The following is a 57,671-nucleotide window of genomic DNA, read 5'->3' on the forward strand; positions in this document are numbered from 1 at the left end:
TATTCGACTTCATATAAAAAACCAAAATTCCCCATTCTCTACATACATAAAACACAGGTCTGAAATAACTAGTTTTCTGAAAATAAACTTTCTGCAATAATTACGTTTTTTAAAATAGACTCTAACTGCAGCTTTGAAGATGCTCCATTTGTTGATCTATCTATAAATTCATTAACTGCTGGATGGAAACTTTTTCCCATTCGAGCTTCTTGCTTACCAAACTCTATTGCTTCCTCAAGAATGTGATTATCTATGATTCTCTTCTCTGGTGGAATCTGGACTAATAAAAGATTGGATTTATTGTAGACAAACGAGTGTTCATTGAACTCACCATCTAAAGGATAATGGTTACTATTAAAAATATAACCATTACATTCTTTTGATTTATAGCCCAAAACTTCTATGTCGTGCTGATAAAGCCAAGTAAAGCTACCATCATAGTCCATCATATCCTTGATAGCTGTTGCGATAAGCATGGTTTTTTTCTCCGCAATAACATCAAAATCGGAACTTCTACGTCTAATAGGAGCGTCTCCAATACCACCAATACCACAGCTTACGGCAGCTGGAATACCATGCAAAATGCAAATTCTCATCGTAGCTGCAGCAGTCAGTGCCGCATCTTCTTCCCCACACAAATATTGACTTAGATTTTTATCATCAGCTCTATTAAAAACCAATTTAGAACGAAACTTTATAAATTCATCTATACCACCTATTTTGAGCGTGCCTTTTTCTATCCAGGCAAAGTTCGCATTTGTTTTTTTGAAAGCTACTGCAATTTCATCATCCGATATCGATGAAAGTCCATGACATAATAAACATGTTTCAACTAGAAAATTTATTTTCATATCTTTAAATTAAATAATTCATATTTTAGCTAAAAACGTCCCTTATCCCCTTATATATTTCATTATAGCTAGTGACAAATTTATAGTTAAATTGCAAAACACTATACATCTTGTGAAATTATAGGCAATTTTTATATGCTTTTGCAGTTAGTTCACTTTACAACTTATTAAGGAGAATGCATTATAATGCTATAATCAACAGCTAAATTTTTCTACATAATATAGTCTATTGTGCACAATTGATTTTCGTGTTAAAATCCCGTATATCATACTAATTCATCACATTAATTAACTTAAATATAGAATTTGGAGTAATTCATGAAGGACAAACTGATTTGTGGATGTGTCAGAGTGTATCGCTCGGACATTGAAAAAGCCATCTTAAATGGAGCACATACATATACAGAGATTCAAGAGGAAACAGGAGCGGGCACTAGCTGTGGAAACTGTAGACCTCTTGTAGAAAAAATTATTCGCGAAACCATTTCTGGACTTGATGAGTAGTTATGATCTTAACCTAAGTGCCATTTATAAATGAAATATATTTAAGCACACATGTAAATGTTGGGCATGGCATGGAATTAAACGGTTAATGCAGCTCATATTTCGTATAACACCACATTATATAAAATTTAAGAAAGCACAACCACCTAACACCTGTTAAGTGGTTGTGCTTTCTTTTTAGACGATTTTACTTACTAAGTTTAAACTTCTTTTTCATTAGAATTAGCATGACACTAGCTACCGAGAGACCAAGCAGTCCCGAGTAAAATTCAATACCTGTATTGTCGGATGTCTTTGGTGCGATTCTACTACTAGCTTTTTTCGCCTTAGAAATCCCAGGTCTAGATGGAACACGTGACTTTGAGACCTTAGGTTTTGGCGTTTCCTGAACCTGAGGTGTAGTTGGAGCTGGCTCTGCATACTTAGTGTAGACGTACGTACGAATGTCGGAAGTATCCGGGAGTGTATTTTTAAAGACATAAGCGATCTTGCCACCTGCATCGTATATATACTGATCTGCATCGAGGAATCCAAAGGTCCCTGCCTCTTTTACGGTGTTGCCATCTTCATCGATGTATCTGGTCACTTTTGCCATTGGCTGTTCAGTCAATATAGTAACATTAGGAACAGCTCCAGTAACCGTTAGACCAAGAAATATAACGCGTCTTTTTACGGGTTTAAATACCTCTACTCCATTTTCTACAGTTCGATACCTAATTGTCTGTGTAGCAACCCTGTATTCTCCATATTTACCACCTGCCCAAGGTATAACTGTAGCTGCTGCCTGTTCTGAGTCTGGATTATTAGCATCTGGATTGACAATATCCGAGTGGTTAGATTTCCAGGAATTAATATAGTCGGTCATATCCTGTCCTGTCAGGGTATATGAACCTGTATACGTTATGTTCTCATCGACAGCCGTTGCTCCTGAAGCAATATTCCCCTCCGCAAAAGTCTCGTCGATATCGAAAATTAATACAAGCTGCACGGTAATAAGCAGAATTAAAAGAACCAAAAAAACACGCCTATATTTTGATGACTTTGTAATTTCATATTTCACAATCTTGCCTTTCATAATACATTCCTTCTCTTATTCTTTTTTTCAGTAAACAATCAGATTATTCGTATTGTATCAGATTTAATTTTGTAAAACAACCCGTCTAACCCCTATATAAATTTACACAAAAAACCCTCCTCGCAGGTTATCCGGCAAAGAGGGCAAATACATTGTCTGTAGATTTTCCTAAATAAATAAAATACAATTTGAATCCCATTAAAGCTTGATACTGCCACGATGAACAGTATCACAATATTCGCATCTATATATGTGATTTTCAGCGTCATCAAGGCGGAATCTATGTTCAATTCCTCTCTCAGTAGAGGTAATGCAACGAGGATTCTTACACTGAATAACATTTGTAAGTCGCTCTGGCAGCTTCATATGCTTCTTACTATGGAGTTTACTATCCTTGATTATATTGACTGTAATATTAGGATCTACAAAGCCTATTAAATCAAAATCCAAATCGATAATTTGATCAATCTTGATTATATCCTTCTTTCCATATTTACCACTTTTAGCATTCTGGATAATAGCTATACTACAATCTAGTTTATCAAGTCTCAGCAGATTATATATGGCCAGAGATTTTCCTGCATCAATATGATCAAGAACTATTCCGGTTGTTACTCCATCAATATTCATTAATTCAGACCTCCTTCGATACCCAAAAGCATGAGAATTAACGCCATTCTCGCGTATCTTCCGTTCTTAACCTGATCAAAGTATTTAGCTCTAGGATCCTTATCTACCTCTACGGAAATTTCATTAACCCTTGGCAGTGGGTGCATGATTACTAAATCATCCTTAGCATATTCTAGCTTTTGTTCATCTAATATGTAAGTATCCTTGAGTCTAACGTAATCCTCTTCATTAAAGAATCTCTCCTTCTGCACTCTAGTCATATAGAGTACGTCTAGTTCAGGGAGCGCCTCTTCTAGGGATGTCGTCTCAACCCACTTAATGCCGGCATCATCCATGGCATCTTTATTATACGAAGGGAGCTTTAGTTCGTCAGGAGATATGAGCACAATCTCAATCCCCTTATATCGCAAAAGCGCCAAGATGAGCGAGTGCACTGTTCTACCGAATTTAAGGTCACCACAAAATCCCACCTTTAAATCTGCTAAACGCCCTTTGTTACGAAGTATCGTGAGTAGATCAGTTAGTGTCTGAGATGGATGTAAATGACCACCATCACCTGCGTTGATAACTGGTACGTCGCATGAGTTAGCAGCTACAAGTGCTGCTCCTTCCTTAGGATGCCTCATAGCGATTATATCGGCAAAGCATTCCATAACTCTCGTCGTATCGCTTACCGTCTCCCCTTTAGAGGCTGACGATGAGTTAGCATCAGAGAACCCAACCACATTACCTCCAAGTCCATACATTGCAGATTCGAAGCTGAGCCTCGTACGTGTACTTGGTTCATAGAACAATGTCGCCAGGGTCTTATGAGCGCACTTATCCTGGTATTTTTCAGGTGATTCAATTATATCGCTTGCAAGCGCTAACAGACGGTCTAGCTCATCTAGGTCGAGATCTGTAATGTTAATTAAATCTCTCTTAGCCATTCAATTATTCCCTTTCCTTCTTCACTTGTTACGTAATTTTCAGCAACAGCAGTATCTATGAGTTCACTTATTGTGCATAGACTTAATTTTTCGACATTTGCATCTTGGAAATTCTTATCAGCCTTCGCAGTTTCATATGTAAAGATACTAATAACCGCGAGCACTTCTGCCCCCGCCTCACGAAGCGCTTCAACTACCTCGATCGATGATCCACCCGTAGAGATGAGATCTTCTACAACTACTACCTTATCTCCTTTTTCAAGCTTTCCCTCAATTCTATTGTTTCTGCCATGTGATTTGGAGCTTCCCCTTACATACCCCATAGGCTTCCCTAGTATGTGGGCGGAAATGGCTGCATGAGCAATTCCGGCTGTGCTCGTACCCATTACTACATCACACTCAGGAAATTTCTCATCGATTACTCTAGCCATCTCGTGCTCGATAACATCTCTCACCTTAGGTGCAGTGAGTGTAAGTCTATTATCACAGTAAATAGGGCTCTTGATACCGCTTGCCCATGTAAAAGGATCATTTGGGCTTAGGAATACCGCTTTTATGCCGAGTAATCCCTCTGCAATCTGCTTTGATTTGCTCGCTAAATTAATCATTGTTAATCTCCTCCATACAAGTTTTATATGCTTTAACAGGATCATCTGCTTTCGTTATGCTCCTGCCAATTACAAGATAATTTGATCCCATTTCCTTTGCTCGCCCAGGGGTTGCAACCCTACTCTGATCACCCTTCGCGTCTCCAAGGAGTCTGATTCCAGGCGTTACTGTAAGAAATTCCTTCGAAGTCCCCTCATGTATTTCTTCCGACTCCCAAGCCGAGCATACTACTCCGTCTAGCCCTGCCGCTTGTGCATTCCTCGCATATGCCAGCACTATATCCTTGAGGTTGCCATCAATCCTGAGTTCTCTATTCATAGTCTCCTGATCTGTAGATGTAAGCTGAGTAACCGCTATAATCTCAGGCCTAATGCCCCCAGATGAGCCTTCTTCGAGGCCCTCTACAGCTGCCTTCATCATCTTGATTCCACCAGCTGCGTGGACGTTAACCATGTCAGCCCCTACAGAGGCGAGGACTTTCATAGCACTCTTAACTGTATTTGGTATATCGTGCAGTTTAAGATCTAAGAAAACCCTATGTCCTCTAGCTTTAATCTCTTTTACAATTGAGGGACCTTCGCCATAGAAGAGTTCCATACCAACCTTTACATATAGTTTCTCATTTTCAAATTTATCGAGAAATGAAAGTGCTTTCTCTCCACTTGGAAAATCTAATGCTATTATTATCTCTGGTTTCATCTATATTACTCCTCTAATTTCATCCAAATTCTTGATTCCGAGCTCTTCCATCCTAGGCTGTAGCTCACTGATTATGCGTGGCATTGTCCATGGATCGATAAGGTTTGCAGAACCAATCTCTATCGCTGTTGCTCCAGCCATTATCATCTCTAGCACGTCATCAACACTCTGAATACCGCCAATGCCAATGATTGGAAGCTTTACTGCATGAAATACCTCATTTACCATGCGTTGGGCAATCGGTCTAATAGCTGGTCCAGATAGACCCGCATATTTCATCGCGGTAACAGTTGTTCTCGTTCTGAGGTCGATTCGCATAGCTTTGAAATTGTTGATCAAGCTGATTCCATCTGCACCTCCTGCTTCAGAGGCCTTTGCAATCTCTGAAATATCGGTTACATTTGGAGTAAGCTTCATAAATATCGGCAGTTTCGTAACATCTCTGACGGCTCTAGTTATTCTCTCAGCCATACTTGGAGCAGCTCCAAATGCCGATCCGCCATGCTCCACATTAGGGCAGCTAATATTCACCTCAAGTATATCGGCATAACCCGACGCATCAAGCTTTGACGCTACCTCAGCAAACTCAGAAATGCTAAATCCGCTGATATTTACAATCAGTGGACCTTGATAGATCTCTTTTAACGCAGGTAAATCCTCATCGATTACACGATCTATTCCAGGGTTCTGTAACCCTATAGAGTTAAGCATGCCACTCGTACATTCAGCGATTCTAGGAAGATTATTTCCATACCTCAGTTCAGCAGTTGCACTCTTCGTCACAACAGCACCTAAGACATTTAAATCGAATAACTCTCTATACTCCTGCCCGTAGCCAAATGTCCCACTTGCTGGCATAACCGGATTCTTGAGTTCAATTCCCGCCAGATTAACCTTGGTTAAAGGCTTTCCCATCTTAGCACCTCCTTATCAAAAACCGGTCCTTCCTTACAGACTCTCTGACTTCCATCTACCGTTCTTATGGAGCATCCCATACATGCTCCAAATCCGCATCCCATGCGAGCTTCGAGGCTGAACTGCCCGCGCTCCACCTTATGATCTAGAGCACGAAGCATCGGCAGAGGACCGCAAGCACATGCATATTCACACTTGTCAAAAGCATCTGTCACAAATCCCTTCTGTCCATATGAGCCATCAGCAGTCATAACCGTTATATCATCTGAAAAATGTTCAAAGTCTTCGAGCATAAACATCTCATCTGCAGAATTATAGCCTAGCACCATCTTACAGGATTTTCCCGCCATAACCATCGCTTTAAGTAATCCAAGCATCGGCGGAATTCCGATTCCACCACCGATTAAATATGCACCATCTGGGATTTTATCGAGATCGTAACCATTTCCTAGACCTGTAATTCCCTTTACATAGTCTCCAGGCTCCATCCTGCTCATGATATCTGTCCCTTCACCAACGACTTTGTAGATTAGAGTGTATCTGCTGCTATCGTAGCTGCTAACCGAAATTGGTCTCCTCAGAAATTTGTCTGGAACTTCAACCATCGCAAACTGACCTGGTCTTGTAAATTCAGACTTCGGTGTCTCGAGAGTCATCCGGTAAATGCCTTCAGCGAGTTTTTTATTCTCAAGTATTTCGCTTCTTAGGTCCCTCATATTATTTCTCCAAATTCTCGTAAACTATCTTACCATTCATAACTGTGAGCTCCACTAGTCCGTTAAGCATGTGCCCATCAAAAGGAGTGCACTTTCCTAATGAGAGGAATTTTGATGCATCTAGCTTGTAATCTTTATCTAAATTAACCACAGTAAATCCATTTTGCTCAAGACCAAATCTCTCCCTTGGTGTTACTGACATCAGTTTAACTAAGTGCTCAAGTGATATGATACCGGTCTTAACCAGATACGTGTAAAGAGCCGAAAAAGCACACTCAAGCCCAGTGATTCCGTTTGGACTCTTCAGAAAGCCCCTACTCTTCTCCTCAGCACTATGAGGTGCGTGGTCTGTTGCTATCATATCTACAGTGCCATCTAGAATTCCCTCTATAAGAGCATTCTTATCAGCTATATCCTTAATCGGAGGATTCATCTTGAACCTGCCACCAAGCTCTGGCCATCTGTTAATAAATGCATTTAAATAATCCGTATCAAACACGAGGTAATGAGGTGCCGTTTCACATGTGACGTCTACACCGCTCTTCTTGGCATCTCTAATCACTTCAACGCTCTCTTTGCAGGAGATGTGGCATACATGGTATCCAGCACCAGTCTCATCTGCGAGTTTTAGATCTCTCTCTATCTGTTTCCATTCACTCTCTCTGACCTTGCCTTCCCTTAGCAGTGATTCATCTTCGCAATGAGCTACGATGAGTTTGCCAAGTTCTTTAGCCTGATACATTGCGTCGCGCATCAGCCCGTCTGCCTGCACACCTCGTCCATCATCAGAAAATGCACACACATGTGGCGCAAGAGCCTTCATATCTGAGAGCTCTCCTCTACCATTCTGTGACATAGTGATAGTTCCATAAGGAATCACCTCTATATCAGCATCCTTTTTGATCAAATCAAGCTGCACATTAAGTGCATCAAGTGTAGATGGTGCTGGCTTCAAATTAGGCATAGTGCAAACAGTCGTATATCCTCCGTGTGCTGCAGCTTTACTTCCAGCACTAATTGTCTCTTTATATGACTGACCTGGTTCGCGAAAATGAACATGCACATCACAGAATGACGGCAAAATAAAAGAGTTATCAGCATCGATAACTCTTTCAAAATCAAAATCACTACCGGTTTCGGATTCTAGACCGGCCTTCTCACGAGCATCAACTACAAACAATTCATTAGGTAAAAACTCTCCAGATTTGTAAATCTTTCCGCCTTTGATTGCAGTAGTCATAGTCCCTCCAATTATATTAAACTCCCTAATAACTCTCGTTAATTACTATATGAAAGTATAACATTTTTGAAACGCACTATGTGAGAGGAATGTTAAAATCCGCCGCAAAATTTTGTTATTAATATTGATAATTTTCTTATAGAAGAATTACTCTTCTTCCGATGGTTCAAAGTCCTTAATCTCCGGTGGAAGCTCAAGTCCATTTTTCTCATAATAATCTACAAGTGCAGCCTTGATAGCCTCTTCAGCTAGTACTGAACAGTGTATCTTCCTTGATGGTAGACCATCAAGAGCTTCAACCACTGCCTTGTTAGATAGTTCAAGAGCTTCTTTGATGCTCTTGCCCTTGATAAGCTCAGTAGCCATTGAGCTAGATGCGATCGCTGACCCACATCCAAAGGTCTTGAATTTTACGTCTGTAATGATATCATTATCAATCTTTAGGTAAATTCTCATGATATCGCCACATGTTGGGTTTCCTACTTCACCAACTCCATCGGCATTTTCAATCTCGCCTACATTTCTTGGATGCTCAAAATGATCCATTACTTTTTCACTATATAACATGTTCTCTCTCCCCCTTCTCTAGTTCATCCCAGAATGGTGATATTTTTCTATAGTGTTCAACAACTTGATGAACCTTTTCTATGATGTAGTCTACTTGCTCCTCTGTATTTTCCTCATTGAGACTGAATCTAAGTGATCCGTGTGCTGCCTCAATAGGAACACCCATACCTATTAGAACGTGGCTTGGGTCGAGGGATTCACTTGTGCAAGCTGATCCAGATGAGCATTCGATGCCATACATATCAAGAGCCAATAGCAGCGACTCGCCCTCAACTCCTTCGAACGAGTAATTTACGTTACCAGGGAGTCGCTTTACAGGGTCTCCATTGAGCTGCGAATAAGGAATATCCGACAACCCTTTGATAAGTCTATCTCTAAGGGCAATTGTCTTTGCATTATTCTCTTCCATGTGCTCAATTCCATCTTCAAGGGCAGCAGCAAGGGCAGCAATGCCTGGAACGTTAATCGTACCAGCTCTCTTACCTCTCTCCTGAGCTCCACCTTCAATTACGTTTATTAATCTGATACCATTTCTAGCATATAGAACTCCAACGCCCTTAGGTCCGTGGAATTTATGAGCTGATAATGATAGCATATCTATGTTCATCGCCTGAACATCTATAGGTAGGTGTGCTGCAGCCTGAACGGCATCTGTGTGGAAGAGCACGCCCTTTTCGTGACACAGCTTTCCAATCTCAGCAATTGGCTGGACAGCTCCCATCTCGTTGTTAGCAAACATAATCGATACGAGTGCCGTATCCTCTCTGATTGCGTCCTCAACATCCTTAACGTCTACAATTCCATTTGGCTGTGGTTTTAGCAGCGTAACCTCGAAGCCCTCTTTTTCTAGCTTGCGAAGTGTATGAAGAATTGCATGATGCTCTATATTAAGAGAAATCAGATGCTTCTTACCCTTCTTAACTAGCCCTCTAGCTGCAGAAATTAAAGCCTGGTTATCTGCTTCACTTCCACCTGAAGTAAAGTAAATCTCATTAGGCTTTGCAGCATTAAGCGCCTTAGCTACTTTCTCTCTGGACTCATCCAGCTTCTCTTTAGCAATCTGTCCATCCGTATGAAGACTGTTAGGGTTGCCGTTATAATTCTTAAGGCAATCTAGCAGCGTATTGAGTGCGACATCGCTCAAATAAGTTGTTGCCGCATTATCTGCATATACTCTCATGTATACCTCCCTACCAATAATTTAGTCATCTTAGTGCAGTTGTATTATAGTCCTTTAATCCCTACCTGGTCAATAGGAATTACTCTTGGATATAACTTAAAACAATTATCTTGATGTGTCTTGATCTTGTATGAGCTTATCGACATTACCAGTCATTAGATCTTGTAGCGTTATGTTATCAAGATACTCATCGATAACCTTGTCAAGGCCAATCCACAGTGGAAGTGTCACGCATGAATGCGCTCTACCGCAGCTAACCTCACCAGACTTTATACAATCTACTGGGGCAAGACTACCTTCCGTAATTCGAAGGATTTCACCGATATTGTAATCTTCAGGTGATTTAATCAATCTGTAGCCACCGTTCTTACCTCGAAGGCTCCTCAGCATACCACCTTTGTTAAGCATCGATACGACATTCTCGAGATACTTCATCGATAGTTTCTGCCTATCTGATATATCTGCTAGAGATACGTAACCTCCATCATCGTGGTTAGCAAGATCAATCATGACCATCAGAGCGTAACGACCTTTTGTTGAAACAATCATGGCTCTTCCTTTCTTTGATATCTTGCGTGTTCATTTCTTACAATTGAAGAATAACACATTGCGTACAACCAATCAAGCATTTTCCTATTATTCATATAGGAATTTGGTGTATTAAAAAATGAGCAAAATATTTCGCTGGATTTTTTCAACTTTGATTAATTCAACTCGCAATTTTGCTCATTATATTTTACTGTTTGCATTTATGTCTCAACATCCGTTTATAACTGGTACATGCGATACATATTTGCATATATACCGTCCTTCGCCATGAGCTCGTCGTGTGTTCCTTCTTCCGCAATTCCATCCTGATTTAACACGATGATTCGGTCTGCACTCTTAATTGTAGTTAATCTGTGCGCAATTGTGATAGTTGTTCTTCCTTTCGACAAATCTGCTAGCGACCGCTGCACCAGCTTCTCGCTTTCATTGTCCAGAGCTGATGTAGCTTCATCGAGAATGAGGATTGGTGGGTTCTTGAGGAATACCCTTGCAATGCTAATACGCTGCTTCTGACCACCTGACAGCTTCATACCTCGCTCACCGACACTCGTATTATATCCGTCAGACATCTCTCTTATGAATTCGTCAGCTCCGGCGAGTTTTGCGGCCTGTTCAATCTCTTCCATTGTCGCTCCCGGTTTTCCATAAGCTATATTACCTGCAATAGTATCAGAGAATAGATATACATCCTGCTGAACCATTCCTATATGCGATCTGAGTGACTTACATGTCAGCTGCCTAATATCGTAACCATCTACTTTGATGCTTCCCTCCGAAACCTCATAAAATCTTGGAATAAGGTTGCAAAATGTCGTCTTTCCTGCTCCTGATGGCCCTACCAAAGCGAGGTTTTCTCCAGGTTTAATACTCAGGTTGATCTTATTGAGTATTTCCTCGCTGTCACTATATCTAAATGTAACATCGTTGAATTCAATTGCACCTTTGATATCCTCTAAATCGATGGCATCAGGGGCATCATCGATTTCTATAGGCTCATCCATAACTTCGATAAATCTCTCAATCCCTGTCATTCCACGCTGAAACTGCTCAGTGAACTCTACAATTCTTCGAACTGCTTCTAGTAGCACCCCTATATACATCATAAATGCTACGAAGTCACCTGTGGTAATCCTTCCGTTCTTAAGTTCAAATGATCCAACAAGGATTACGACTATATACATTAAGCCATCGAAGGTACGTGTAACACTGCGGAACCCTGCCATCGCCTTATACCCTATGGCCTTTACACCCAGGAATCTCGAATTATCTACATCGAATCTAGCCTGCTCAAATTCTTCATTTGCAAATGATTTTGAAACCTTTATCCCGAGAAGGCTATCTTCCACATGTGAATTGATTTCTCCGAGACCACTTCGCTGCATCTTGAAAGCACGTCTCATCTTTTTCCTAAAAGTATATGTTGCAGCAATCATGATAGGAATAATTGCGAACATAAGCACAGTTAGCAGAACATCTATTCTCACCAAGAGTACAAAACCCAGAATGATCTTTATCGATGCTATCCAGTATTCCTCTGGACAGTGGTGCGCAAACTCTGTTATATCAAATAAATCACTCGTAATTCTAGATATCAGCTGACCTGTTTTATTTTCACTATAATATGAATAAGATAGGTTCTGACACTTCTCATATAGGTCACGCCTCATGTCAGTTTCTATCTTTGCACCCATCACGTGCCCGGTATTTTGCATATAGTAATTTGCCACCACGTCAACCGCTCTTAGGCATAGATAGATTCCTACAATCTTTACTATCAAATCTGCTGTAAAAGCAGCGATATCAGTAGCTACAACATTGCTTATATATCTGATTAACAGAGGCAGAACTATATCGCTTACCGTAGTAAACGAAGCACAGATTAGATCAAAGATCAGTATCCCTTTATACGGCTTAAAGTATGGTGCAAACCTGCGAATGAGGTAGCTAGATGACATAACTTTATCCTTAGACTCTCCCATTTTTAAATTCCTTTCTTAAATAATCTCTATAAATCCCAACGCAAAAACGCAGACAGAAACTACCTGCGTATCTCTTTTATATAAATGTAAATTTATTATATCATATTTTCCCCGCATTTCTTGCAGTTGATTGCACGCAATTGGCGGTTGAATTTATATAATAATTAATAGTATTATAATCGTTAATACAATGTCATATGATAATTTTAATTGTATTTAATAACTATCACTTGCAGGAGGTCCACTTTGAACCTATATAATAATCTATCACCACGCAAACAATATCTCGTCCATTATCTTGGCTGGATGCTCGCTGGAAATGTAATATTTGCATTTGGTGTGAATGTTATCATCACTCCGATGAATCTTTACAATGGTGGATTCACAGGGATGGCACAGCTCCTTAGACTTCTTTTTGTAAATGTTTTTCATATGCCCGAGATACCAGGTGTTGATATAGTTGGTATTCTCTACTTCTTGCTTAACCTGCCACTTCTTATAATCTCATACAAGGTGGTTAATAAAGAGTTTTGCATAACATCAGTTATATCAATTACTCTATGTTCTGTCGCACTCGGTGTGATACCAGTTCCTAAAACCCCGATATTTAACGACTATCTAACTGCTTGTTTAATAGGCGGAGTCGTTGCCGGTACAGGCGCCGGAATGGTGCTCAGGGCAGGTAGCTCGCAGGGCGGTCAGGATATCATCGGAGTTATCGTATCGGTACTAAATCCGAATTACAGTGTTGGCAAGATAAGCATCATGATCAACATTGGAATTTATATAATCTGCCTATTCCTATTCAACATAGAAATTGTTGCTTACTCCTTGATATACACGACTATCCTCGCTATGTCACTAGACAGAGTTCACATTCAGAATATCAATATGCAGGTTATGATATTCACTAAGAAGCCTGGTGTTGAAGACGTTATAATGAGCGAACTAAGGAGAGGAGTTACAAACTGGAATGGAACCGGCGCATATACAAAGGAAGACTCTAATGTAATAGTTACTATTATTGCTAAATACGAGATAACAAAACTGCTCATGATTGTTAAGCAAGCTGATCCAGATGCGTTCGTCATTGTAAATGAAGGCGCCCAAATATACGGAAATTTCGAAAAGCGCCTGACTAAATAGCATTTATGCACTGTTACTAAGCAAGTTTTAAATAGTCACGGTAATATAGAAAACCTAAAATCGGAGTGTGAATAATTCACACTCCGATACAGCCATTAACACTGTGAGAGATAGTGCATAGAACATGATATTGTAGTCTATATTAAGCGTAGTCTGTATAAGTCTAGCAATTCCTGAAATTCCGCCATAGGTTAACCCATTCGGAATCATTACTGCGACAATTCCGAAAGCTCCGATAGCACATGAAGAAATCACTATAACAATATCGAGCATCACCCTATTAATATTGGTTTTCTGAGCCTTTTTCACTTTACCAAGTACTCCTTACCAAAAATATCAACAACAATATATGCCACATTACCACGAGAAATAAATTTTATATCATCATAATTGTCGGTTACGCTTATCTCAGCAGAGAACTCCCCATTATAATCAGGATCTATCATAATATAGTCTATAAGTGATTCGGGTGAACTCTTGCAAGCATTTTGTAGCAACTCCCTGTCCTTGTGCTGGACATATCCTATCTCTAGCTCCGGTCTGAAAGCCATGAGCTTCGCATGACAAAGCTTCTTACCATTCTCAAGCTCATCAGCTCTCTCTATTTTGATTATCGCATCTGCTCTGTAAGGGCGCTCTACTCCATTTCCATAGAAAAGATAGTTTGACTCACATGCATCGAGCCTCTTCTTAGCAGTTCCAAGCGCTAGAGTTTCTACATCGCATCCAACCCAACATCTATCCATGCCATTGGCCGCTTTTAGAAATGAACCAGAACCGCAGAAAAAATCTCCAACTAAATCGCCTTTTTCTGTACATGAGCTGAGAATTCGTTTCATCAGTTCTAAAGGCTTTTGAGTTGCGTAACCATTTCTTTCGCTGGAGGTCCTGCCCACCATGTCAATACTCCAAACATCTTTCATATTAACGAGTGTATACCACCCATATTCGTCTTGATATTCTTTAACCCCTTTAAATCGGTAAGGCTTGAAATCTCGATTATATGACTTCTCCTTAGGCACATTTAGTGAATACTTTTTCGACTTACTGTACATGAGAATCGTATCGTGTTTTCTTGAAAAATGTGTCTTTGCACTGCCTCCAGATTTATATTTCCATATAATTTCATTCCGCATGTTCTCGTAACCGAAAATTTCATCCATCGCGAGCTTAACGTAATGTGCTGAATGCCAGTCAAGATGAACCCAGATTAAGCCATCGTTCGCAAGAAGTCTCTTCATGATTACTAGTCTAGTAGTCATGTTTTCAACATATTGCTCTATGCTTCTGTCGAATGTATCATCATATGCGAGGTGTTTAACTTTATGTATCTTTCCATCACTGTCACATATTTCTACGGTTGCATCGTATTTCGATTTTGTAAAGAACGGAGGGTCAATATATATACACTTAAATTTACCCTCATATCCATTCTCTAGAAGCCATGACATAAACTCCATGTTATCGCCAAGCGCTAGAATATTATTGTCTAAATCAGAGTTAGCTTCATTAGCACGAAAACTGTCATACATATGTTTTTCCAAGACACTGAATGGCTTAGATAGCGTAACTTCTCCATGCTCTAATCCTTTAATTATGCTCTCTGCAATCCCTAAAACTTTGCTCATCTTAACCGTCCTCTTTAGCGACCATGTCATCAACTGATGATTGGATATATCTGTTAATTATAAAACATTGATATTAATATGTCTATTTGAAGAGTTCAAAATAAACAATGCCCCGTGGTATGAGAATAGCGCCTGCATTCTCATACCACGGAGCATTTAATAAATAGCAACATATTAAAAATTTTTAGAACTCAGCATATGTAAATGCCGGACTGCTGAGCATGCTCCCAAACAGTGAGAACACATACAGCACAGCCATGAATATAAACATATAAAGAGTATATTTTAAAGATATCTTATTCTTAATTTTACTTATGAGCGAATTCTGCGACTTTTTCATTAATCCTTACCCAACCTTCATTCCATGGATGAACCGCATCCGAAACAATATATTTGTTATAGCTATATTCTGTCATATTGGTGTAATCTGCACCGTATTCATTAGCGAGCTTTTGAATCTTTTGACCAACAACTACACGCTTATCAGCAGTCATACCTGTATAGTCGTACCATCTACCATTTACAGGAAGTAGAATAAGTTTAACCTTAATATCATTAGCCTTAGCGATCTCGAGGAATGCTTTAAGATCGTTGTACTCTGGTGAAGTATTGTAGTTTTGATTCAAACGAACATCCTTCATCTTAGGATATACCTGTCTAAACTTATTTCTCCACACACGATTGCTCATATAGAACGGATTATCCGCCTTGTATTCACTATCCCTATATGCCTCTTTCAAGAAACCATTCCAATTGAAATTATCTGGCGTGTACCTCTCAAAGTTCTGAGGTGTTTTTTTGTTCTTCATCATAAATCTCATTGCTGCCCCAACAGTGATTTTATCCTTGTCGAAAGCATGGCGTCTCTCGAATCCATATAGGAGATTTGATTCGTCATTAAGATTTACTTTATCAATCATGCGCGCCTTCATCTGTAGGCTCTTATTCTTAGATAGCAGATGCTCTGTTCTTCTTGCAACGTATTTTTTTGTCTTGAGCGGAACATTCTTGTTCTCCATAAATGCAAAGTATTCCGTCTCCGAAAACCTCAGAGCATAGTCATCTTTCTTAACACCTGAGTGTTTAAACCAGGTTGGTGAAACAAGCAATATAACTTTTTTACTCTTTAGATGTGGTTGAAGTGACCCAAGTGCAACAGTGTGGAACAGCGTCTGGTTAAACGGTCCTCCGACTGTAACGAGTTTAACATCTGTATCCTTGAAGAAGTTCGTTGGATGGTACTGCGTCTTACGTCCATGTCTGAACTCAGATGAGCCGAGCATGAGCACCGAATCTTTTTCAAGATTTCGCGACAATGCATTATACGACAGATCTTTATATGTGTTATACCAAGTTCCAAACTGCCCTGTGTTGTCTTTAAGATCATTATTAGCACATATGAAATGTACAACCACTGTGAACATCGCCAGCAGCACGAGAGCCGCTACAAACGAGTTTATCTTCTTCATATTATCTTCGTTCCTGTCTTATTCCCCTAGAATTCTTGCTGAAACTGTCTCTATAATCTTGTTTGGTGTATCCATCTGTTCCCTTGTAAATTCAGATGGTGATAAAACAACTCCATACTCATCCTGAATATCTAACAAGAGGCTAACGTAATCGAGCGAATCAATTAAATCTTCCTCTAGCAAATTGATATCTGGGTTTTCCTTTACAATTTCATCTCCGCAAATGTTCTCAATGATGTCTAGTAGCTTATCTCTCATGATAATTTCCTCCTAATTTTAGCTATGTTTTAAATATTTTTTTATTTTAATTATTATTGCGTATTCAGTGTTTCTGTTTTTTCTAATTCTTTAATTATGCGATCAAAATTTATTTACACATACCTAGCCTTGATTCGAAAGTAAGATCCCTAGTCTTCCGGAGAAGATGAAGAATCCGAACATAACGAGGTGAAGCGTAATTAACCAAGATACTCCTATAAACCACTTATCTTTTTTATGCGCCTTATAGAATTTCGATTTCTTTTGGAATATCTCACATGCGGATAATAACACTCCATGATACAGACCGTAAACGATGTAGTTAAGCTCAAGCCCATGCCATACACCCATGACGAACATGTTAATCATGAATGCGATTGAGGCAATCACAAGCTTGTTCTTAATCTTGCGAGTTCTAACTAGTGCCATTGTGATTCTAGAGAAAAGAAAATCTCTAAACCAGAACGACAGTGTCATATGCCAACGATTCCAAAATTCCTTGATGTCCTTACTCACAAACGGAGCGTTGAAGTTTTCAGGTGTTCTAACTCCAAATATATAGCTGGCTCCTATAGCCATATTGCTGTATCCGGCAAAATCAAAGAACAGGTATACCCCGTATATATAGAAGTAAATCGCTATCGAGTACCATGTCCCTCCAGTTCCAAAGTAATTCATAACCGTGTAGAAACATGCTGCAATTACCATCTTGTAAACCATGCCCTTGAGTATCTTGTATATGCCTTCTCCTAAAAGCTCTAGATACTCTTCTCTAGGAATGATTTTATCTATATCCTCGTCAAATCTTCTGCTTCTATCAATAGGACCAGATGTGATAGCGGGGAAAAACAGCAGTAGGTATATGAAGTTTGAGGTCTTAAAGTCTTTTATAACTCCATCATATATCTCGATTACCATCTGAGTAGACTTGAACGTCATGTATGACAAGCCTAAAAATGCAAAGATATGGTGCTTATTACCAGTCAGACCCAGGATTTTATAAATTGTGAGCGGAGCTAAACTCGCTAACAAAAATATCCTATACTGCCATGTTACTCTACCCTTCTTAGTTCTTAGCTCAAGATATATACGTACAACTGCATATTCTATAACCGTGTACAGCCCTAGATTGAAGAGAGCATTTAGATTGCTACCCATCGACAGCCATACGAACACAAATGTTACGAACATACCGTACCACTTAAGTGACTTCTCCCTGCAACCTAGATATATTGCAGGAATCGACAGACCCGCTAACCATATAAAGAAGCTATTGTCTGTAAAAAGCTGCATCTATACCAACTCCTCCAATTTCTTTCTATCTGCCTTACCGTTGTTAGTAAGTGGCATCTTGTCCATAAACTTTACACGCTTTGGGACCATGTAGCTAGGCAAAAATGATTTTAATGTTTCACGCACATATTTTCTGCCACTATAGTCATCAGCGATGATATCCCCTTCTCTTACAACAAATGCTGTTAAGCTTTCAACCTTTCCCTCATGTCTCTTTGGAATAACCGCCGCAGCTGCTACTCCTTCTATATTCGTAAGGTTAGACTCAATATCCCCAAGCTCTATTCTATATCCATGTAGCTTAACCTGATGGTCGATTCTGCCATCGCAGAATAGCATGCCTGACTCATCGTAGTGCCCTGTATCGCCTGTTCTATAAGCCCTAACCATTTCCTTAGGATTTTCACTTAGCGACCCGGCCTCAGCCATGAAGAAGACCTTATCAGTTCTCTCCTTGTCCTTATAGTATCCTGAGCTTACTGAATCTCCGACGATTATCATTTCGCTGTTCTCTGGATCGATTCTAATCTCGGTTCCAGGCTTAGGAAGCCCGATAGGAAGTGCGCCTTCTCTAGCGATAACCTCATCTGTGATATCAACCTCTGTCACACATACGGTAGATTCAGTAGGTCCATATGTATTAATTACCTTAGCATGTGGAAATCTCGCCCTTAGCTGCTTTGCCGTATCTTTTGTAAGAACCTCTCCGCAGAATAGGAATGTCTTGATGCTTCCAAAATTCTCCTCGCTAAAATCAGCTTCTCCTAGGCACATATCCGAAAATGAAGGAGTAGATACCCAGTATTCGATATCTGATGATGCAATATACTTTAGCATCTCCGGCATATCCTGCTGCAATCCCTTATCTAGCGCAACGATTGTCGATCCAGTTGCGAGACCAGTGTACAAATCCATTACAGATAGGTCAAAAGAAAAAGGAGCTTGATTTAAAAATCTAGTAGCCTCCGGAATGCCTCCTGAAAGTGTAACTGACCATTTCAAGTAGTTATTAAGCGCATCAGCAGGAATTTTAACACCCTTAGGCTTTCCTGTGCTTCCAGATGTAAATATTATGTAATACGTCTCATCACCTGATACAGGCTCTTTATCATCATACGAGGTGTCGCTTTCAAGAATAGCATCGAGTTTTTCTCTGCCAACAACCTCGTACTTATCGTCTATATCGATCATCTCTTCGTGCTGGACGACTATTACAATCTCATTATCTATAGCTGATGCAATATCGCTCACCCTCTCTCTAGGGTTTCCTATATCCACTGGACAATACGCATGACCTGACCTCACGCATGCGAGAAAAGCAGCGAGCATATCCGGATGCTTATGTCCATAGACCATAATAGGTTCGCGATTTCCCTCTAGTCTATTCGATATGTAGCTAGCAAGTGCTGATGACTTTTTCCAAAGTTCGCCATATGTCATCTTGCCATCTCTCGAGCTAAACACCAAGCGATCAGGTGTTTCTATAGCAGTGCTCTTAATCTTTGCTATGATATCCATATCGTACCTCCATTACTCCTTTGTTATTATAAATTTTATATAAATCGCATTAAATGAGTGGGAAGAAATTATTAAATAAAAATTAAGATTGGAATTTCTTGGTTTTTATACTTATGCAATGCTTATTCTCATTAAAAAATGAGATGCAATACAGCATCCCATTTTTGATCAGCAATGTTTTAACGCTTTGCCAGCATCATTCTATTTCTTAACGATTTTAGCGTATAGAAGTTTCGATTCGAGATCTATTTCTTTGACGTGTTCACCAAGTGACTCCCCAGTTAACTTCTTGTACTCTGTCTCCGAATTAACGCCCTTCTCCTTGAGAATTCCCTTCTCAGCTTTTTCTATCTCGGTCTTACTTACTGATACCCGTTTTTTCTCTGCGATGGCATGGAGCACTAGCTTAGCTTTCACATTCGCTTTTGCCATCTCTTCAACCTGTTTATCAAACTGGGGCTGTGTCAAATCCGCTTCTTTGAGATATTCAGTCATGGTCATATCATATTCTTTGATGCGCTTCTTATACTGATTCTTAATGTTATTAATTTCTCTTGATAATTGAACCTTCGGGTATTTGATCACCCTTGTATTCTTAACAAGCGCTTGCCATTCTTGCTCCGTGAGCGTCTTCTCCTTTGGCATCCTGAATTCTACATACTTCTCTGAGTTAATGAGATCGTATCCTGTGTATCTGGTAACAGTGAACATAAATAATGCGACATCTATGATGATAAAGATAAGTAATCCGATAAGAAGCTTCTGCTTACGAGTGTATCTCTTATGCGGGCTATTACCTTTAGATGACGACATCGTCACTTACCTCCTCATTGATCTTTTTAAACTTATCGCTATTTAATAGAGACTGTCCGCCGAGCTTGTAATCAGCCTCTACAGAGCCATCGATAATCTCATATTTCTGCGAGTTATCCGGTGTAACTAGACCGTATATGTCTTTTCCCAGAACAGAAGATACTCTTATCTGCTTAGGCGTTCCATCTATAACATACTCAGTCTTGCCATCAGTCATCACTGAATTCCAATCATCAGAATCACTATTCCTGTATTCAATCCTATAGTTGTCTACTCTTCCACTTGGAGGTGTAAACTTCACGCTTGTCTTTCCACCCTTCACGCTTGTTACTACTTTAGATGGTTCAAGTTCAGTGGAATTAAGGATATCTTCATCACCTATCTGAAACGGTATAACCTCGGTATAACCAATGTAATCGCCCTTTCCTTTGACTAGCGCATATGCTGTCCCAGTATTAACATTATCAATGTAGGAAACGGTATAATCCTTATTTAACGTTAGTGATTTTCCATTATCAGTAAGATTAACATTGATTGTAACAGGACTGCCCGTGTACTTAAGCATGTCATTAGATGCCTCTGCGATAAGCCCCGGATTGCCTGCTTTTGTGGCTTTCTTATCCACATACATAACGTCATAATCCACTTTACCCTTGATGCCATTCACTCTTCCAGTGCTTGTAAATTGCCACATCGTATAATCAGATGATGCAGAGAGATTACTCGCGTAATGAGCAACCCAGACCTCGTTTGAGTTATTCACAAGACTTGCAGTATCCACTCCAGTAGTACTTCCTGCGAGAGATGTTGAAAGATAAATCGAAGCAGGATATCCCTGCGATCGGCAGTAGGACAAAAAAGCATCCGCAACTGCGGTCATTCGCTTCTTTGCGTACTCGCTTCCATTTGCGCGCCAAGAAGTATATGCGTTGTCAAACCTGCCATCGGAAAATTCTAGATCCATGACGAGCGGGAGCTCTAGATCATACTTCTTAGCAAGCGCAACGAGTTTCTTAGCTTCAGCAACAGCTTCATCTTCGTTTGTAGCCTGCGAATACCAATATACCCCTCGTGCGATGCCCGCTGCCTTTGCTCCTTCCATATTCACATCGAATTTAGAATCCGTCTTCAAATCAAAATTCGACGATGTGGTGGCTCCAGCTCTAATAAATGCATAGTTTACTCCATCATCCTTTACAGCTTTCCAGTCGATACTGCCTTGCCATTCGGATACATCTATGCCGAGAAATTCATAATAACCCTCTCTACCCGATGGTGTGCTTGGTAGTGAAGTGCCTGCAAACACCGAACTAGAAGCAAAAAACGCCAACAGAAATAAAGCCACTATCATGGTAGCTATACGGGCCGAGATAGCAGTCATATAATTTTTATCTATCAACTTGTTTTCTTTGGCGCTTAAATTCATTAAAGTCTCTCTTTATATGTTTCTTTTTTGCATCGCTTGAAATAACAGCCTTCGAATAATGAAAATCCTGAAAAATAAATGCGGGTGATGAACACCCACATCAGCTTTTAATTTATTATAGCATAATCTTTATTTGTACTGTGTGAAAAGTCTATGCAAATACTGTAATGTTTATTTTAAAATAAGAATTTTGATTCGAAACTGCACTATCATACTTTTAGATATATACTCAATCAGAACTGTAGCTCACCATTATTTAAGGTATCCACCTCGCTTTATTTTCTCTATAAAATCGTTTACTATGCCGGCTGTAAGTCCCCATATATTTCTACCATCATGCTGGTAGAAATATATGGTTCTATAGCTAGAATCCCAGGCGTAGGCTTTCCCTCCCTCGATTCTGTCATAGGGAAAGCCTTCGACTGGTATGCTCCTCATCGCTACGTCATAGCGTTCTGGCTGATTCTCTAAAAAGAACGCAAGCGGCATCGTGAAGACTTCCGCTACTTCATCAGAAGAGAAAGTATAGTCATAGTCCCTAAGCAGCCCAACAATAGGCTGCAAGGTGCCGCCCGAATATATATTCACTACATCGAGCTCGTCCAGAACTTCGATGCTAGATGGGGCGATGAGGAGCTCCTCGCTCGCCTCCCTGATTGCAGCATGCGCAGGAGGCTCACCCTCCATGGTGCTGCCGCCAGGAAAACATATCTCACCTGGCTGTCGCCTCAGATTTATGGCGCGCACCTCAAACAATACCGATAGCCCGTGCGGAGTCTCTATTATAGGTATCAGTACACCGAAACTCTTAGCGGTAGACTCCGCCCCAGGATCATCAATTAATGATTTTTTTAATCTCTCTATTTCATTCATACCCAGATTCTATTTATCTTTCTTTTATTTCAACTAGTCACATGTTTTGAACTTCGTTTCTGCAGATGCTATTTAAGCAATTATATATTCATCCAATTAGGATAACAACTCAATCTGAGTTTCATCACTACTTATAAAAGAGGCGAAGCAGCAGTGCTGCTCCGCCTCATATTTCTTATAATCTACACTGCGATTAGTTCTCTTCTATAAATCTTAGAAGCTCCTCCGCACCCTTTACGATACTCTCTCTATCCTCTGGATCTCTGCCGAGGTGAGTGTATACCTCTCCGATAAATACCCCGTTATCCTTCAGGCACTCATACACCTTGTCGATTATTGGGTCGCAGATATCTTGCTGCTGCATCGGACCGAATGGATTAGCAAAGTAAGTGGTGGATAGTCCAACTTCCTGTGTGGTGCCCTTCGCCATTCTCTTACCCTCAACAAATACCGTCTTTGCGTCATCGAGGTTTTCGAACTCATGCAGTCCGAGATCCTCATCATAGTTATTTGCATAAGCAAATAAATCAACGTGGTGATTATCTGTAACTACTGAATAAGGAGCTGCTGGCGTAATAACTCTCGCATTAGATAAATCCGGGTTAAAGAATATAGACCTATTCATATCACGATAAGGTGTACCTGGATCGAGGTCATCAAGTCTTACAAACGCACCTATTTCAGTACCCTTTGCGTATACTGTACCATCTTCAACATGGAATGTCCCCATGTCATCAAACACGATTTCTATATTCTTAATCTTCTCATTACCAAGCGACTTTAGAGCTTCAATAGTTTCAGACTTTCCAGCTCCTGAATCTCCCATGAGGCAGATGCCCTTGCTCTTTCCATTCTTGAGAGTAATATTTACAAACGCACCGTGAATTGGCAGCCACCCCTTCTGCATCATCGCAACGTTATGGAGTGTGAGGACGGTCTTCTTCATATATCCGAAGTATGAAATCTTCTCGTTATATGTAACAGAACCTACCCAGATATTCTCCTCTTCATCGTGGTAGAAGGTGCATGCATTCTTGCCATCATCATTACCGAAAATCAGCACACAGTCAGGTTTCTTCGAGGCCTCCTTCTTGGATGCAAGCTCAAATAGGTTAGCTAGCGATACTCCATTTGACATAAAATCTCTGTGGAAGTAAACGAAAACTGTGAGATCCCCAACCTTGGCTGGGAAGCAGAAGAATTCATCACTATTGCCCTTAAATGTATCTAGTGGATTCTCATATACCTGCTGGAATGCCCACTCACGTTTGTTCGACTTAGGATGCAGAATCATCGGTGTACGGAGCATAATTGAGTCTATGAACTTAACCTTTCTCAATGACTCATACCGTGCCCCTAGCTTAAACGATTCATTTTTGTATAGTGACAGAGCAGCATTAGTTCCTGCGGGCTGCTGACGATATATCTTATTTGCACGACCCATAAGAGTTTCTTCGATTCGTCTATATGTAGCCATAATAAGCTGATTGTGGGAAGAATCGGCATGTACAAATGTTGTTGAGCTCGATTCTCTTCTTCTGTCTGTTGTGACCGAATACCTCTCGTGAGCTTTCCAGAAGTCATACATGCCTTCGACGAACGAAAGTGCTGACGTTCTATCTTCAATATAAGGCGATTCAATCTCCTCTGCAGAAAAAACTAATGTCTGACGTGCAAATGTAGATAGCGCCTCGATAGCCGTCTGTATCGACTTACCATGCGTTGCCCAATTATAAAGCTTTGAGTCAGTCTCTTCGAGATGAGCTATATAACTCTGCATAAACACTTTGAATTCTTTAGACTTAATAACTTCTAGACTAGTCTCAGGGTATACTAAATCAAAGTTCAAAATGACCTCATTATCGTTTAGATAAATTCTATCTTTCATTACTACACCTTTTTCTAAAAAATTTTTATCATTACAATGGTTTAACTACATCTAACTGTAGCATTTTTTGTATATTCTTTCAATACGTATGTATTATTTTTATTGATTTCTAACAAATTTTAATCGATTTTTCTCGACGAAAGTATGTCTTTTATGTCAGCTATACTAAAGTTGTATGCGGTATTGCAAAAATAGCACTTAACCTCAATATCCTCATCATCATTCACGATATCCTGTAAATCCTTATCGCTAATTGCGGCTAGCGCTCTCTTTACCTTCTCCTTGGAGCAGTCACAGTAGAACTCAACATCGTGTCTCTCCGTAAACTCAATATCGACGCCTTCAAATATGTGTAAAAGCATCTCTTCAGGTGTCATCCCCTGCTCCATCATAGTTGTTACAGGTTCCAGATTAGCTAACTTCTTCTCCAGGAGTTCGATCACATCCTCAGGAGCATCTGGTAAGAGCTGCACTATAAAGCCTCCAGCATGCTTGACGCTGCTATCTGTATCTACCATGACCCCTAGACCAACTGCTGATGGTAGCTGTTCCGACACCGTAAAGTAGTATGCGAGATCTTCAGCAACCTCTCCAGTTTGAATCTCAACCTGACCGCTGTACGGCTCCTTTAATCCGAGATCGTAGCTAACCGTTAAAAGGCCTCTTCCTACTGCCGCCCCTACATCGAGCTTTCCGGCATACTTGCGCGGAATATCAACATTTGGATTTCCTGGAAAACCCTTGACATGACCATGACTATCCGCTGTTACGGTTATATATCCTGCAGGACCATCGCCCTTGAGAGAAACCGTCACTATATCCTTATCACCCTTCATCATGGAGCCCATTATAGCCCCTGCTGATAGCAGTCTCCCTAGGGCCGCCGTCACTACGGGTAGTGTCCTATGACGCTCTCTTGCTTCAGCTACGAGATGTGTAGAGCTGATAGCGAAAGCTCTAACACTGTCATTTGCAAGGCTCGCTCTTACTATATAATCCTTATTATCCATCTTTTCTCCTATTGCCTAAACATTAAATTTAGAATCATCAGTCATTAATTCGATTGCACTCTGTTCCTAAAGTATCCTCTTCTTTTTAAACACGTATATAAGCCCCAGCACCACACTTAAACTGAGTATAGATACGTATAAATATCCAAATTTCCACCCGAATTCTGGTAACTTCAGATTCATACCGTACCATCCCGTAATTAGTGTTAGCGGTGCAAATATACTGGTCACGACCGTAAAGAACTTCATCAAGTTGTTCTGCTCTATATCTATCTGTGCTTGGTACATCTCGCTGACGTGATTAAGATATTCTTGAACCCTGAGTATGAAACTATAGAGCTTATCAAATCTCTTATCTAAGTATGAAAATGTTTTATCCAGCTCTGCTAGGTCATCGGTAAGAAGCTCCATTCTTTCATAATATTGCTTCTTGAACATGATTTCCTTTCGTCTAACCACAATTTGTTTGAGACCTGCTTTATCAGGTCTAGCGCCTCCAAATAGCTCTTCCTCCATATCGACTATACTCGACTCAAGATTCTCTAGTTCATATATGTCATCTGATGAATACTCTAACATCAATTCGAGAAGTTCATCTCGAGGATCTTTGCTGTTAACCTTTGATATACATTCGATAAGCTTTGCATCTTCCGTTATAAGGACGCATTCATTCCGAGATGTGATTATAAGTGCAGAATTATCATCTTCAGTACGAAATCCTAGAATAAGCTCATCAGCAATGCCTCTGAACGCATACTCCCTAAGTACTCTAATTTTCTCGTTAGATTTTTCATCTAGTGATTCTAAAAAGTCTCGTTTTTCTTCATGTGAACTTATTAATCTAATCATCTTTACTCCTCTTTATACCGCTGTATTATACCATATGTATTGGAAAATTAACTAATTAAGGATATAATTATAAGTTGTAAATCCCATATTCTTATGGATTTCGGAGGAATTATGAACACAAAAGAAATTATCTCGAGACTAGAATATAAATTGCTAAAAGGGTCACTGGACCAAGCCGTTACAGGCATCTGTTTCGATAGCAGAAAAGTGAAGTCTGGCGATGTCTTTGTATGCATTCGCGGTGCATCATTTGACTCTCACGATGCACTTATAGAGATCGATAGTGGCAATCCTGCCCTCATCATAATAGACGAGAGCTGCGCTCTCGACTTATCAGTTGTAACCTCAACTATAATTTCAACCTCGGATACCAGACATGCTAAGGCTGTGGTTTCAGCTGCATTTTATGGTTATCCAGCGGAAAAGCTCAAGATGGTTGGCGTTACTGGATCAAAGGGCAAGACTACTGTTACAACGATGATTATGGCATCGTTAAGAGAGGCAGGCTATAGAGCGGCATCAATAGGCTCAAATGGGGTGAACTTAGGCGATGAAGTTCTAGAGGTTGCCAACACAACACCTGACTCTGACCAGATGCAGAAATTTCTTTCTATCATGGTATCAAAAGGTGTAGAGTACGCAGTTCTCGAGTGCTCTTCACAGGGCCTTATGCAGCATAGAACTGATATGATTAATTTTGATGTCGGAGTATTTCTCAATATTCAGCATGGAGATCATGTTGGAACAGACGAGCACCCTACATTTGAAAACTATGCATATTGTAAAAGTCTTCTGCTACAGCAGTGTAATACAGGTATCGTTAATCTGGATGATGAAAATATTGATTTCATCGTAAAAAATGCAGCATGTAACCTAATTACTGTAGGTCATGATGGAATACATAAGAAAACGGACAAGCTCGGCAGCAGACCAGATTATGTCATCTCAGAATCTCACACCAAGGAATGTAGAGGATTTATCGGTGAAGAGTTTAAACTTTCAGGTAGGTTTAATGACACTGTATTTGTAAACATGCCCGGTGAGTTCGTTCCACTAAATGGAGCAGCTACAATCGCTACTATAGAAGCTCTCGGAATACCTGCAGATGCAGCGAGAAAATCTCTTTCTCATATCCATATTAACGGCAGAGTGGACATGATTTATCGCACAGAAGACCTAAGTGTATGCATTGACTCTGCTCACACTAGAGAGAGCACGAGAGCTGTTCTCGAGGCACTTAGAGCATATAATCCTAAGAGGCTTGTATGTGTATTTGGCGCTGGTGGAAACAGAGATATTGAGAGAAGAATTGGAATGGGTGAATCATCTGGAAAATATGCCGACTTCTCAATTATTACTACTGAGCACAACAGGTTTGAACCGTTTGAGACTATACTTGAGGGTGTTAAGTCTGGGCTTGAGCCTACTGGAGGAAAGTACATGGTTATAGAGAATAGACCGGAGGCTATACACTATGCTATTACTCAGTCAGAGCCGGGTGACCTCGTCGCTATCATCGGTCTAGGTGATGATAAATATCAACACATTAATGGCGTTAACGTCCCTCAAGATGATGATAAGTGTGCTAGAAAAGCGATTAAAGAATGGGAAGAAAATAGAACCAAGTAGGTATATAAAGTAAGCAGTGGCTGACTTTACCGACCACTGCTTTAATTGAATTACACTTAGCGAGATGGGTACGATGTACCCATCTTTTTCTTAGAAAATCAAACAACCTGACTAAATCGAAAATCGATAGTCAGGTTGCACTATAAGTCCGTATTAAAATTAGTTGAGAACCTCTACTCCGTCGAAGTTAACCCCGATCATCTCTTCGAGCTCAGCACTGATGCTGATTACAAAGTCGATGCCATAATCCTTTGAGATATCCTTAATCTTTGAAAGGAAGCTTGGAAGCATCTCTAGAGAGAAATCAGCATGTCTCATGATACCGTCCAAGAATATTGTCTGGATGTCATTGTCAGAACTGATGATACCGAATAGAAATCCGATATACTCATCCTCATTAGTTATGTGAACAAAATCCTCCATGCAGATTACACGAATCTTGTAGTCTAAATCATAGATAAGTCTGGAATTTTTGTTAATAAATACGGTGCTACCCTTGGTCTCCTCGACACTTGCGTTAGCTAGCTCGATCATTTTCTTGGTCTTACCCTTACCCTTATGTCCTACCAATAATTTAACCATGGAATCGTCCTCCTTTATTTTCTTTTTTTGATTATACAATACCCGAATTTGTATATCAACAAATCCGGGTATCGAATTTAATTAGTATTTAAAACTAGTCACTATTTTGCTTCTGCAGCTTTCTCAGCGTCGAGTTTCTTAACAACTTCATCGATTCTGTGTGCGACCTCGATAAAGTCTTCCTCGACGAATCCTCTTGTTGTCATCGGTGCTGTACCGACTCTAACACCGCTAGTCTGCATTGGAGAACGCTTCTCGTTAGGAACGCAGTTCTTGTTAAGAGTTATGCCAACCTCATCGCATGCATTCTGGAGATCCTTACCAGAGAATGCTTTATCTGAAAGGTCGATTAGGAATACGTGGTTATCTGTTCCTCCAGTTACAATTGTATATCCTAGCTTGAGCATTTCGTCAGCAAATGCTGCGCAGTTCTTTACAACCTGTGCTGCATATTCCTTGAATTCAGGTCTTAATGCTTCCTCAGCGCAAACAGCTTTTCCAGCGATGATGTGCTCAAGCGGACCACCCTGTGCGAATGGGAATACTGCGCTATCGATTTTCTTAGCGAGCTCTTCCCTGCAGAAAATCATTCCACCTCTTGGTCCTCTAAGTGTCTTATGGGTTGTTGTTGTGATGATATCAGCATATCCAAATGGGGATGGATGTACTCCACCAGCAACGAGACCAGCAATATGAGCCATGTCTACCATGAATAGTGCATCAACGCTCTTTGCAATCTCAGCGAATTTCTCAAAATCGATGATTCTTGAGTAAGCACTAGCACCCGTTAGTATCAGCTTAGGCTGGAGTTCTTTCGCCTTCTTCTCTAGGTCTTCCATATCGATGAATCCATTATCATCAACGTTATAGAAATGAACATCGAAGAATTTGCCGCTGAAGTTAACCGATGAACCGTGAGTCAGATGTCCACCGTTGTCTAGGTTTAGTGAAAGGATTGTATCACCTGGCTCTAGTACTGCGTTGTATGCCGCGAAGTTAGCCTGCGAACCACTGTGAGGCTGCACATTTACATGATAATCTGTATTGAATACCTCTCTCCACTTATCGCAGCAGTATTCTTCAAGTTCATCAACGTACCTTGTTCCGCCGTAGTATCTTCCCTTGTTTCCGGAATGTCTATCAACTGGCTTTGCAGGATATCCTTCTGCATACTTCCATGATAAACAGCTTCCGCAAGCAGCAAGAACTGCTTCTGAACAGTAGTTCTCAGATGCGATTAGCTCCACGTTGTTCTTCTGTCTGTTGTACTCCTTCTCAACTAGAGCAGCAACTGTAGGAGATGTCTTTGCAATTTCAGCGATATTCTCTAAGTTATATCTGCTGTCATCGTAGCCATTTCTGTCAAACATTAATTTTCCCGTCCTTTCGATTGAAAAAAATTCTTATATCTCCAATAAGATATATGGATCCTAAAAAGAGCATCACGTCTGCACCAGACGACAGTGCCCTATCAAAGGCTGTTTCTTCATCGCTGATAGCTGTCACAGCGATATTTTCATCTTCGAGTAATTTCTTTAGCTTCTCTGCTTTAAGAGCTCTTGGACTAACTGGTTCAGTTACAATAACCTCATTAGCATCTACTGCAGTAAGTCCTGAACGGAGTATCTCAGTCATATCCTGATACTCCTTATCTCCAAAGCACCCGAAGACCGTAATTATTCTCTTGTTCTTGAATATAGTTTCTCTAAGCTTCTTAAGTGTCTCCATAGCAGCTTTGAGCCCTTGAGGATTGTGCGAACCATCTATAACTATGTATGGATTGTTCTTGAGAATCTCAAAGCGTCCCATATTTCTTGCACTTGTTAGACCCTCACGCATCTCTGATTCATCGATATCTATTAGCATGCGATCCCGCATACTCTTTACAGCAAGTAACGCTGTTATGGCATTCCTAATCTGATGTTCCCCGATGAGGCTTATCTTTACGCCATCCATTTTGACTTTGTCAGTTCCATCACTAACTTCAAAATCGAAGTCCATAAATTCAGAATAATCATTTATGCTGTATTTGGCAAGAGAAGCATCAATAAATTTTGCATTCTTTTCCTTAGCGACATCGGATATGACCTCTTTTACCTCAAGCTCAGAAGATTCAGATATAACAGGTACACCCTCCTTGATAATTCCAGCCTTAGCCTCAGCAATCTTAGAGAGCGTGTCCCCGAGCATATCGACGTGGTCAAATCCTATCTGTGTAATCACTGAAACCAGAGGATTTAAAATGACATTTGTCATATCCATCTTACCACCAATCCCAGTCTCCAGGATCACTATGTCAGGTGATTGTTCTTTAAAATATAGCAAAGCCGTTGATGTCAGTATCTCGAACTCAGAGAAGTATCCATATCCCTCGTCATTAACTTGTTCCGCAAAGGACATCACATATGTTGCAATCCTACAGAAATCATCATCACTGATATAGTTCCTGTCTATATCGAAGCGCTCATTGTACTCCATAACATGGGGAGACGTGAACACCCCTACAGAATACCCAGCAGCACGCAGCATAAATGCTATAAACTGGCATACAGAACCTTTACCATTCGTGCCTGCAACATGGACAAATTTTAAGTCTTCTTCAGGGTTACCTAATAACTCGAGAAGCCTTTTCATCCTTGAAAGTCCAATCGGGCCTCTCTTAGCTGTCATTTCCCAAATGCGCCGTATAACCGCCTCACTCGCTTTATTTGGCACTTGCTTCACCCATGGACTCAAGTCTCTTGATAACTGTTTCTAGCATCTCACGGTACTTGTCGCCCTTCTGTTTCTCCTCCTCAACCACTGATGCCGGAGCCTTTGCGACAAAACCTTGGTTAGAGAGCTTCTTGTCTACACGAGCAACCTCACCCTCGAGCCTCTTCTTCTCCTTCTCAAGTCTCTCGCGTTCTGCTTCGAAGTCAACCAGATCAGCTAATGGAATCAGGAGTTCCCCTCCAGTGAATACCGCTGAAACTACCCCATCTGGAGTTTCGCTATCAGTTCCTTCAACAGTTATGTCAACAACATTAGCAATCTTCTTTATGTGGGCAGAAATCGCTTCTACTGTATCCTTAAGCGCATCCGTCTTGACGATCAGATTAAGCTTGCGACTAGGTGCAGCATCTACTTCTGTTCTAGCATTTCTGATTGCTTTGATGATTTCTTTAGCAGTCTCAATTCTTGAAACAGATTCATAGTATGTCTTTCTTTCGTCATAAATCGGCCACGATGAAGTGATTAGCAAGTCATCATCGTCATTTGAATCGCCTGCTTCTGCTGGTAAATATCCCCATATTTCCTCTGTAATAAACGGCATAAATGGGTGTAGCAATTTAAGTAAATCCTTGAGGACGCTCTGCAGAACGAATCTTGCAGTTGCCTTATCCTCTTCATCATCACTCCATAATCTCGCTTTAACAAGTTCAATATACCAGTCGCAATATTCATCCCAGATGAGTTCATAAACCTTTTGACCTGCAAGCCCTAGTTCAAACTTTTCCAGTGAATTTGTGATATCAGCAGTAGCTTCATTTACGCGGGAGATAATCCATTTGTCCTCATCTCTAAGCATTGCATTCTCAGCAGTTGCCACCTGTAATGGATTTCCTTCGTCATCCAGAAGATTCATAATTGTAAATCTCGATGCGTTCCAAAGCTTATTAGCAAAATTACGCGAGGACTCGAGTCTATCCCAGATAAATCTCGTATCATTACCAGGTGTAATACCTGTAATGAGCATAAACCTGAGAGCATCTGCACCAACCTTATCGATTACTTCAAGCGGATCGATTCCGTTGCCAAGAGACTTACTCATCTTTCTACCCTGTTCATCGCGAACGAGTCCATGTAGGAATACATATTCAAATGGTGGTTCTCCCATAGCCTCACACCCTGAGAATACCATTCTGATAACCCAGAAGAACAGAATGTCATATCCCGTAACCATTACTGAATTAGGATAGAAGTAGTCGAGTTCCGGCGTTTTATCAGGCCACCCTAGCGTAGAGAAAGGCCACAGTCCAGAGCTGAACCATGTATCTAACACATCCTCATCCTGATGTAAATGAGCGCATCCGCACTTAGGGCATGCACTTGGCATAGTGCGACTTACGACGATCTCTCCGCAGTCATCGCAGTAGTATGCAGGTATTCTATGACCCCACCATAGCTGCCTCGATATGCACCAGTCATGAATATCATTTAGCCAATTTAGGTAAATCTTCTCAAATCTCTCAGGAACGTGCTTTAGCTTTCCAGATTTTGCAACCTCTACCGCTGGTTTAGCGAGATCCTCCATCTTAACGAACCATTGGTCTGAAAGCTTTGGTTCAATGGCATTGTGACATCTATAGCACTTTCCTACCGGAATAGTAAGCTCTTCAATCTTAACAAGGAAGCCGGCTTCCTCAAGATCATGCACCCATGCCTTACGGCACTCATATCTGTCCATACCTTCGTATTTTCCAGCTAGTTCATTCATCGTGGCATCATCATTCATACAGGACATGATTTCTAGATTATGTCTCTGACCTACGAGGAAATCGTTAGCATCGTGAGCAGGTGTAATCTTTACAGCACCTGTACCTTTATCTGGGTCTGGATACTCATCAGCAATAACTGGAATCTCCCTATTTAAAATAGGTAAAATTACAGTCTTACCTACTAACTCCTTATATCTATCATCTTCGGGGCTAACCGCAATTGCAACATCACCAAACATAGTCTCCGGCCTAGATGTCGCAACGGTAATTCCCTCTCCACCGTCCTTTGCAGGGTAACGGAAATACCAGTACTTACCATTCTCATCCTCATGTTCAACTTCAGCATCTGAAAGGGATGTCATGCAGTCAGGACACCAATTTACAAGTCTATTTCCCTTATATATCATGCCTTTATCATACAGCCTGATAAAAAGCTCTGTAACCGCCTTGTTACAGCCCTCGTCCATCGTAAAACGTTCTCTGCGCCAATCACAGGAATCTCCGAGCTTGCGGCACTGCTTCGTAATCCTGCCGCCATATTCTTCCTTCCACTTCCATGCGCGCTCGAGGAATGCCTCTCTACCTATGTCCTTCTTATCCTTGCCAGTCTCTTCACGAAGAGCATTGTTGACCTTAACCTCTGTTGCGATACTTGCATGATCGCTGCCAGGTAGCCAGAGCGCACTATAGCCCTGCATTCTCCTCCATCTGATGAGGATATCCTGAAGCGTCTGATCAAGAGCATGACCCATATGGAGTTGCCCTGTGATATTTGGTGGTGGCATTACTATGCAGTATGGTTTCTTGTCCCTGTCTACCTCTGCATTAAAAGAGCCATGCTCCTCCCACATCTCATAAATACGATCTTCAAAACTCTTTGGATCGTATGTTTTAGCAAGATTTCTACCCATTTTTTACTCCTAAATTCCTATTATCGTTAATCTATCTCAGTAGCTAAATAGTTTCAGCTACATAATAATCTTCTCAACACCATGTGCACTATCTTTCTATTCCTCAGAAAAAACCTCGTGCCTGATATTCTCCATCATATTATCGACATCAGCGAGAATCTCTGAGCAGATTTTTAGCTTATTCTGAAGATCGTCACTCAGCGCACCTTCATTCTTATACTTTAGCTCATGTTCCAAACTTGCCCAGGTATCCATGGCGATGCTCCGGAACTGCATCTCAACTGGAATCGATACTTTCTTGCTAACAAGAAAGATCGGTACCTCAATAACAACATGCAAGCTTCTATAACCGCTCTCCTTTGGATTTGAACTATAATCTTTAATCCTGATAAGCTTTATATCCTCTTGTTTCAGCAATAAACTTGATAGCCGATATATATCGTTTCGATAGTTGCAAACTACTCTTACACCCGCTATATCGTAAATCTGTTTTCTAATCTCAGATATGTTGTTAAGCGGATCCTCTATCCCATATCGCTCGGCCTTTTCAAACAAGCTATTAACAGATTTTAGTCTATACTGAATGTGATGTATAGGACCATGATCATCTTGTTGCTTGAAATCATCATCTAAAATCTCCAGCTTAGTGGAAATCTCTTTTATCGCCGCCTCATACTCGAGCCTTATGTCAGCGATTTCCTTAAAAAAGGCGTCCTTATCTCGCACAAGCTCAAGCTTGTTTTTACTCAGTCTTTCAGGATTAAGTATTTCATTAGTAATATTCATTCCCACCTTATGCCCTTCAAAACTTTCGGTCAAAATACGACCTTAAAATATCTTATGTTTAGGCCCGTTCTGCCGCTTTTACGACATTTCGAAGTAGCAAAGCAGTTGTAACTGTACCTACTCCGCCTGGAACAGGAGAGTAGCTTAGTGACTTAGGCATGCCTTCAGCTTCCAGTGCGCCAGAGTCAAAGTCTCCAGCAAGTTTTCCATCCTTACCTGTGCCAGTGCCGACATCTATGATCATCTGCCCATCATGGAATAGTTCAGGGCTATATGACTCAATCTGACCTGTTGCAAGTACAACAACATCCGCTCTTTCACAAGCTTCTCTAAGATTCTCATCAGTAGTTTTCGTGTGGCAAACTGTAACTGTGGCATTTGCATTCATCATCATGAGCATAAGTGGCTTTCCAACTCTCATGCTTCTGCCAACAATCGTTACTTGCTTTCCCTTTAAATCAACCCCATAAAATTTTAGTATCTCCATGCAGGATTCCGCTGTGCATGCGTAAAATGCATTAGGATCGTTTGCAAAAAGGTTTGCATAGGAAGCATCTGTAATCGCATCTATGTCCTTTGCTGGGTCAAGAAGTGCACGCAAACGTTCGCCATCGATTGACTTAGGAAAAGGCATCAGCATGATAATGCCGTCAATATTATCGTCGGTATTAAGCCTTTCAAGCTCCTCCTCGGCAGTGCTCTGAGAGACAGCCTCATCTAGCACAACTGACTCACAGTCTATACCATACTTGCCAGCTCTCTTGATAATAGCTCCCTCATAGTATTTCTCTCCGTCATCTTCGCCAATTCTAAAGGTGGCAATCTTTGGTGTATTACCAGCTTTAGTCAGCAGTTCAACTCTTGAAATAATATCCTGATCTATCGCATCCCTAACGGGAGCGCCTTTTAACAATGTATGCATATCTGATGTTTCCTCCGCATTTTTAACGTGTAAAACCATTTAATATTATAGCATAATGACAAAAGAATTAGTATATTCTTTAAGCTAAACAACAAAAGTGTTATCGCATAAAATATACGATAACACTCATTATTGCAATTAATTAAAATCTCATAAGCACTACTATACTCGTAAGACCCAGTACTATTTGCTATTTATCGCTGCTTTTGCAAGTGCATCAGCCATGTCGTTATACTTATCTCCCGAATGTCCTTTTACTTTCACGAAATTGATTCTCATATTCTTTCGGCATTCACGTATATAACTTTTGTAAGCCTTTGTCATATCGAGATTTGCCTTCCACTCATCATCAGCCCATTTCCCTACGCCTAGATAGTCATGGTAAATTACCACTGAATCGATCCCTTGCTTCTTACAGTACTCAATTGCCAGCTCTGCACCTTTGATTTCGCCAGCGACATTTCTTAGTTTACTACCTGCTTCATCTGTATAGAGCTTGTTTAGCTCTACAGTCTTTCCATCTACGAGGATTACCGCACCAGAAGCGTAGTTCCCCGTTGCGACATCATAGCTGCCATCGACATACGCCTTTACAGCATAGCCATCTTCTAGTGGTGCGGATGCTTTTTCTTCATATGCATAGATATCAGAGGTTAACTTCATGCTTTCAAGCACTTCTGGACCTACAAAACTCTCTGCTTCGCTTAGTCTTTCAAATCCCTTGTATTTAGAGTTCGGATATCCGTCAACCTGCATCTTACACTCATCCCAAGTACCATAGATGCCCGGAATCCTTCCTACCTTTACAGCATAAAACTTTTTCTTTGACACCTTACTATCCTCGTTTGCCTCGAACTTTTTTAGAAATGATTTGCGATGAACCGGAGAGATTCCAAGAGCGCGTAGACCGTCATAATGAGCAGCCGTTCCGTATCCCTTGTTGCTGGCGAACCCATATCCCGGGTATTCACCATCAAGCTCCTTCATAAACGAATCTCTCGCAACTTTTGCGACTATCGACGCTGCTGCGATAGAGTAGCATGTTGCATCGCCCTTAATGATCGGTTTTTGTGGTATCCCCTCAGACTCAAGGTCAACCGCATCAACTAACAGCATTTCTATTTTCTCACCTTCAGGAAGTTTGTCCTGAACTTCCTTTATAGCTCTATGCATAGCAAGCTTTGTAGCATTAAGGATATTAATTTCATCGATTTCCTTCGCAGTTGCGACACCAATCCCATATGCTATAGCACATTCACAGATTTTCTGGCTAAGCATATCTCTCTGCTTTTCAGTAACCTTCTTGGAATCGTCAACTCCAGGCACTCTAAAATCCGCTGGGAGCACAACGCATGCCGCATAAACGGGCCCCGCAAGTGGTCCACGACCAACCTCATCTATGCCCGCTATAATCTTTACACCTGATTTGCGTAGCTCATCTTCAATCTGAAGCAGCTCCTGCATCCTAATCTTTTTCTTTTCTTCACGTTCTTGCTTCGTCATAGTTAGACACTCTTCTCATACATACGTTTATACCCTAACAACATGCCAATTTATTTGAGCACTGGTCTTTCTAGTGTAATATTCCCTATTGTTCCCGCTCTAAATTCATCTAAAATTGCACGGCCAGTTCTCTCATAGTCTATGCGCTTACCAGCCTGAATAAATCCTCTTTTCAAAGCAATTGACTCCATATCACAAAGCACCGGATCTAAAGCCTCGCCATACTCGTTATACACATCTTCGTCTTCGCTCATAAGACCGTCAATCTTATATCTTGCGATGAGTTCTTCTGGGTAGTTTTCTCTTAAAACCTTAAGTAGTTCATATGCTAGGTCTTGTACATTTAGAATCTCATCCTTGATGCTTCCACAAAAAGCGAGATTTAACCCCACATGTGGATCTTCGAACTTCGGCCAGAGAATTCCCGGTGTATCGAGAAGTTGCATGCCATTCTCCAGTGTAACCCATTGTTTTCCCTTTGTTACACCTGGTCTATCTCCAGTCTTGGCACTTTTCTTTCCAATGAGTCTATTAATAAACGAGGACTTACCTACGTTAGGAACACCTACAATCATCATTCTAAGAGGCCTCCTTAGAGAGCGCTCCTTGTTTCTCTCCTGCTGAAGCTTATCAAGAATTTTATAAAAAGCTTTTATATTTTCTCCATTTCTGGAATCAACAGGCAGTGCAGTATCTCCACTCGACTCAAAGTAAGCTTTCCACTCATCCGTTACACGCTTGTCAGCAAGATCGCATTTACCTAGAATAACCACGCGCTTTTTCCCCGAAATCAATTCATCGATAATAGGGTTTCTACTGGAAAGCGGAATTCTGCTGTCCACTATTTCAACTACGAGATCCACAGCCTTTAAGTTCTCTTGGATGAGCTCTCGAGTTTTTTTCATATGTCCGGGATACCAATTAATGTTATTAATCATAATTTCTCCTAAGAAAAATGCATACCGCAGCAATATGCTGAGGTATGCATTATTATCCTTGCTCGTAAGCTAAGACTATTTTGCCTTCTTGATTCTAGCAGCCTTACCTGTTCTCTCACGCATGTAATTAAGCTTAGCTCTTCTAACACGGCCCTTCTTAACTACCTCAATCTTGTCAACCTTAGGTGAGTGCATTGGGAAAGTCTTCTCAACACCGATTCCCTGTGCAAGTCTTCTTACAGTGAAAGTCTGAGAAATGCCGCCATTCTGCATCTTGAGCACATAGCCTTCGAATACCTGGATTCTCTCTCTCTGACCCTCGATAATCTTAACATGTACCTTTACAGTATCACCGACATTGAACTCAGGAACATCATTCTTCTTATAATCCTGAGTAATCTGATCTAAAATATTCATCGTTATTCCTCCTCTCTCTCAAAGACGTTCGTAGCATGTTTCTTCATCGAGCTCTGCCCGTTACTTGCATAGCTAGAGGACCGTCCGTAATAACTTTTGTATGATATCATACCAATGCTCGTATTGCAAGGGTTAAAAGTGTTTCTATTAAATAGCCCGATAACGCGGGCTTCATTTTATGCTCTTGGATGTGTCCTGCTGTATACGTCTTTTATTCTAATATTCGTCACAGATAGATAAGCAATACCTACAGACATATCATCAAATCCCATAAGCTCCTGAAGTGTCTTGAGATCGCCACCATTCTGCAGAATATGTACTGCGAAGCTATTTCTTAGAATCTGTGGAGTCATACGGTCTTCTATACCTATCATCGCACCGTATTCCTTCAGCATCTTCCAAATTCCCTGCCTGGTCAGAGGCTGTCCTCTAAAATTGATAAACACATAGCTATCATCCGTAACCTCTGTACGAGCCAGACCCGAATATGCCGTATCTCTGTACCTTCTAAGAGCTTTCTGCGCATACGAACCTAACGGTACGATTCTGCTCTCTCCCTCGCCATCTCGAAGAGTTACAAAATTCATCTTGAGATTAACATCTTCGAACTTTAGACGCACGACCTCAGTTACTCTAGCGCCCGTTCCATACATGAACTCAAATAGAGCTGTATCCCTAATTCCTTTTACAGTCTGATCTGGCAGCGATAGAAGCTTCTCAACCTCTTCAATTGACAAGAATTCAATCTGTCTCTTATCATTCTTTGCAGATTTAATCTTAGAGAAAGGATTCTCCGTCACTTCACCAGTTTCAATCCCATAATCGTAAAATGTTCTGAGTGATGAAAGTTTGCGATTGATTGTCGCTTTAGATTTGCTTGCATTATTTAACTCTAAGATATATGCAATTGAATCGCTCTCTTTGCATTCTGCAAGATCTCTACCACTATGACACTCAAGGAATTTCGCAAATGAGATAACGTCCCTCTTGTAAGCCACTAAAGTATTATCAGCTTTGCCTTTTGTATCCCTTAGATACGTAATAAATTCATTAATCATAACCTAACCCCCCGTTATAATTATATGCACCCGGTTTAGATAATTCCCGCACTTCTAGCAAACAGTACACCTGCAACCGTCTTGCCATCTTCAATATCCCCGGACATTATCCTTCTAATGACCTCATCAGGTGCCATCTGAACGATATCGATATCCTCTGTCTCATCGAAATCGGTTTTCCCTGGGCTGAGATTACGACAAGCATAAAACTCAAGTATCTCTTCAGAATATCCAACGCATGGAGCCATTCGAAAGAGCTTAACCATTTGTCCCGCTGAATATCCTGTCTCTTCTCTGAGTTCACGCTTTGCTGCGTCCTCGAACGACTCTCCAGGATCAACTTTCCCTGCCGGAAGTTCAATAACCTGTCTTCTGAGAGCCTGTCGCCATTGTTTTACAAATACTATTTTTCCATCTTCTGTAATCGGTATAAGTACTGCAGCTCCCCCATGCACAACAATATCTCTATACGAGATCTTATCATTGACTGCTAAAATCTTATCCCTTCTAATGTCAAAAATCTTCCCTTTGTATACAATATCCGACTCTAATGTTTTTTCCTCATAAGCCATAAATATTCCTGCATACCCTCCATTTACTAATATAACTTTATCACAATTTATGTTAATAGCATGCCATTATACTTAAAAAAAACAAAAAAAGCTTGAATTTTCGCTTGAAATTTACGTATTTTCTAAAATTATAAAAAATCCCTCGTAATTTTACTTAAAATCGAGGGATTTTGCAAATTAAAAATTATGTGTTGCTCTCATATTCACACACGCACATGCGCAAGAAATAAGATACGACTTAATAGTATCACCGAAAGATTTTCCCTTCAGCACATCTTTAGTTAGACGAAATTTGAACTAGTAGTGAAAACAAATTTGAACTCACGAATATATAAATGATTTTCATTTAGCCATTTACCCTTAATGGTACTAGTAAAGTCCAAGATTCGTGGCAAATGCATGCATAAATCTCATCTTCCACTTCTTCCATGTGTTGATATGAGCGAAATCATCGAAGCCACCCCCTCTGATTTTGACACTGCTAATAACCCCTTGCCTATAATAATCAGGTATTTCTTCAAGGGCTCTCCTAAGACAATCAAGTTTGACAATTGCGTCATCTATCCTATGATCCTGTCCAGATTCATAATTGGAACTCATTGCGATTTTCTCTAATCGTTCCATATCGCGAATCATCCACACACATTGGTAATAAACTTCTCTCGGCAGACATCGCTCGCCTTCAATTCGATATTGATACTCTTTCATACATATTCCTCCTTTACACATTAAGTCTAAGAAAAAAATATAAAAAAATAAATGGACCCGCATAAACAGGTCCAAAAATTTCTATAAAAGTTATTATTTAATTAGTTTTCATACGTTATTCTCCAGGCTGAAGATAGCTAATATACGGAAGTCCTCTGTACTTCTGATCAAAATCAAGTCCATAACCAATTATAAATAAATCATCGACAGTAAATCCGATATAATCAGCTACAAAACCAGTTGTTCGGCGTGATGGCTTGTCCAGCATTGTGCAAACCTTGATGGTCTTGGGATTTCTCTCCTTAAGCTTTTCAAGCAGGAAAGTAAGAGTAGTACCCGTATCGACTATGTCCTCAATGATAAGTACATTCTTTTGGTATAGGTTCATATCCGTATCCATCTTAATCTTAACGACTCCAGAGCTTGTAGTGCTTGAGCCGTAGCTGCTGGCCTTAATAAAGTCAATGCTCGTATCTATCGTCAGTTCCTTTAATAGATCACACATCCACAGCACAGAGCCCTTAAGAGTACCTATTACTATAAGCTCCTCTCCTTCAAAGTCCGTAGAAATCTGCTTTGCAAGCTCCTTTGCACGCTCTCTAATCTGCTCTTCAGTATATAGGATTTTCCCAAAAATTCCGCTTTCCGAAGCCTTAATATTAGCCATTTGCTCCCTCCACTTTAATAATAATCACGGTATACACTTCTTAAAAAGATTAAATTATTCTATTCTCCGTAGTTTTCCAGCAGTTTCTCGATTTCATCTAATAGAACTTCATGCCCTGATTTCTTGAGCGCACTTACCGGAATAATCTTATCCGCCTTACTCATACCTAAAGTCTTTCGGATTTCTAAGATGTTTTTACTACGCTGATTAGATGATACTTTGTCAGCTTTCGTCGCCACAACGATGCCGTCTAAATCGAAATACTTAAGATAATCATACATCTGAACATCCTGGGCAGAAGGTTTGTGTCTGATATCAACTAGCTGAATCACCTTGAGGAGGCCTTCTCTATTCTCAAGATAGCTTTCCATCATCGCGCCCCACTTTTCAGACTCAGATTTTGATACTCTTGCATAACCATATCCTGGTAAATCGACAATCCTGAACTCATCATTTATCCTATAAAAATTGATAGTTCTAGTCTTGCCAGGGCTGCCGCTAACTCTTGCTAGATTTTTTCTTCTAGTCAGCAAGTTAAGCAGCGATGATTTACCTACATTTGACCTACCCGCAAAAGCTATCTCTGGCACACTAGGTTCAGGGTATTGCATAGGTTTGACTGCGACTGCTTCTAGTTCAGATTTATTTATCTGCATCTCTCATCCTCTTTAACTACTTGCTTTATCCTGTTTTTTGCTCGCCTCATCCTCAAGTATGATCTCTTTAAATGCATCTTCAACTGTCTCGAGGAACACAAAATCAATCTTTTTGCGGACTGATAGCGGTATTTCTTCAGTATCACGCTTATTGTCAGCAGGTAGAAGTATTTTTCTAATCCCCTGCCTGTACGCTGCGAGCACTTTCTCCTTGATTCCACCTACCGGCAGGATTCTACCCCTCAGTGTAATCTCACCAGTCATAGCTACATCTCTTCTAACATTTTTGCCGGACAGTGTAGAAAACAGTGCTGAGCACATCGTCACACCTGCAGATGGTCCATCTTTTGGAGTTGCACCTTCGGGAATATGGACTTGAATATCGTTTTCCTTAAATGTACTATCTGGAATTTCATATTTCGAAGCTACAGATCTGATATAACCCAGAGCTGCCTGAGCCGACTCCTTCATCACGTCCCCCATCTGACCAGTCAGTATGAGTTTTCCGCTTCCCGGCATCTTGATTGTTTCAATCTCAAGGGTTACCCCTCCAACAGCTGTCCATGCCATCCCCGTTGTTACACCAATCTGAGGACTTAAATCATCGAGATCCTCTCTAAATATTTTTTTACCCAGATACTTTTCAAGGTTTCTAGATGTAATTAAGTACCTATGCTTCTTCTCAGTTAAAATATTTTTTGCTACTTTACGGCAAATCGATCCAATTGCACGCTCCAGATTACGAACACCAGCTTCTCTCGTATAGTAGTTGATTATATCGCGAATTGCTGATTCAGAGAACGATAGCTGACTCTTTCTTATAGCATGCTCCTTAAGCTGCTTTGGAATCAGGTAATTCTCTGCAATATGAACCTTTTCCTCCTCGATATAACTTGAGAGTTCAATGACTTCCATTCTATCTAGTAAAGCTCTTGGAATGGTCTGAGTTGTGTTTGCGGTTGTTATAAACATTGCTCTCGATAGATCAAATGGCACTTCAAGATAATGATCTGTAAACGTCTTGTTCTGTTCTGGATCCAGCACTTCTAGCAGTGCGGATGCAGGATCCCCCCTAAAATCGCTTCCAATCTTATCAATCTCATCGAGTAAGAACAGCGGATTATTCGTCCCAGCTTCTATGAAGTTATTGATAACTCTACCAGGAATTGCGCCAACATAGGTGCGTCTATGCCCCCTGATCTCGGCCTCATCACGAACTCCACCTAACGACATCCTCACAAACTCTCTATTAGTAGCATGAGCAATTGACCGAGCTATAGATGTCTTTCCGACGCCCGGAGGTCCAACGAGGCAGATGATGGGTCCCTTTGCTCCTTTTGTAAGGTGCATAACAGCGAGCTGCTCGATAATCCTCTCTTTAACCTTTGTTAGACCGTAATGCTCGTTATTAAGTGTTTTTTCCGCTTTTCTGATGTTCGTATTAACCCTTGACTCTTTGTTCCAAGGAAGCTCCAAAATAGTCTCTATGTAGGTCCTGCTCACGTTTGCATCAGGGCTCATCATATTCATCTTATGGAATTTATTTATCTCCTTGCGGATCTTTTCATCCACCTTCTCATCGAGCCTTAGCTCATCTAGTTTCTTTAGCCATTCATTAACTTCATCCTCAGTGTCATCATCGTTCTCGCCGAGCTCCTCTTTGATTACATTGAGCTGTTCACGAAGATAATACTCACGCTGGCCTTTGTTCATATTTTGCATAACGCGATTGTTTATGCGCTTTGTTAGTGTCAAAACCTCGTTTTCCCTGGAAATTGTCTCAATGAGCTGCTCTATCAACTCATTGACTGAATTCAGCTCTAGTAGCCCTTGCAGAACATCAAACGGCACAGCAAGTTCCCCCGCTATAGTATATGCGAGTTCAACTGGATCATCTACTCCATCTATCAGAGCACGCGCAGCAGCTTCTCCGGAGTTACTCATCTCGACATAACTGAAGTAAGTCTCCTTAAGCACTCTTACAAGAGCCATAACATTTAGCTCATAATTTTCTTCAGAAATAGAATCAAGTACTTCGTAATCGCAATATAGAGTGTCATCTTCGTCATATACTGCAGAAAGCCTAATACGGTTTACACACTCTGCGAGCACTCTCACGTACTCCTCATGGCGCTTTATAACTTGTTTAACACGAATCTCTACACCAGTCGTGAATATATCCTCTTCCTTTGGTGCATTTACAGAAATGTCTCTTTGAGTTGCTACAATGAGATGTTTATCTTCGCTCATAGCAGCATCAAGCGATTTAAGGGACTTGTCTCTTCCGATATCAAATCCAACTATTGTATTTGGAAAGAATGTCTGTCCCCTAAGTGGTATGAATGGTACTCTAACTTTCATACTCCCTCCTTATGTCCCTATACCACAAGACGGCATCAAACATTAATGCCGCCTTGAGATATCATTTGAAATTTTATGCGTCTTTTTCCTTGCTTTCAGAATCTGTCACTAAAACAGGCATGACACCCTTTTCGACAGTCTCTTTAGTGACAATGCACTTGTGCACATCATTTCTTGACGGCAACTCATACATGACATCGGTCATCATGCCCTCAAATATCCCTCGCAGGCCTCTAGCACCTGTCTTAAGCTCAATTGCCTTGTTAGCTATAGCAGAAATTGCCTCTTCTTCAACCTCAAGCTCAATGTTGTCCATAGCAAGCATGGTTGTATACTGTTTAATTAGCGAATTACGAGGCTCCTTCATGATTTTGCTGAGAGCTTCTTCACTCAGTTCATCAAGTGAAACGATTACGGGAAGTCTTCCTATCAGTTCTGGGATAATTCCGAACTTTAGCAAGTCCTCTGGCTCCACCATCGACAAAATCACCTTCTCATCGATATCGTGAGCAGAATCATTTGTACCATTGAAGCCGATAACCTTATTTCCAAGCCTTCGCTTTATTATTGTCGAAAGCCCAGCAAAAGCACCGCCACATATAAATAGCACATCCTTAGTGTCGAAATGGATAAATTCTTGCATTGGGTGCTTTCGTCCGCCTTGAGGTGGTACGTTTGCCACCGTTCCTTCGATGATTTTGAGAAGTGCTTGCTGCACTCCCTCCCCGCTTACATCTCTAGTAATAGATGTATTCTCAGACTTTCGCGCAATCTTATCAATCTCATCGATATAGATTATTCCCTTTTGCGCTCTATCAAGATCACCATCTGCTGCCTGATATAGTCTTAAGAGAATGTTCTCGACATCTTCACCTACATATCCAGCTTCAGTTAGCGACGTAGCATCGACTATTGCAAACGGAACATTGAGGATGCGAGCCATCGTCTGAGCTAGCAGCGTCTTACCGCTACCAGTCGGTCCTAGCATCAAAACATTACTCTTCTGAAGCTCAACTGCATCATTGTTCTTCTCATCTGCATTTTGCTCTAAATATTTAATCCTCTTGTAGTGATTATAAACAGCTACAGCAAGACTCTTTTTTGCAGTTTCCTGATCTATTACATATTCTCCCAGCTCTCTCGCAATCTCCTTTGGAGTTGGTAGCGTAGTCAGCGTCTCATGCACTTCACCCGTCACCCCATCTTCCTTGAGGAGCTCCGAGCAAAGCTCAATGCATTCGTTACAGATATTTACATCCTGACCTACGATTATACGTCTAACCTGGGAGCTAGTCTTGCCACAGAATGAGCAAACTAATTCATTTGGATTATGATTGTTGTCCAAGCTCTACCTCCAGTTATCTGCTCAATTCCTCTCTAGACAGAACCTTATCTACAAGGCCATATTCAACTGCCTCTGAAGCTGACATAAAGTTGTCTCGGTCAGTATCCCTTAAAATCGTTTCATAAGGTTGACCTGTCGCTTCAGAAAGTATCTTATTGAGCTTTTCCTTTGTCTTCTGCATCCACTCTGCCTGAATCTTGATGTCCGATGCCTGGCCCTTAGCTCCGCCAAGTGGCTGGTGAATCATAATCTCAGCATTAGGTAGTGCAAAACGCTTTCCCTTTGTGCCTGCCGTCATGAGGACAGCTCCCATGCTCGCAGCCATCCCGAAGCAGATAGTAGCGATATCAGGCTTAACGTACTTCATCGTATCGTAGATACCCATTCCTGCCGTTACGGAGCCACCTGGTGAATTGATATAAATATTAATATCCTTCTCAGGATCCTCGGCTTCTAGAAACAATAGCTGTGCAACGACAACACTCGCAAGATGATCATCTATTTCTTGGTCAATAAAGATAATCCTATCTTTGAGCAATCTAGAATAGATATCATAGCTGCGCTCGCCGCCGCCAGTCTGTTCAACTACGTAAGGTATTAAACTCACTATGCTTCCTCCCTATGGCAGATATATCTGACTGAGAGCCTACTTGCTCTCCTCTGCCTCTTCCTTCTTTTCAACTAGCTTAGCGTTATCGAACATGAAATCGATAGCCTTGCGTGTCTTTACATCTTCAGCGAAGAATCTGAGATTTTCTTCACCCATAACCTTTTTAACCTGATCGATAGACTGTCCATACTGCTCCGCGAACTTCTGTAGTTCTTCCTCTAGCTCAGCCTCGGTAGCCTCGATACCCTCCTTGGCAACAACTGCTCTGATGAGAATTCTCATAGCAACTCTCTTCTTAGCATCCTCTCTTGCTCCCTCTCTTACATCATTAATTGTCTGTCCGAGAAGCTGCATGTACTGTTCAAGAGATAGTCCCTGGTAAGCGAGCTGCTGATTCATCTCGTTAACCATTCTATCGATTTCTTCTTCTACCATTGCTGCAGGAACTTCAACTTCATTTACTTCACAAAGCTTATCTAGAAGCTCGTTCTTCATCTGAGCTTCGTCTCTATCCTTTGCATTCTTTTCAAGATTCTTCTTTACGTCAGCCTTTAGTTCTGCTAGTGTCTCAAACTCGCTTACATCACTAGCTAGATCATCGTCAATTTCAGGGAGAACTTCTACCTTTATCTCGTGAATTTTTGTCTCAAATAGAGCATCCTTGCCTGCGAGATCCTTTGCATTATAGTTCTCTGGGAATGTAACTCTAACTTCTACTTCCTCACCAGCGTCCTTGCCGATTAGCTGATCTTCAAAGCCTGGGATAAACTGTCCAGAACCTAGCTTAAGTTCAAAGTTCTCAGCCTTTCCACCATCAAAATGCTTTCCATCGATGGATCCATCAAAATCGATAACAACTGTATCACCATCCTGAGTCTTGCGACCTTCAACTGTCTCAAGTCTAGCCTGGCTCTTCTGAATTCTCTCTAGATCTGCATCAACATCTGCATCAGTAACCTCTGATGCAACCTTTGTTACCTCCAGATTCTTGTAATTCTTTACTTCAACCTCTGGGAAGAGCTGAACAGTTGCAGTAACTGTTACGTCTTCACCCTTCTTAACCTCTCCAACCTCAAGCTGTGGATTAGCAACAACCTCAAGGTCAAGTTCTACTACTGCTTCTGGATAAGCCTTGTTGAGCAGACCATTTAAAGCCTCATCATAGAAAATATCCTCGCCGTAGTTATTCTCGATAATCTTTCTAGGCGCCTTGCCCTTACGGAATCCATCAATAGAGAACTTGTCCTTGTTCTTCTTGTATGCATCTACGATAGCATCCTCGAACTCGTCAGCGGTGAATACGAGGGTGAATTTAGCGATGTTATTTTCCTTTGAGATCAGATTAGTGTTCATTATATATCCTCCTAAATTTTGTTCCTTAAATAATTAATGTTGATATTATGTTATACATGTGTAGTCTTCATATTCTATTCTGCAAAGCCCTTCTGAAGCTTTGAGATATTCTCCGCTTTAAGATTGTACTTCTCAGCCAGTTTACTAGCAATATACTTAAAATCTTCTTCACTTCCGTGGTACCATTCGAGTTCCATCTCTGAAATAGGAACGTCTCCCGATTCACCATGAACAGTGCCGATGTCAAAAGAGAGAGCGCTTATGGAATCACCTGTGTCGATTTTAAGCAGTTCACGTGTGAAATCCATCTTCATAACTTCTTTCAACTTCTTGCTTCCTGCTGCCTTGATAAGCACATCATATGCTTCACTTGACTCGAAGGCTTCAATGTCAGGCTCCATAGCGAACCTTTCATCGTTGATTACTAAATTGAACTCTTCTCTAGAGTGAAGTCCATCTTCAACCTTGTTATCCCACTTCACTGTAGCAGTAATGCGGTCGTTCTCATATCTAACCCTATAGGCGATCCCCGCTTTACGAAGATCAAGATCGTCCGTATCAAAATAAACCGCCTTCATGTCGATTACTTCTAATGCATTGCGATCAACATAATCATCAAGCATTGAATCATTTAAAATTTTATCTACAAGAGACGTGTCATCAATACAAAATTTAAACTCTGTTTCCATATAAACTCCCAATAGCCGCTAGTACGGCATTTTTCGTAATATCAATTGATTTTACATAAAACCGTTGATTTTGTCAATGCGAGAGCCACTTCAGCACCCACTTTTGAGCATTTCTACACACTTTTAACATAAAAAATACCGCTTTTGCGGTATTATTCGTCCAATTTCTTTAATTTAATTTTTGTATCATACCCTTCAAATAGCGTATCTGTCATTCTTATGAAGTTTTCCGAGAGGTCACTGGCATAGAATCTATCTGGGAAGTCATTTTCTTCTGCCAACATATCCCTTTCTGTCAGTATGTCCACCACATCGCTTATAACCTCAGCTGAAGAATTATATAGCCTTAGCTTCGGATAAAGCCTACTTATATTGAGTGCAATAAGCGGATAATGAGTGCACCCGAGAATCAGACTATCTAGCTGATTTTTCTTTACAAAATCATCCATGTAATACTTAATTGTAAGATTCATTATCTCATTATCAATAATTCCTTCTTCAATCAGCGGCACAAAAGCCGGACATGCTAGACTAAATGTGTTGATATTTGGATTAAGTTCATGAATTCTCTCGGCATAGACCCCACTCTCTATCGTCACCTTTGTTCCGATAATCCCTACATTGGGAGCGTTATCTGCGGCTACACGTCTAGCTGTCGGATCTATTACCCCGACAATTGGAACTTCAGGATGCCTTTTTCTCAGCATATCAAGCGCCATTGCCGTAACAGTATTGCAGGCGATTACAATCAGCTTAACGTTCTTGCTAACCAGATAGTCAACTATCTGTGCAGAGAACTTGCAAACTGTCTCTGGTGACTTTGAACCATACGGAGTCCTCGCAGTATCGCCAAAATATAATACTTTTTCATTTGGAAGGGCGCACTTAAGAACTGGCACGCTAGTCAGGCCACCAAGCCCAGAATCAAAGAATCCTATTGCTCTATTATCCATCTCCCTCTCCTTAACAAAAAAGCGAGGTTACATATAAACCTCGCTCACGTGGTGCGGATGGAGGGACTCGAACCCTCATGACTGTTCGTCACACGGACCTGAACCGTGCGCGTCTGCCAATTCCGCCACATCCGCTCATGCAGTTTTAAACTGAAATAGACAAGCGATATTATACAATAATTAAAAAAAAATGTAAATATAAAATACTCACAGCAAAACCGCGCTGAGAAAATCAGCGCGGCGATATAATCTATCAGGTATATTATTCGTCTTCCTCTGCCATTGCTGCTTCAAAAGCCTTCACAGCAGTATTGAACTCTTCCTCATCATCGATATCTACGATATCAAATGTATCAGCATCGATATCCTTATATCCGTAGATGTATACATCATCAGTTCCATCAATTGGGGCAAGAGCAATATACTCCTTGGAATCAGCTTCAAATGTTCCTAGAACATCACAATCAACTGCAGTTCCGTCGTCAAATTCTAGAGTGATTATATCCTCTTCTTCTTCAATCATGTTACGTTCTTCCTGAGACATAGTTACTCTCCTTTTCTCTATCTGTGTTAGGTTAATATAACATTAATATGTTCATTTATCAATGCATTTCCACTATTTCTTGCTAAAGTATTCGATTATACTCTCCGCAGCCCTGCTGTTAATCGTATCGCAAGCGAGAAGTTCTTCATAGCTCGCACGTTTTATCGATTCCATATCCTTGAAATGCTTTAGCAACTCCCTTCGTCTAGATGGTCCAATTCCTGGAATTTCTTCTAAAGCCGACTTCGTCATCGCAGATGTTCTACGACCTCGCTGGAAAGTTATCGCAAATCTGTGAACTTCCTCCTGTATGCGGCCGCAGTAACTATATAGAAGTGGCTCTCCTTCGAGTTCAATCTCCGAACCATCGCCAAAAACAATAGCTCTAGTCCTGTGAACATCATTCTTTGCAAGACCCACTACAGGAATCGACATACGTAGTGCAGAGACAACCTTCTGTACCGCATGCACCTGCCCGAGGCCTCCATCTATGAATAGTATATCCGGATATGTGCTAAATCCTGCGTCACCATCTTTTGCACGCTTTAATCGTCTATAGATAACCTCCTGCAGCGACGCATAGTCGTCTCCCTCAGCATCTTCACTCTTGATTTTAAACTTTCGATAATCATTTCTAATCGGCTTTGCACCTTCATATACAACCATCGCACCGACAGTGTCTAGGCCGTTCATATTAGATATATCATAGGCTTCGACTCTATATTCTCGATCATCTCCATCTTCAATGATATACGGAATTACGCCTTCAACTTGTGCTGCCTTCTTAATTAGCCTCGTAATCTCATCTCTAAGTTTATCTTTCTTCTCGGCATCGCGCCCTGCTCTTTCATCTAGACCCTTTATAACCTGCAAAGAATCATTTATCGCAAGATTAAGAATCGCCTTCTTTTCACCACGCTCCGGAACGATTATCTTGGTGTGATGCATAGTATCACTCTTCGCCTTTGCATTCTCTTCATTCGTGTTGTTGAGAAGGCCTATGACGAGCTCTTCTTCATCGATATGCTCCGTGAGCAAAATCTCTTTAGGCAGCTTGGTGCTTCCCGTGTAGTACTGCTTTATAAAAGCAGAAATCATTTCACTTCTTGCACTGCTTAGGTCAGAATCATGTTCATTCATATAGTGAATCTCGCGCCCTATGAGTTTACCTTCTCGTACCTTGTATTGAGCGATAATTTCACTGTTCTGAGTAATTAGCGGCAGTAGTACATCTATGTCTCTATCCGTAGCCATAGTTGCTCTCTGCGTTTCTCCAAGTGCTTTAAAGGCATTTATATAATCCCTGTATTTAGCTGCTTCCTCATACTCCATTTTGTCAGAGGCTGACATCATCTTCTCTTTAAGCTCCTTGAGAAGTTTAGCATCCTTACCATTTAGAATCTTGAGAATACTATCTATCATCTCATCATACTCGGTCTTATCTACAGCATTTATGCAAATACCTTTACATTTCCCGATGTGATAGTTTAAACACGGACGGAAGTTTGCCGGGAACTCTTTAGTCTTACATTTCTTGATAGGATAAATCTCATCGATCAGCTTTATAATCTTTGTAACAGCCCCGCTATCTGAATACGGTCCGAAATACTTATTACCATCTCTCTTTACTTCCCTCGTCCTGATAACGCGCGGGAACTCCTCACTAACAGTAACCTCTATATAGGGGTATGTCTTTCCATCTTTGAGCAGGATATTATACTTCGGCATGTACTTCTTGATGAGATTGCACTCTAAAATCAGTGCCTCCATCTCCGTAGCACATGTAATATAGTCGAATTCCGCGATGTTATCTACCATAGCACGCACCTTAGGTGATTGCTGTGAGGATTTATGAAAATACTGCGAAACACGATTTCTTAACTTAATAGCCTTGCCAACGTAAATTACGTTACCAAGGCTATCCTTATGCATATATACTCCTGGTGAAAGGGGTAATTTTTTAAGCTCCTCTTCTATGTTAAACATTGAATATTGTCCCTATTATGATATCTGACCCTTTTCTTATCTATAAGTCCAGTTACGCCTTCTTCTATCCTCTTCTATTTCGAGCCTCTGTCTCGCAATCTCACGGATTTTCTCCTTATGCTTTCGAGCCCTTAATCTCTTCCTACGTCTTCTTATATTTCTAGCACGTACTAAAAGTAGAAAAATTACGAATAGTATCACACATATAGTTACCGTCATCATATTGGAAATATATATATAAGACGGCAACCACCCCACTTTATCATCCTCAGTGACAACTAAATCTACCGTTCCTGTAAGCTCATTTGCTACATAAATGCGGTATTCTCCAACCTTATCACCTGATTTTAGCGGTGCTTCAACATTATTGTATATAACTGCTTCGGTTTTTACGAGAGAATCACTCCCCTCTGGAGGAATATAGACATACCCCTTACCAGATGTATAAACCTTCATCCTGGTTTTTGCACCATGTTTAACCTTGACTCTTCCGACTTTTACACCCTTCTTAATTATGACCTTTTGGGTAGCTTTTTTAAATCCATAGTTGAACAGTTTAGTTGCATCCTCTGCGGACTTGCCCTCCGCTTCGTCAAATAATACAACCACAAGGCTCATATCGTTATGAGTTACGTATGCTAGGAATACTTCTTTGCCCTCAGGTTCTGTCAGTTTTGAGTAAGTACCGCCCTTAAACCCTTTGTAGGAATCACTTCCCGTCATAAATGGGTGCGTATTGGTAATTTTTTTATCTCCATCACCATCTGTTACCTTGACAGTATGACTGCTTTCGCCAGACATTCTCTTGATGGCACCGTATTGGTATGCTGCTTTGGCAATTTTTGCCGTATCTTCAACTGTGGAGTACTGATCAGTATCATACTCTCCAGTTGCATTCGTATATCTAGTATTGACTAGTCCAAGCTGCTGAGCCTTCGAATTCATCTGATCGACGAAGTTCGCCTCCGAACCTGCTGAATAAATTGCCAAAGCTCTAGCTGACTCCGCATCTCCTGACATCAGCATGGTGTACATGAGGTCTTCGACCTTGACATTTGACCCCGATGGAAATGTGGTGCCTGCACTGTACACAGCATCCGAAATCTGGACATTGTTCTTATATTCTTTATCATCATGCATGTTGTCGATGACAACCATAGCTACCATGAGCTGCACTGTGCTCCCAGGTTGGAGCTTTCTGTCTTTGCGAGATGAGTAAACAACCTCACTCGTAGACGCCGAAAGGACGACCGCCGATTCTGCCTCAATCTCTGGTGCAGAAATGGTGCTCGTCTTTGCTTTTGCTTTTTTCTTTGAAGCGGCAAAGCTTGTATTAATATTGATGGTGACCATCAATGATGACACCAGAAGCATCACCATGACGGTCACCAAAATTCTCATAAAACTTTTATTAATATTTTTTGAATTAACAGCCTTGTTACTTGTTCTCATTCTCAAACTTTTCCATATAAGCGACAAGAGCTTCAACACCTTCTAAAGGCATTGCATTGTATGTGCTTGCTCTCATTCCGCCAACAGTTCTATAACCAGCAAGGTTAATCATACCCTTTTCCTTTGCGCCAGCGATAAATTTCTTGTCGAGCTCTGGATTGCCAGTCACAAAAGTAATGTTCATCAGCGATCTGTCTTCCTTAGCAACTGATGGCTTGAACATCTCGCTCTTATCAAGGTAGCCATATAGAAGGTTAGCTTTTTCAACATCCCTCTCGTGAGTAGCCTTTACACCACCATTTTTTAGAAGATACTTGAACACTTCACCAGCAATATAGATTGGATAGCATGGAGGCGTGTTGTACATCGATCCCTTCTTAGCGTGAGTTGCATAATCTAGATAAATTGGAGTGTTAGCAGGTGCCTTTCCAACGAGATCTTTTCTAACAATTACGATTGTAACACCAGCAGGTGCAACATTCTTCTGCGCGCCGGCATAGATTAGACCGAACTTAGTAACATCAACTTCCTCAGAAAGAATGCAAGATGACATATCGGCAACTAGTAGATGATCACCTACATCAGGAACTTCGTTGCAATGTGTTCCGAAGATTGTGTTGTTGTAGCATATGTGAACGTAGTCTACGTCAGGTCTGATATCCTCTGGCTTAAACTTAGGAATATATGAGTAATTATCTTCCTCAGAGCTTGCAAGAATCTTAACATCACCAAACTTAGTAGCTTCTTCATAAGCCTTCTTAGCCCAGTTACCTGTGATGAGGTAATCAGCTTTCTTGCTGCCAGTTAGCAGGTTAATTGGAACCATGGAGAACTGGAGAGTTCCACCACCCTGAAGGAACAGAACATAATAATCATCAGGAATGTTCATCAGAGTTCTTAGATTCTTCTCAGCATCCTCAATAATCTGCTTGTACTCTGCCGATCTGTGGCTCATCTCCATTACAGACTCGCCTGTGCCATCGTAGTTGAGCATCTCTGCTGCAGCTTTCTCTAGTACCTCTACAGGTAGAGTTGAAGGACCTGCAGAGAAGTTAAATACACGTTCATTTGTAGCCATTTAAATACCTCCAAATTTGTTTCAAACTTACATAAAAATTGTAGCACTTTCAACATTGAATGTAAAGAATAATAATGCTATACTTAATATCGTAAATAGTGCATTTTTCAACACTTATGGCAGTGTACAAGCCGTCTAGTTCGTGATTAATGGGCTGTTCAACGAATTATATTTTCAACACTTTGACCACGCCCCCTAACTCGGGAGGCAATAGGAGGTACTTAAGAATGGATAAGTTTAATATCGGTACGCTCAACAACATTTCACAGGTAGGTCTTGGTAGACTTACAGACAAGTATGAGTTGACAGAAGATATAGACACAGCACACGGAGTTGTAGTTCGTAGCTTCAAGATGCACGATATGGATTTCTCTGACAATTTACTCGCTATCGGCAGAGCTGGTGCTGGAGTTAACAACATTCCTCTAGACAGATGTGCTGATGAAGGAATCGTAGTATTCAATGCACCTGGAGCAAACTCCAATGCCGTAAAGGAACTTGTAATCTCTGCAATGATCGTAGGAGCTAGAAACATCTGCGAAGGAGTTGCTTGGACAAATACTCTCGAAGGTGATGTTGCTGGACAGGTAGAAAAGGGAAAGAAACAGTTCGCTGGAACTGAGATTTCTGGCAAGACTCTCGGAGTTATCGGATTAGGTGCTATCGGAGCAAAGGTTGCAAATGCAGCTCATGCTCTAGGAATGAACATCGTTGGAAACTCTGTAGTAATCCACCCAATCCTCACTGCCCCATGCGAGATGTATGACGATATCTCTGAGATGGTTAAGGTTTGCGACTATATAACTATCCACGTTCCATCACTTCCTGAGACTAAGGGAATGATCAACAAAGCACTTATAGATAACATGAAGGAAGGTGCAATTATACTTAACTTCGCTAGACCTGATTTAGTAGTGAACGAGGATATCCTAGCAGGACTAGAATCTGGCAAGCTCAGAAAGTACCTGACTGACCTTCCAAGCGAAGATTTAATCGGCAAAACTGGCGTAATCGCTACTCCACACCTCGGCGCTTCCACAGCAGAGGCTGAAGAAAATTGTGCTGCTATGGCTGTTGATGAGCTCATGGATTATCTAGAGAAGGGAACTATCAGAAACTCTGTTAACTTCCCTGCTGTTGAGCTAACAGCTAAGGAAGGCTTTAAGAAGGTTAGCATCTTATTCAAGGGAGAACTTGATGTTGAGGCTGCCGTAAAAGCTGCTTATGGAAGTGTTGATGACGTGTGCGTTGGCAAGAGTCGCTCAGAGTATGGTGCTGCGATTGCACTCGTACCTGCAGATGCATCTGGCGAGCTATCTGGAGAAGGAATCCTCAGAGTTCGCGAGCTATAGGGAATACAGTGCTCAGGCTGTCGATTCGCTATGAATATGAAATGAGGTCTGTAATCACACTAACGAACTTACTTGATAAAAACCATCCACGCGTCGAACGCGTGGTTGTTAAGTAGGCGGGCAAAGCCCTCTGCTCCTCGCGGACGCGTCGAACGCGTAAACGCGATCTGTCAGTTGCGTTTTGCCTTAACCTACTTTTTCTTTTTCCTGAATGCTCCAGCTTCGCTCATGGTTAGCTGGTCTCCCATTTTATCTTCTTCCAGTTGTTTTGATATATACTCGGATATTCTTGCTTCATTTTTACCTACTGTATCTACATAATATCCTTTGCACCAAAATTCTCGGTTTCTGTATTTATACTTTAATTCCCCAAACTGTTCATACAGCATTGTACTGCTCTTCCCTTTTAGATATCCCATGAATTTTGATACTGAATATTTGGGTGGTATAGATAATAGCATATGAATATGATCTGGACACGCTTCCGCATTCAGAACTTCTACTCCTTTCCACTCACATAGTTTTCTAAGTATTTTTCCAACTTCATGCTTCTTTTGTCCATAAAACACCATTCTTCGATATTTGGGTGCGAAAACTATGTGATATTTGCAGTTCCACTTTGAATGCGCTAAACTATTTATGTCATTCACTCCCATGTGAATGCACCTCCTTCTGTTCCTTTGTTTGCAGCTGACAGACCGCATTCAAAGTGTAGCAGAAGGTTTTTTCATTTTCAATTTCTGCTCATAGGCAAAGCCTTTACGGAACCACGCGTCCAACGCGTGGTTTTACTTATACAATCATAACCACCAGCTCAGCTGGTGGTTTGTTTTGGCCCTATAAGGGCCTTTTACCTGCTGCATCTTAAGATGCGTTGAAAAGATTCGCCAACCGCACGTGCTTTCCTACAAGTCCTAAAGGACTATTTCATCTTCTCTCCTGTGAATGGATCAATATACTCCTTCAACGTCATTTGATCATCTACTATGTCATCTTGAAGTTGTGTACGTATGTATTCAGCTATTTTCTTTTCGTTTTTCCCTACTGTATCAACATAGTAACCTCGGCACCAAAAGTGTCTATTTCCGTATCTGTATTTTAAATTTGCAAATTTATCGAATATCATAAGAGAACTTTTCCCTTTCAAATATCCTACTATTTGCGACACAGAATACTTTGGTGGTATTTCTACAAGCATATGTATATGGTCAGGGCATAGCTCAGCCTCAACAATGTTGATTCCTTTTCTTTGGCATAGGATTCTTATCATCTTTCCTATTTCTACTCGGTACTTCCCATATATTTCTTTTCTTCTATATTTCGGTGCAAATACTATATGATATTTACATCTCCACCCTTGTGTCAAGTATTGGATACATATTTTTTTCAAATTTCCAATCCATTTTCCACTTCTATTTTAACTGCAACACCGGATTTTTCAAGAGATTATTGATGAGGTCGGTATAAATCATCTGATCGACCACTTCCGTTATGCTTGTGATTC

At 40.8% G+C, this 57,671-nt stretch carries 57 protein-coding genes and 1 tRNA gene (2 of these 58 running past the window's edge); 4 read left to right on the forward strand and 54 right to left on the reverse strand.

The features are described from left to right. Together Q7O90_RS07825 and Q7O90_RS07830 are read right to left on the reverse strand one after the other, a co-directional pair. A protein-coding gene (locus Q7O90_RS07825; RefSeq protein ID WP_304129163.1) for an ATP-binding cassette domain-containing protein crosses the window boundary here: on the reverse strand, window positions 1–13 show its 5' portion. It extends 746 nt beyond the left edge of the window; 13 of the gene's 759 nt are visible here — the first part of the coding sequence; it begins with the start codon at window positions 11–13; the stop codon falls past the left edge of the window. 55 nt (window positions 14–68) lie between these two features. Beyond that, window positions 69–851, reverse strand: a complete 783-nt coding sequence (locus tag Q7O90_RS07830) for a pseudouridine-5'-phosphate glycosidase (RefSeq protein WP_304129164.1) — start codon at window positions 849–851, stop codon at window positions 69–71. 318 nt (window positions 852–1,169) lie between these two features. Between Q7O90_RS07830 and Q7O90_RS07835 the strand changes: the two genes are divergently transcribed. Continuing rightward, the gene (locus tag Q7O90_RS07835; RefSeq protein ID WP_304129165.1) at window positions 1,170–1,355 is read left to right on the forward strand and encodes a (2Fe-2S)-binding protein; all 186 of its coding nucleotides are present in this window, start codon (window positions 1,170–1,172) and stop codon (window positions 1,353–1,355) included. Between the two features lie 187 nt (window positions 1,356–1,542). On the opposite strand, the gene Q7O90_RS07840 is transcribed toward Q7O90_RS07835, so the two are convergent. The 12 genes from Q7O90_RS07840 to Q7O90_RS07895 all read right to left on the reverse strand — a co-directional run bounded on the left by Q7O90_RS07840 (window position 1,543) and on the right by Q7O90_RS07895 (window position 12,443). Beyond that, window positions 1,543–2,430, reverse strand: a complete 888-nt coding sequence (locus tag Q7O90_RS07840) for a hypothetical protein (protein WP_304129167.1) — start codon at window positions 2,428–2,430, stop codon at window positions 1,543–1,545. Window positions 2,431–2,628: 198 nt separating this feature from the next. Further along, window positions 2,629–3,060, reverse strand: a complete 432-nt coding sequence (locus tag Q7O90_RS07845; protein ID WP_106057083.1) for an aspartate carbamoyltransferase regulatory subunit — start codon at window positions 3,058–3,060, stop codon at window positions 2,629–2,631. Beyond that, the gene (gene pyrB / locus Q7O90_RS07850) at window positions 3,060–3,989 is read right to left on the reverse strand and encodes an aspartate carbamoyltransferase (RefSeq protein ID WP_304129168.1); all 930 of its coding nucleotides are present in this window, start codon (window positions 3,987–3,989) and stop codon (window positions 3,060–3,062) included. Before pyrB ends, Q7O90_RS07845 begins: the two co-directional genes overlap by 1 nt. Next, a complete protein-coding gene (gene pyrE, locus Q7O90_RS07855) occupies window positions 3,971–4,597 on the reverse strand; it encodes an orotate phosphoribosyltransferase (RefSeq protein ID WP_304129169.1) in 627 nt (208 codons plus the stop codon). Before pyrE ends, pyrB begins: the two co-directional genes overlap by 19 nt. Further along, window positions 4,590–5,297: an orotidine-5'-phosphate decarboxylase gene (gene pyrF / locus Q7O90_RS07860; protein WP_304129170.1), complete on the reverse strand. Its 708-nt coding sequence runs from the start codon at window positions 5,295–5,297 to the stop codon at window positions 4,590–4,592. The genes pyrE and pyrF overlap by 8 nt, the downstream gene beginning before the upstream one ends. After that, complete coding sequence (locus tag Q7O90_RS07865) at window positions 5,298–6,212, reverse strand: dihydroorotate dehydrogenase (protein ID WP_304129171.1); 915 nt, start codon at window positions 6,210–6,212, stop codon at window positions 5,298–5,300. After that, window positions 6,197–6,928: a dihydroorotate dehydrogenase electron transfer subunit gene (locus Q7O90_RS07870; RefSeq protein ID WP_304129172.1), complete on the reverse strand. Its 732-nt coding sequence runs from the start codon at window positions 6,926–6,928 to the stop codon at window positions 6,197–6,199. Before Q7O90_RS07870 ends, Q7O90_RS07865 begins: the two co-directional genes overlap by 16 nt. Window position 6,929: 1 nt before the next feature. Beyond that, window positions 6,930–8,168 (reverse strand): dihydroorotase, encoded by a 1,239-nt coding sequence (locus Q7O90_RS07875; protein ID WP_304129173.1) that lies wholly within the window; start codon window positions 8,166–8,168, stop codon window positions 6,930–6,932. Window positions 8,169–8,315: 147 nt separating this feature from the next. Beyond that, the gene (gene nifU, locus Q7O90_RS07880; RefSeq protein ID WP_106057090.1) at window positions 8,316–8,735 is read right to left on the reverse strand and encodes a Fe-S cluster assembly scaffold protein NifU; all 420 of its coding nucleotides are present in this window, start codon (window positions 8,733–8,735) and stop codon (window positions 8,316–8,318) included. Beyond that, window positions 8,725–9,915 carry a cysteine desulfurase family protein gene (locus Q7O90_RS07885; protein ID WP_304129174.1) on the reverse strand — a complete coding sequence of 397 codons (1,191 nt, stop codon included), beginning with the start codon at window positions 9,913–9,915 and terminating at the stop codon, window positions 8,725–8,727. The genes nifU and Q7O90_RS07885 overlap by 11 nt, the downstream gene beginning before the upstream one ends. Window positions 9,916–10,020: 105 nt before the next feature. Continuing rightward, a complete protein-coding gene (locus tag Q7O90_RS07890) occupies window positions 10,021–10,464 on the reverse strand; it encodes an RrF2 family transcriptional regulator (protein WP_106057092.1) in 444 nt (147 codons plus the stop codon). Between the two features lie 218 nt (window positions 10,465–10,682). Continuing rightward, window positions 10,683–12,443 (reverse strand): ABC transporter ATP-binding protein, encoded by a 1,761-nt coding sequence (locus tag Q7O90_RS07895; protein WP_304129175.1) that lies wholly within the window; start codon window positions 12,441–12,443, stop codon window positions 10,683–10,685. 246 nt (window positions 12,444–12,689) lie between these two features. Between Q7O90_RS07895 and Q7O90_RS07900 the strand changes: the two genes are divergently transcribed. Beyond that, entirely contained in the window at window positions 12,690–13,589 is a 900-nt protein-coding gene (locus tag Q7O90_RS07900; protein ID WP_304129176.1) for a YitT family protein, read from the forward strand. A 54-nt stretch (window positions 13,590–13,643) separates the two neighbouring features. Here Q7O90_RS07900 and Q7O90_RS07905 read toward each other — a convergent pair whose 3' ends face one another. From Q7O90_RS07905 to Q7O90_RS07960, 12 genes are all read right to left on the reverse strand, one after another. After that, the gene (locus tag Q7O90_RS07905) at window positions 13,644–13,898 is read right to left on the reverse strand and encodes a YitT family protein (RefSeq protein ID WP_304129177.1); all 255 of its coding nucleotides are present in this window, start codon (window positions 13,896–13,898) and stop codon (window positions 13,644–13,646) included. Continuing rightward, window positions 13,895–15,217: a DNA-methyltransferase gene (locus Q7O90_RS07910; protein ID WP_304129178.1), complete on the reverse strand. Its 1,323-nt coding sequence runs from the start codon at window positions 15,215–15,217 to the stop codon at window positions 13,895–13,897. Before Q7O90_RS07910 ends, Q7O90_RS07905 begins: the two co-directional genes overlap by 4 nt. 308 nt (window positions 15,218–15,525) lie before the next feature. Continuing rightward, on the reverse strand, window positions 15,526–16,686 hold the full coding sequence (dltD, locus tag Q7O90_RS07915) for a D-alanyl-lipoteichoic acid biosynthesis protein DltD (protein WP_304129179.1): 1,161 nt from the start codon (window positions 16,684–16,686) through the stop codon (window positions 15,526–15,528). Between the two features lie 18 nt (window positions 16,687–16,704). Beyond that, window positions 16,705–16,944 (reverse strand): D-alanine--poly(phosphoribitol) ligase subunit 2, encoded by a 240-nt coding sequence (dltC, locus tag Q7O90_RS07920; protein ID WP_106057095.1) that lies wholly within the window; start codon window positions 16,942–16,944, stop codon window positions 16,705–16,707. 123 nt (window positions 16,945–17,067) lie between these two features. Beyond that, on the reverse strand, window positions 17,068–18,237 hold the full coding sequence (dltB, locus tag Q7O90_RS07925; protein WP_304129180.1) for a D-alanyl-lipoteichoic acid biosynthesis protein DltB: 1,170 nt from the start codon (window positions 18,235–18,237) through the stop codon (window positions 17,068–17,070). Beyond that, window positions 18,238–19,755: a D-alanine--poly(phosphoribitol) ligase subunit DltA gene (gene dltA / locus Q7O90_RS07930; protein WP_304129182.1), complete on the reverse strand. Its 1,518-nt coding sequence runs from the start codon at window positions 19,753–19,755 to the stop codon at window positions 18,238–18,240. Between the two features lie 201 nt (window positions 19,756–19,956). Continuing rightward, window positions 19,957–20,568 carry a hypothetical protein gene (locus Q7O90_RS07935; protein ID WP_304129184.1) on the reverse strand — a complete coding sequence of 204 codons (612 nt, stop codon included), beginning with the start codon at window positions 20,566–20,568 and terminating at the stop codon, window positions 19,957–19,959. Then, window positions 20,555–21,994: a GH25 family lysozyme gene (locus Q7O90_RS07940; RefSeq protein WP_304129185.1), complete on the reverse strand. Its 1,440-nt coding sequence runs from the start codon at window positions 21,992–21,994 to the stop codon at window positions 20,555–20,557. The genes Q7O90_RS07935 and Q7O90_RS07940 overlap by 14 nt, the downstream gene beginning before the upstream one ends. A 252-nt stretch (window positions 21,995–22,246) precedes the next feature. Next, window positions 22,247–22,741, reverse strand: a complete 495-nt coding sequence (locus Q7O90_RS07945; RefSeq protein WP_304129228.1) for an NUDIX hydrolase — start codon at window positions 22,739–22,741, stop codon at window positions 22,247–22,249. 319 nt (window positions 22,742–23,060) lie between these two features. Then, window positions 23,061–24,755, reverse strand: coding sequence for a phosphoenolpyruvate carboxykinase (ATP) (locus Q7O90_RS07950; protein WP_304129186.1), 1,695 nt, complete (start codon window positions 24,753–24,755; stop codon window positions 23,061–23,063). Between the two features lie 119 nt (window positions 24,756–24,874). Then, window positions 24,875–25,765: an Hsp33 family molecular chaperone HslO gene (gene hslO / locus Q7O90_RS07955; RefSeq protein ID WP_304129187.1), complete on the reverse strand. Its 891-nt coding sequence runs from the start codon at window positions 25,763–25,765 to the stop codon at window positions 24,875–24,877. 66 nt (window positions 25,766–25,831) lie between these two features. Beyond that, window positions 25,832–26,614, reverse strand: a complete 783-nt coding sequence (locus Q7O90_RS07960) for a CorA family divalent cation transporter (RefSeq protein ID WP_304129188.1) — start codon at window positions 26,612–26,614, stop codon at window positions 25,832–25,834. Window positions 26,615–26,725: 111 nt separating this feature from the next. On the opposite strand from Q7O90_RS07960, the gene Q7O90_RS07965 reads away from it, so the two are divergent. Continuing rightward, on the forward strand, window positions 26,726–28,243 hold the full coding sequence (locus Q7O90_RS07965) for a Mur ligase family protein (RefSeq protein ID WP_304129190.1): 1,518 nt from the start codon (window positions 26,726–26,728) through the stop codon (window positions 28,241–28,243). A gap of 159 nt (window positions 28,244–28,402) precedes the next feature. On the opposite strand, the gene Q7O90_RS07970 is transcribed toward Q7O90_RS07965, so the two are convergent. The 25 genes from Q7O90_RS07970 to serC form a co-directional block, all read right to left on the reverse strand. Beyond that, on the reverse strand, window positions 28,403–28,825 hold the full coding sequence (locus Q7O90_RS07970) for a hypothetical protein (RefSeq protein WP_304129193.1): 423 nt from the start codon (window positions 28,823–28,825) through the stop codon (window positions 28,403–28,405). Between the two features lie 101 nt (window positions 28,826–28,926). Continuing rightward, window positions 28,927–30,195, reverse strand: coding sequence for a serine hydroxymethyltransferase (glyA, locus tag Q7O90_RS07975; protein ID WP_106057107.1), 1,269 nt, complete (start codon window positions 30,193–30,195; stop codon window positions 28,927–28,929). Continuing rightward, on the reverse strand, window positions 30,188–31,540 hold the full coding sequence (locus Q7O90_RS07980) for a bifunctional folylpolyglutamate synthase/dihydrofolate synthase (protein WP_304129195.1): 1,353 nt from the start codon (window positions 31,538–31,540) through the stop codon (window positions 30,188–30,190). Before Q7O90_RS07980 ends, glyA begins: the two co-directional genes overlap by 8 nt. Next, window positions 31,530–34,217, reverse strand: a complete 2,688-nt coding sequence (locus tag Q7O90_RS07985) for a valine--tRNA ligase (protein WP_304129197.1) — start codon at window positions 34,215–34,217, stop codon at window positions 31,530–31,532. The genes Q7O90_RS07980 and Q7O90_RS07985 overlap by 11 nt, the downstream gene beginning before the upstream one ends. Window positions 34,218–34,313: 96 nt before the next feature. Then, window positions 34,314–35,036: a GTP pyrophosphokinase gene (locus Q7O90_RS07990; protein ID WP_304129198.1), complete on the reverse strand. Its 723-nt coding sequence runs from the start codon at window positions 35,034–35,036 to the stop codon at window positions 34,314–34,316. Window positions 35,037–35,061: 25 nt separating this feature from the next. Beyond that, on the reverse strand, window positions 35,062–35,925 hold the full coding sequence (locus tag Q7O90_RS07995) for a bifunctional 5,10-methylenetetrahydrofolate dehydrogenase/5,10-methenyltetrahydrofolate cyclohydrolase (RefSeq protein ID WP_304129200.1): 864 nt from the start codon (window positions 35,923–35,925) through the stop codon (window positions 35,062–35,064). Between the two features lie 183 nt (window positions 35,926–36,108). Then, window positions 36,109–37,428, reverse strand: a complete 1,320-nt coding sequence (locus Q7O90_RS08000) for a ribonuclease HII (RefSeq protein WP_304129202.1) — start codon at window positions 37,426–37,428, stop codon at window positions 36,109–36,111. 50 nt (window positions 37,429–37,478) lie between these two features. After that, window positions 37,479–38,366, reverse strand: coding sequence for a ribosome biogenesis GTPase YlqF (ylqF, locus tag Q7O90_RS08005; protein WP_304129203.1), 888 nt, complete (start codon window positions 38,364–38,366; stop codon window positions 37,479–37,481). Between the two features lie 75 nt (window positions 38,367–38,441). Continuing rightward, complete coding sequence (rplS, locus tag Q7O90_RS08010) at window positions 38,442–38,783, reverse strand: 50S ribosomal protein L19 (RefSeq protein WP_273134540.1); 342 nt, start codon at window positions 38,781–38,783, stop codon at window positions 38,442–38,444. A gap of 176 nt (window positions 38,784–38,959) precedes the next feature. Next, window positions 38,960–39,841 (reverse strand): tyrosine-type recombinase/integrase, encoded by an 882-nt coding sequence (locus tag Q7O90_RS08015; RefSeq protein ID WP_304129205.1) that lies wholly within the window; start codon window positions 39,839–39,841, stop codon window positions 38,960–38,962. A 35-nt stretch (window positions 39,842–39,876) separates the two neighbouring features. Further along, window positions 39,877–40,413 carry an NUDIX hydrolase gene (locus Q7O90_RS08020; protein WP_304129207.1) on the reverse strand — a complete coding sequence of 179 codons (537 nt, stop codon included), beginning with the start codon at window positions 40,411–40,413 and terminating at the stop codon, window positions 39,877–39,879. 369 nt (window positions 40,414–40,782) lie between these two features. Then, on the reverse strand, window positions 40,783–41,121 hold the full coding sequence (locus Q7O90_RS08025) for a hypothetical protein (RefSeq protein ID WP_304129209.1): 339 nt from the start codon (window positions 41,119–41,121) through the stop codon (window positions 40,783–40,785). 115 nt (window positions 41,122–41,236) lie between these two features. After that, entirely contained in the window at window positions 41,237–41,788 is a 552-nt protein-coding gene (gene hpt / locus Q7O90_RS08030) for a hypoxanthine phosphoribosyltransferase (protein WP_304129210.1), read from the reverse strand. A gap of 59 nt (window positions 41,789–41,847) precedes the next feature. Next, a complete protein-coding gene (gene yihA, locus Q7O90_RS08035) occupies window positions 41,848–42,444 on the reverse strand; it encodes a ribosome biogenesis GTP-binding protein YihA/YsxC (RefSeq protein ID WP_304129212.1) in 597 nt (198 codons plus the stop codon). Window positions 42,445–42,456: 12 nt separating this feature from the next. Then, window positions 42,457–44,805 (reverse strand): endopeptidase La, encoded by a 2,349-nt coding sequence (lon, locus tag Q7O90_RS08040; RefSeq protein WP_304129213.1) that lies wholly within the window; start codon window positions 44,803–44,805, stop codon window positions 42,457–42,459. 73 nt (window positions 44,806–44,878) lie between these two features. Next, window positions 44,879–46,150, reverse strand: coding sequence for an ATP-dependent protease ATP-binding subunit ClpX (gene clpX, locus Q7O90_RS08045; RefSeq protein WP_304129215.1), 1,272 nt, complete (start codon window positions 46,148–46,150; stop codon window positions 44,879–44,881). Between the two features lie 13 nt (window positions 46,151–46,163). Further along, on the reverse strand, window positions 46,164–46,757 hold the full coding sequence (gene clpP, locus Q7O90_RS08050; protein ID WP_287300191.1) for an ATP-dependent Clp endopeptidase proteolytic subunit ClpP: 594 nt from the start codon (window positions 46,755–46,757) through the stop codon (window positions 46,164–46,166). Between the two features lie 39 nt (window positions 46,758–46,796). Continuing rightward, window positions 46,797–48,113: a trigger factor gene (gene tig / locus Q7O90_RS08055; RefSeq protein WP_304129217.1), complete on the reverse strand. Its 1,317-nt coding sequence runs from the start codon at window positions 48,111–48,113 to the stop codon at window positions 46,797–46,799. 74 nt (window positions 48,114–48,187) lie between these two features. Beyond that, on the reverse strand, window positions 48,188–48,802 hold the full coding sequence (locus Q7O90_RS08060) for a CYTH domain-containing protein (RefSeq protein WP_287300193.1): 615 nt from the start codon (window positions 48,800–48,802) through the stop codon (window positions 48,188–48,190). 152 nt (window positions 48,803–48,954) lie between these two features. Next, the gene (gene murI / locus Q7O90_RS08065; RefSeq protein ID WP_304129218.1) at window positions 48,955–49,755 is read right to left on the reverse strand and encodes a glutamate racemase; all 801 of its coding nucleotides are present in this window, start codon (window positions 49,753–49,755) and stop codon (window positions 48,955–48,957) included. Between the two features lie 49 nt (window positions 49,756–49,804). Then, window positions 49,805–49,890: transfer RNA gene (locus Q7O90_RS08070), tRNA-Leu, on the reverse strand. Window positions 49,891–50,017: 127 nt separating this feature from the next. Then, window positions 50,018–50,299 carry a DUF1292 domain-containing protein gene (locus tag Q7O90_RS08075; RefSeq protein WP_094234034.1) on the reverse strand — a complete coding sequence of 94 codons (282 nt, stop codon included), beginning with the start codon at window positions 50,297–50,299 and terminating at the stop codon, window positions 50,018–50,020. Between the two features lie 72 nt (window positions 50,300–50,371). Then, entirely contained in the window at window positions 50,372–52,285 is a 1,914-nt protein-coding gene (gene uvrC / locus Q7O90_RS08080; RefSeq protein WP_304129219.1) for an excinuclease ABC subunit UvrC, read from the reverse strand. Between the two features lie 36 nt (window positions 52,286–52,321). Continuing rightward, window positions 52,322–53,737 (reverse strand): D-alanyl-D-alanine carboxypeptidase family protein, encoded by a 1,416-nt coding sequence (locus Q7O90_RS08085; protein ID WP_304129221.1) that lies wholly within the window; start codon window positions 53,735–53,737, stop codon window positions 52,322–52,324. Next, a complete protein-coding gene (gene serC / locus Q7O90_RS08090) occupies window positions 53,724–54,815 on the reverse strand; it encodes a 3-phosphoserine/phosphohydroxythreonine transaminase (RefSeq protein WP_304129223.1) in 1,092 nt (363 codons plus the stop codon). Before serC ends, Q7O90_RS08085 begins: the two co-directional genes overlap by 14 nt. A gap of 227 nt (window positions 54,816–55,042) precedes the next feature. Here serC and Q7O90_RS08095 point away from each other — a divergent pair, with 227 nt between their 5' ends. Next, window positions 55,043–56,167, forward strand: a complete 1,125-nt coding sequence (locus tag Q7O90_RS08095; protein ID WP_304129224.1) for a 3-phosphoglycerate dehydrogenase — start codon at window positions 55,043–55,045, stop codon at window positions 56,165–56,167. 191 nt (window positions 56,168–56,358) lie between these two features. Here Q7O90_RS08095 and tnpA (Q7O90_RS08100) read toward each other — a convergent pair whose 3' ends face one another. The 3 genes from tnpA (Q7O90_RS08100) to Q7O90_RS08110 form a co-directional block, all read right to left on the reverse strand. Next, on the reverse strand, window positions 56,359–56,817 hold the full coding sequence (gene tnpA / locus Q7O90_RS08100) for an IS200/IS605 family transposase (protein ID WP_273452191.1): 459 nt from the start codon (window positions 56,815–56,817) through the stop codon (window positions 56,359–56,361). A gap of 272 nt (window positions 56,818–57,089) precedes the next feature. After that, window positions 57,090–57,548: an IS200/IS605 family transposase gene (gene tnpA, locus Q7O90_RS08105; protein ID WP_304129231.1), complete on the reverse strand. Its 459-nt coding sequence runs from the start codon at window positions 57,546–57,548 to the stop codon at window positions 57,090–57,092. Window positions 57,549–57,579: 31 nt separating this feature from the next. Next, window positions 57,580–57,671, reverse strand: partial view of an ORF6N domain-containing protein gene (locus Q7O90_RS08110; protein ID WP_014262664.1) — the final stretch only. 952 nt of this gene lie beyond the right edge of the window; the window shows 92 of its 1,044 coding nt (coding positions 953–1,044); the start codon falls outside the window, past its right edge; the stop codon is at window positions 57,580–57,582.

This window comes from Mogibacterium diversum (assembly GCF_938028775.1).
In the GTDB taxonomy this organism is placed as follows: domain Bacteria; phylum Bacillota; class Clostridia; order Peptostreptococcales; family Anaerovoracaceae; genus Mogibacterium; species Mogibacterium diversum_A.

Excerpts from the sequence above, each read along its gene's own strand:
- Q7O90_RS07830 (WP_304129164.1), bottom strand. The coding sequence starts at position 851 with ATGAAAATAAATTTTCTAGTTGAAACATGTTTATTATGTCATGGACTT.
- Q7O90_RS07835 (WP_304129165.1), top strand. The coding sequence starts at position 1,170 with ATGAAGGACAAACTGATTTGTGGATGTGTCAGAGTGTATCGCTCGGAC.
- Q7O90_RS07840 (WP_304129167.1), bottom strand. The coding sequence starts at position 2,430 with ATGAAAGGCAAGATTGTGAAATATGAAATTACAAAGTCATCAAAATAT.
- Q7O90_RS07845 (WP_106057083.1), bottom strand. The coding sequence starts at position 3,060 with ATGAATATTGATGGAGTAACAACCGGAATAGTTCTTGATCATATTGAT.
- pyrB (WP_304129168.1), bottom strand. The coding sequence starts at position 3,989 with ATGGCTAAGAGAGATTTAATTAACATTACAGATCTCGACCTAGATGAG.
- pyrE (WP_304129169.1), bottom strand. The coding sequence starts at position 4,597 with ATGATTAATTTAGCGAGCAAATCAAAGCAGATTGCAGAGGGATTACTC.
- pyrF (WP_304129170.1), bottom strand. The coding sequence starts at position 5,297 with ATGAAACCAGAGATAATAATAGCATTAGATTTTCCAAGTGGAGAGAAA.
- Q7O90_RS07865 (WP_304129171.1), bottom strand. The coding sequence starts at position 6,212 with ATGGGAAAGCCTTTAACCAAGGTTAATCTGGCGGGAATTGAACTCAAG.
- Q7O90_RS07870 (WP_304129172.1), bottom strand. The coding sequence starts at position 6,928 with ATGAGGGACCTAAGAAGCGAAATACTTGAGAATAAAAAACTCGCTGAA.
- Q7O90_RS07875 (WP_304129173.1), bottom strand. The coding sequence starts at position 8,168 with ATGACTACTGCAATCAAAGGCGGAAAGATTTACAAATCTGGAGAGTTT.
- nifU (WP_106057090.1), bottom strand. The coding sequence starts at position 8,735 with ATGTTATATAGTGAAAAAGTAATGGATCATTTTGAGCATCCAAGAAAT.
- Q7O90_RS07885 (WP_304129174.1), bottom strand. The coding sequence starts at position 9,915 with ATGAGAGTATATGCAGATAATGCGGCAACAACTTATTTGAGCGATGTC.
- Q7O90_RS07890 (WP_106057092.1), bottom strand. The coding sequence starts at position 10,464 with ATGATTGTTTCAACAAAAGGTCGTTACGCTCTGATGGTCATGATTGAT.
- Q7O90_RS07895 (WP_304129175.1), bottom strand. The coding sequence starts at position 12,443 with ATGGGAGAGTCTAAGGATAAAGTTATGTCATCTAGCTACCTCATTCGC.
- Q7O90_RS07910 (WP_304129178.1), bottom strand. The coding sequence starts at position 15,217 with ATGAGCAAAGTTTTAGGGATTGCAGAGAGCATAATTAAAGGATTAGAG.
- dltD (WP_304129179.1), bottom strand. The coding sequence starts at position 16,686 with ATGAAGAAGATAAACTCGTTTGTAGCGGCTCTCGTGCTGCTGGCGATG.
- dltC (WP_106057095.1), bottom strand. The coding sequence starts at position 16,944 with ATGAGAGATAAGCTACTAGACATCATTGAGAACATTTGCGGAGATGAA.
- dltB (WP_304129180.1), bottom strand. The coding sequence starts at position 18,237 with ATGCAGCTTTTTACAGACAATAGCTTCTTTATATGGTTAGCGGGTCTG.
- dltA (WP_304129182.1), bottom strand. The coding sequence starts at position 19,755 with ATGGATATCATAGCAAAGATTAAGAGCACTGCTATAGAAACACCTGAT.
- Q7O90_RS07935 (WP_304129184.1), bottom strand. The coding sequence starts at position 20,568 with ATGTCGTCATCTAAAGGTAATAGCCCGCATAAGAGATACACTCGTAAG.
- Q7O90_RS07940 (WP_304129185.1), bottom strand. The coding sequence starts at position 21,994 with ATGAATTTAAGCGCCAAAGAAAACAAGTTGATAGATAAAAATTATATG.
- Q7O90_RS07950 (WP_304129186.1), bottom strand. The coding sequence starts at position 24,755 with ATGAAAGATAGAATTTATCTAAACGATAATGAGGTCATTTTGAACTTT.
- hslO (WP_304129187.1), bottom strand. The coding sequence starts at position 25,765 with ATGGATAATAAGGATTATATAGTAAGAGCGAGCCTTGCAAATGACAGT.
- Q7O90_RS07960 (WP_304129188.1), bottom strand. The coding sequence starts at position 26,614 with ATGATTAGATTAATAAGTTCACATGAAGAAAAACGAGACTTTTTAGAA.
- Q7O90_RS07965 (WP_304129190.1), top strand. The coding sequence starts at position 26,726 with ATGAACACAAAAGAAATTATCTCGAGACTAGAATATAAATTGCTAAAA.
- Q7O90_RS07970 (WP_304129193.1), bottom strand. The coding sequence starts at position 28,825 with ATGGTTAAATTATTGGTAGGACATAAGGGTAAGGGTAAGACCAAGAAA.
- glyA (WP_106057107.1), bottom strand. The coding sequence starts at position 30,195 with ATGTTTGACAGAAATGGCTACGATGACAGCAGATATAACTTAGAGAAT.
- Q7O90_RS07985 (WP_304129197.1), bottom strand. The coding sequence starts at position 34,217 with ATGGGTAGAAATCTTGCTAAAACATACGATCCAAAGAGTTTTGAAGAT.
- Q7O90_RS07995 (WP_304129200.1), bottom strand. The coding sequence starts at position 35,925 with ATGCATACATTGTTAAAAGGCGCTCCCGTTAGGGATGCGATAGATCAG.
- Q7O90_RS08000 (WP_304129202.1), bottom strand. The coding sequence starts at position 37,428 with ATGACGAAGCAAGAACGTGAAGAAAAGAAAAAGATTAGGATGCAGGAG.
- ylqF (WP_304129203.1), bottom strand. The coding sequence starts at position 38,366 with ATGATTAATAACATTAATTGGTATCCCGGACATATGAAAAAAACTCGA.
- rplS (WP_273134540.1), bottom strand. The coding sequence starts at position 38,783 with ATGAATATTTTAGATCAGATTACTCAGGATTATAAGAAGAATGATGTT.
- Q7O90_RS08015 (WP_304129205.1), bottom strand. The coding sequence starts at position 39,841 with ATGATTAATGAATTTATTACGTATCTAAGGGATACAAAAGGCAAAGCT.
- Q7O90_RS08020 (WP_304129207.1), bottom strand. The coding sequence starts at position 40,413 with ATGGCTTATGAGGAAAAAACATTAGAGTCGGATATTGTATACAAAGGG.
- Q7O90_RS08025 (WP_304129209.1), bottom strand. The coding sequence starts at position 41,121 with ATGAAAGAGTATCAATATCGAATTGAAGGCGAGCGATGTCTGCCGAGA.
- hpt (WP_304129210.1), bottom strand. The coding sequence starts at position 41,788 with ATGGCTAATATTAAGGCTTCGGAAAGCGGAATTTTTGGGAAAATCCTA.
- yihA (WP_304129212.1), bottom strand. The coding sequence starts at position 42,444 with ATGCAGATAAATAAATCTGAACTAGAAGCAGTCGCAGTCAAACCTATG.
- lon (WP_304129213.1), bottom strand. The coding sequence starts at position 44,805 with ATGAAAGTTAGAGTACCATTCATACCACTTAGGGGACAGACATTCTTT.
- tig (WP_304129217.1), bottom strand. The coding sequence starts at position 48,113 with ATGAACACTAATCTGATCTCAAAGGAAAATAACATCGCTAAATTCACC.
- Q7O90_RS08060 (WP_287300193.1), bottom strand. The coding sequence starts at position 48,802 with ATGGAAACAGAGTTTAAATTTTGTATTGATGACACGTCTCTTGTAGAT.
- murI (WP_304129218.1), bottom strand. The coding sequence starts at position 49,755 with ATGGATAATAGAGCAATAGGATTCTTTGATTCTGGGCTTGGTGGCCTG.
- Q7O90_RS08075 (WP_094234034.1), bottom strand. The coding sequence starts at position 50,299 with ATGTCTCAGGAAGAACGTAACATGATTGAAGAAGAAGAGGATATAATC.
- uvrC (WP_304129219.1), bottom strand. The coding sequence starts at position 52,285 with ATGTTTAACATAGAAGAGGAGCTTAAAAAATTACCCCTTTCACCAGGA.
- Q7O90_RS08085 (WP_304129221.1), bottom strand. The coding sequence starts at position 53,737 with ATGAGAACAAGTAACAAGGCTGTTAATTCAAAAAATATTAATAAAAGT.
- serC (WP_304129223.1), bottom strand. The coding sequence starts at position 54,815 with ATGGCTACAAATGAACGTGTATTTAACTTCTCTGCAGGTCCTTCAACT.
- Q7O90_RS08095 (WP_304129224.1), top strand. The coding sequence starts at position 55,043 with ATGGATAAGTTTAATATCGGTACGCTCAACAACATTTCACAGGTAGGT.